Annotated in this window: 41 protein-coding genes (1 of these 41 running past the window's edge); 25 read left to right on the top strand and 16 right to left on the bottom strand. The window is 59.4% G+C overall.

All coding sequences use genetic code 11. The features are described 5' to 3' along the window. Positions 1 to 72 precede the first annotated feature (72 nt). The 6 genes from msrQ to QLG10_RS07600 form a co-directional block, all read right to left on the bottom strand. Complete coding sequence (gene msrQ / locus QLG10_RS07625; RefSeq protein ID WP_282486516.1) at positions 73 to 693, bottom strand: protein-methionine-sulfoxide reductase heme-binding subunit MsrQ; 621 nt, start codon at positions 691 to 693, stop codon at positions 73 to 75. After that, the gene (msrP, locus tag QLG10_RS07620; RefSeq protein WP_110751146.1) at positions 693 to 1,706 is read right to left on the bottom strand and encodes a protein-methionine-sulfoxide reductase catalytic subunit MsrP; all 1,014 of its coding nucleotides are present in this window, start codon (positions 1,704 to 1,706) and stop codon (positions 693 to 695) included. Before msrP ends, msrQ begins: the two co-directional genes overlap by 1 nt. Before the next feature lie 63 nt (positions 1,707 to 1,769). Then, positions 1,770 to 2,627 (bottom strand): CDP-diacylglycerol--serine O-phosphatidyltransferase, encoded by an 858-nt coding sequence (gene pssA / locus QLG10_RS07615; protein WP_110751144.1) that lies wholly within the window; start codon positions 2,625 to 2,627, stop codon positions 1,770 to 1,772. Between the two features lie 144 nt (positions 2,628 to 2,771). After that, positions 2,772 to 3,788, bottom strand: coding sequence for a ketol-acid reductoisomerase (gene ilvC, locus QLG10_RS07610; protein ID WP_007909969.1), 1,017 nt, complete (start codon positions 3,786 to 3,788; stop codon positions 2,772 to 2,774). Between the two features lie 45 nt (positions 3,789 to 3,833). Next, positions 3,834 to 4,325 carry an acetolactate synthase small subunit gene (gene ilvN / locus QLG10_RS07605; RefSeq protein ID WP_003176102.1) on the bottom strand — a complete coding sequence of 164 codons (492 nt, stop codon included), beginning with the start codon at positions 4,323 to 4,325 and terminating at the stop codon, positions 3,834 to 3,836. Between the two features lie 2 nt (positions 4,326 to 4,327). After that, positions 4,328 to 6,052: an acetolactate synthase 3 large subunit gene (locus QLG10_RS07600; RefSeq protein ID WP_020798578.1), complete on the bottom strand. Its 1,725-nt coding sequence runs from the start codon at positions 6,050 to 6,052 to the stop codon at positions 4,328 to 4,330. A 400-nt stretch (positions 6,053 to 6,452) separates the two neighbouring features. On the opposite strand from QLG10_RS07600, the gene QLG10_RS07595 reads away from it, so the two are divergent. Beyond that, positions 6,453 to 6,875 (top strand): DUF4124 domain-containing protein, encoded by a 423-nt coding sequence (locus QLG10_RS07595; protein ID WP_248677017.1) that lies wholly within the window; start codon positions 6,453 to 6,455, stop codon positions 6,873 to 6,875. A gap of 108 nt (positions 6,876 to 6,983) precedes the next feature. Here QLG10_RS07595 and QLG10_RS07590 read toward each other — a convergent pair whose 3' ends face one another. From QLG10_RS07590 to mrcB, 3 genes are read right to left on the bottom strand one after another with little or no spacing between them, the layout of a single operon-like run. Then, a complete protein-coding gene (locus QLG10_RS07590) occupies positions 6,984 to 7,319 on the bottom strand; it encodes a YqcC family protein (protein WP_020798580.1) in 336 nt (111 codons plus the stop codon). Then, positions 7,319 to 8,068 carry a hypothetical protein gene (locus QLG10_RS07585; RefSeq protein WP_110751141.1) on the bottom strand — a complete coding sequence of 250 codons (750 nt, stop codon included), beginning with the start codon at positions 8,066 to 8,068 and terminating at the stop codon, positions 7,319 to 7,321. Before QLG10_RS07585 ends, QLG10_RS07590 begins: the two co-directional genes overlap by 1 nt. Before the next feature lie 16 nt (positions 8,069 to 8,084). Then, positions 8,085 to 10,409, bottom strand: coding sequence for a penicillin-binding protein 1B (mrcB, locus tag QLG10_RS07580; protein ID WP_110751139.1), 2,325 nt, complete (start codon positions 10,407 to 10,409; stop codon positions 8,085 to 8,087). A 115-nt stretch (positions 10,410 to 10,524) separates the two neighbouring features. Between mrcB and QLG10_RS07575 the strand changes: the two genes are divergently transcribed. The 5 genes from QLG10_RS07575 (at position 10,525) to QLG10_RS07555 (ending at position 14,487) form a co-directional block, all read left to right on the top strand. Next, positions 10,525 to 12,081: a bifunctional aminoglycoside phosphotransferase/ATP-binding protein gene (locus QLG10_RS07575; protein WP_188264313.1), complete on the top strand. Its 1,557-nt coding sequence runs from the start codon at positions 10,525 to 10,527 to the stop codon at positions 12,079 to 12,081. Between the two features lie 90 nt (positions 12,082 to 12,171). After that, entirely contained in the window at positions 12,172 to 12,516 is a 345-nt protein-coding gene (locus QLG10_RS07570) for a pentapeptide repeat-containing protein (protein WP_110751135.1), read from the top strand. A gap of 242 nt (positions 12,517 to 12,758) precedes the next feature. Continuing rightward, the gene (locus tag QLG10_RS07565) at positions 12,759 to 13,031 is read left to right on the top strand and encodes a TfoX/Sxy family protein (protein ID WP_007971093.1); all 273 of its coding nucleotides are present in this window, start codon (positions 12,759 to 12,761) and stop codon (positions 13,029 to 13,031) included. A gap of 16 nt (positions 13,032 to 13,047) precedes the next feature. Next, positions 13,048 to 13,857 carry a cyclic nucleotide-binding domain-containing protein gene (locus tag QLG10_RS07560; protein WP_282486504.1) on the top strand — a complete coding sequence of 270 codons (810 nt, stop codon included), beginning with the start codon at positions 13,048 to 13,050 and terminating at the stop codon, positions 13,855 to 13,857. 312 nt (positions 13,858 to 14,169) lie between these two features. Beyond that, positions 14,170 to 14,487, top strand: a complete 318-nt coding sequence (locus tag QLG10_RS07555) for a Rieske 2Fe-2S domain-containing protein (protein ID WP_110751131.1) — start codon at positions 14,170 to 14,172, stop codon at positions 14,485 to 14,487. Here QLG10_RS07555 and sfsA read toward each other — a convergent pair. Beyond that, positions 14,484 to 15,197 (bottom strand): DNA/RNA nuclease SfsA, encoded by a 714-nt coding sequence (gene sfsA / locus QLG10_RS07550; RefSeq protein ID WP_110751129.1) that lies wholly within the window; start codon positions 15,195 to 15,197, stop codon positions 14,484 to 14,486. The genes QLG10_RS07555 and sfsA overlap by 4 nt on opposite strands. Then, positions 15,197 to 16,369 carry a pyridoxal phosphate-dependent aminotransferase gene (locus QLG10_RS07545; protein ID WP_020798588.1) on the bottom strand — a complete coding sequence of 391 codons (1,173 nt, stop codon included), beginning with the start codon at positions 16,367 to 16,369 and terminating at the stop codon, positions 15,197 to 15,199. Before QLG10_RS07545 ends, sfsA begins: the two co-directional genes overlap by 1 nt. Positions 16,370 to 16,702: 333 nt before the next feature. Between QLG10_RS07545 and dksA the strand changes: the two genes are divergently transcribed. The 14 genes from dksA to QLG10_RS07475 all read left to right on the top strand — a co-directional run bounded on the left by dksA (position 16,703) and on the right by QLG10_RS07475 (position 36,677). Further along, positions 16,703 to 17,146 carry an RNA polymerase-binding protein DksA gene (dksA, locus tag QLG10_RS07540; RefSeq protein WP_008058386.1) on the top strand — a complete coding sequence of 148 codons (444 nt, stop codon included), beginning with the start codon at positions 16,703 to 16,705 and terminating at the stop codon, positions 17,144 to 17,146. A 202-nt stretch (positions 17,147 to 17,348) separates the two neighbouring features. After that, positions 17,349 to 18,245, top strand: coding sequence for a tRNA glutamyl-Q(34) synthetase GluQRS (gene gluQRS, locus QLG10_RS07535; RefSeq protein WP_282486500.1), 897 nt, complete (start codon positions 17,349 to 17,351; stop codon positions 18,243 to 18,245). Positions 18,246 to 18,322: 77 nt separating this feature from the next. Further along, a complete protein-coding gene (locus QLG10_RS07530; protein ID WP_003176118.1) occupies positions 18,323 to 18,499 on the top strand; it encodes a hypothetical protein in 177 nt (58 codons plus the stop codon). Next, complete coding sequence (locus QLG10_RS07525) at positions 18,483 to 21,437, top strand: sensor histidine kinase (RefSeq protein WP_162276369.1); 2,955 nt, start codon at positions 18,483 to 18,485, stop codon at positions 21,435 to 21,437. The genes QLG10_RS07530 and QLG10_RS07525 overlap by 17 nt, the downstream gene beginning before the upstream one ends. A 22-nt stretch (positions 21,438 to 21,459) precedes the next feature. Next, positions 21,460 to 22,899 (top strand): sigma-54 dependent transcriptional regulator, encoded by a 1,440-nt coding sequence (locus QLG10_RS07520; RefSeq protein ID WP_282486497.1) that lies wholly within the window; start codon positions 21,460 to 21,462, stop codon positions 22,897 to 22,899. Positions 22,900 to 23,599: 700 nt separating this feature from the next. After that, entirely contained in the window at positions 23,600 to 25,000 is a 1,401-nt protein-coding gene (locus QLG10_RS07515; RefSeq protein WP_110751123.1) for a polynucleotide adenylyltransferase PcnB, read from the top strand. 3 nt (positions 25,001 to 25,003) lie between these two features. Continuing rightward, positions 25,004 to 25,489 carry a 2-amino-4-hydroxy-6-hydroxymethyldihydropteridine diphosphokinase gene (folK, locus tag QLG10_RS07510; protein WP_188264316.1) on the top strand — a complete coding sequence of 162 codons (486 nt, stop codon included), beginning with the start codon at positions 25,004 to 25,006 and terminating at the stop codon, positions 25,487 to 25,489. 328 nt (positions 25,490 to 25,817) lie between these two features. Further along, positions 25,818 to 26,618 (top strand): 3-methyl-2-oxobutanoate hydroxymethyltransferase, encoded by an 801-nt coding sequence (gene panB / locus QLG10_RS07505; RefSeq protein WP_110751120.1) that lies wholly within the window; start codon positions 25,818 to 25,820, stop codon positions 26,616 to 26,618. After that, positions 26,615 to 27,475: a pantoate--beta-alanine ligase gene (panC, locus tag QLG10_RS07500; RefSeq protein ID WP_110751118.1), complete on the top strand. Its 861-nt coding sequence runs from the start codon at positions 26,615 to 26,617 to the stop codon at positions 27,473 to 27,475. Before panB ends, panC begins: the two co-directional genes overlap by 4 nt. 221 nt (positions 27,476 to 27,696) lie before the next feature. After that, complete coding sequence (pgi, locus tag QLG10_RS07495; protein ID WP_282486491.1) at positions 27,697 to 29,361, top strand: glucose-6-phosphate isomerase; 1,665 nt, start codon at positions 27,697 to 27,699, stop codon at positions 29,359 to 29,361. A gap of 161 nt (positions 29,362 to 29,522) precedes the next feature. Beyond that, positions 29,523 to 31,460 (top strand): acetate--CoA ligase, encoded by a 1,938-nt coding sequence (gene acs / locus QLG10_RS07490; RefSeq protein ID WP_282486489.1) that lies wholly within the window; start codon positions 29,523 to 29,525, stop codon positions 31,458 to 31,460. 112 nt (positions 31,461 to 31,572) lie between these two features. Continuing rightward, positions 31,573 to 32,442: an oxygenase MpaB family protein gene (locus tag QLG10_RS07485; RefSeq protein WP_110751114.1), complete on the top strand. Its 870-nt coding sequence runs from the start codon at positions 31,573 to 31,575 to the stop codon at positions 32,440 to 32,442. A gap of 170 nt (positions 32,443 to 32,612) precedes the next feature. Then, positions 32,613 to 33,629: a class I SAM-dependent methyltransferase gene (locus tag QLG10_RS07480; RefSeq protein WP_110751112.1), complete on the top strand. Its 1,017-nt coding sequence runs from the start codon at positions 32,613 to 32,615 to the stop codon at positions 33,627 to 33,629. Positions 33,630 to 33,722: 93 nt separating this feature from the next. Further along, positions 33,723 to 36,677, top strand: a complete 2,955-nt coding sequence (locus QLG10_RS07475; protein ID WP_248677009.1) for a DUF748 domain-containing protein — start codon at positions 33,723 to 33,725, stop codon at positions 36,675 to 36,677. A gap of 233 nt (positions 36,678 to 36,910) precedes the next feature. On the opposite strand, the gene QLG10_RS07470 is transcribed toward QLG10_RS07475, so the two are convergent. Together QLG10_RS07470 and QLG10_RS07465 are read right to left on the bottom strand one after the other, a co-directional pair. Then, positions 36,911 to 37,264 carry a BON domain-containing protein gene (locus tag QLG10_RS07470; RefSeq protein WP_110751108.1) on the bottom strand — a complete coding sequence of 118 codons (354 nt, stop codon included), beginning with the start codon at positions 37,262 to 37,264 and terminating at the stop codon, positions 36,911 to 36,913. A gap of 310 nt (positions 37,265 to 37,574) precedes the next feature. After that, positions 37,575 to 37,994, bottom strand: a complete 420-nt coding sequence (locus QLG10_RS07465; protein WP_083349763.1) for a pilin — start codon at positions 37,992 to 37,994, stop codon at positions 37,575 to 37,577. 312 nt (positions 37,995 to 38,306) lie between these two features. Here QLG10_RS07465 and QLG10_RS07460 point away from each other — a divergent pair, with 312 nt between their 5' ends. From QLG10_RS07460 to QLG10_RS07440, 5 genes are all read left to right on the top strand, one after another. After that, positions 38,307 to 39,524 (top strand): type II secretion system F family protein, encoded by a 1,218-nt coding sequence (locus QLG10_RS07460; RefSeq protein ID WP_188264320.1) that lies wholly within the window; start codon positions 38,307 to 38,309, stop codon positions 39,522 to 39,524. Position 39,525: 1 nt separating this feature from the next. Next, positions 39,526 to 40,398 (top strand): A24 family peptidase, encoded by an 873-nt coding sequence (locus QLG10_RS07455; protein WP_282486483.1) that lies wholly within the window; start codon positions 39,526 to 39,528, stop codon positions 40,396 to 40,398. Then, positions 40,395 to 41,018, top strand: coding sequence for a dephospho-CoA kinase (gene coaE, locus QLG10_RS07450; RefSeq protein ID WP_282486481.1), 624 nt, complete (start codon positions 40,395 to 40,397; stop codon positions 41,016 to 41,018). Before QLG10_RS07455 ends, coaE begins: the two co-directional genes overlap by 4 nt. Continuing rightward, a complete protein-coding gene (yacG, locus tag QLG10_RS07445) occupies positions 41,015 to 41,215 on the top strand; it encodes a DNA gyrase inhibitor YacG (protein ID WP_110751100.1) in 201 nt (66 codons plus the stop codon). Before coaE ends, yacG begins: the two co-directional genes overlap by 4 nt. 218 nt (positions 41,216 to 41,433) lie before the next feature. Next, positions 41,434 to 41,994, top strand: a complete 561-nt coding sequence (locus QLG10_RS07440) for a magnesium transporter (RefSeq protein WP_248677005.1) — start codon at positions 41,434 to 41,436, stop codon at positions 41,992 to 41,994. A gap of 21 nt (positions 41,995 to 42,015) precedes the next feature. Here the strand turns inward: QLG10_RS07440 and QLG10_RS07435 are convergent, their stop codons facing one another. The 3 genes in view from QLG10_RS07435 to QLG10_RS07425 are tightly spaced (at most 13 nt apart) and all read right to left on the bottom strand, a layout consistent with a single transcriptional unit that may run on beyond the window. Next, entirely contained in the window at positions 42,016 to 42,333 is a 318-nt protein-coding gene (locus QLG10_RS07435; protein WP_110751157.1) for a cytochrome C oxidase subunit IV family protein, read from the bottom strand. A 13-nt stretch (positions 42,334 to 42,346) separates the two neighbouring features. Further along, complete coding sequence (locus QLG10_RS07430; protein ID WP_188264323.1) at positions 42,347 to 43,051, bottom strand: heme-copper oxidase subunit III family protein; 705 nt, start codon at positions 43,049 to 43,051, stop codon at positions 42,347 to 42,349. 6 nt (positions 43,052 to 43,057) lie between these two features. Next, positions 43,058 to 43,395, bottom strand: partial view of a cytochrome c oxidase subunit 3 gene (locus QLG10_RS07425; RefSeq protein WP_282486477.1) — the 3' portion only. 355 nt of this gene lie beyond the right edge of the window; the window shows 338 of its 693 coding nt (coding positions 356-693); its start codon lies off the right edge, out of view; its stop codon occupies positions 43,058 to 43,060.

Below are 43,395 nucleotides of genomic sequence, written 5' to 3'. Positions count from 1 at the left end.
GGAGTTTTCCGTTTCGACTGCGCCGGAAGTGGGGCGAATTATAGGCTTCCAGAATTTGCCGTCAACCATTAATTACGCCTTTTTGGCAGAAGTACCCTTTTTAGCGATCAGGCGCGGGATTCGACGAGCCAGCGACGGCAACCTGAGCACTAACAGCAATGCGCCTATAGATGCATAGATCGACCACTCCTTAAGATCGGCGCGCACGATCCAGAGCATATGCAGCAATCCGAGTACGAGAACCAGATAGGCCGAGCGATGCAGCTTCTTCCAAAGAACTCCCATACGTCGTTGGCTGTATCGATTGGAAGTGCACGCTAACGATAGCAAGCACAAAAAACCCAAGACCCCGACAATGATGTACGGTCGCTTGCGCAATTCGACACCCAGCTGCGCCCCGTCGAATCCAAGGATGAACGCCAGGTAGGCGCTCAAGTGCAGAACCACGTAAGCGAAACACCACAATCCCAATTGCCGCCGGACCGCTATCCACCCCGCCCACCCCGTGAGCTTTTGCAGCGGCGTCATACTGAGCGTGACGAGCAACAGCACAAGCGTCCCCAACCCCAACCGATCAACCAGCACCTTGCCGGGATCAGGCCCCAGCGCATCCTGCCAGGCCTGGTACAACCAAAGCAGCGGCCACACCATTGCACAAACGAAAACCGCAGCACGCCAGAGCGGATATCGCATCAATAATTCTTCCGCAAATCGAGCCCTGCATATAAAGAAGCGACTTCATCCGCATAACCGTTGAACATCAGCGTGTCACGCACATTAGGCTTGAACAGACCGCTCGGCAGTCGGCGCTCGCGAGCCTGGGTCCAGCGCGGGTGGTCAACCGTAGGATTCACGTTCGCGTAAAAACCGTATTCATCCGCGGCAATACTCTGCCAAGTGGTTTTTGGCTGCTCGCTCACCAGGCTTATCCGCACGATGGACTTGATGCTTTTAAACCCGTACTTCCATGGCACAACCAAACGCAAAGGCGCCCCGTTCTGGTTCGGCAGTTCACGCCCGTACATCCCCACCGCCAGTATTGCCAGCGGGTTCATGGCTTCGTCCAATCGCAGCCCTTCTACATAAGGCCAGTCGATCAAGGCGAACCCGGACCGCTGCCCAGGCATGCTCTTCGGATCCTGCAGGGTTTCGAAGCGAATGAATTTGGCATTTGACGTGGGCTCTACCTGGCTAAGCAGCGCCGAAATGGGGAAGCCGATCCATGGAATCACCATCGACCATGCCTCCACGCAGCGCAACCGGTAAATGCGCTCTTCCAACTGATAAGGCTTCATGAAGTCTTCCAGAGCATACCGCCCAGGCTTACCCACCTCCCCGTCCACGACCACGGTCCAGGGTTCGGTTTTCAGTGCACCGGCGTTGGCAGCCGGGTCACCCTTGTCCGTGCCGAACTCATAGAAGTTGTTGTAGTGCGTTGCGTCCTTGAACGGGGTGATTGCCTCATCCTTCACACTGACGGCGCCCCACCGGGTGGAGGGAAGCTTTTCGGCAAACCAGGACGGTGCCTTGCCAGGCTCGACATCCGGGTATCGCGCCGCTTCATCGGCCACCGCCCACCGCGGCAGACTGCTCACGGCCAATCCGGCTACGGCAGCACCCACTACATTGCGTCGAGAAAGATAGAGAGATTCAGGCGTGACGTCCGACTCATGGCAGTCGGACGCTTTTGGGACTTTGATCAGCATGGCTACTCCGCAGCATTGGAGAACAGGCGCACCAACAGACTGCGGAGTATGAGGGAAATTACATCACTCGGCGCTTTTACGCCGACGAAGATGTAACAGGTATTGCACCGGACCAGATGCTGCATAGGCGAGGAACACCAGGAGCAGGATGCGCGGCGGATCACTGAATACGACGGCAAATACCAACACCACGGCAAGGATCGCCACAAACGGAACGCGCCCTTTCAGGTCCAGCTCCTTGAAGCTGTTGTACTTGATGTTGCTGACCATCAGCATGCCGGCCGCCGCCACCATCAGCGCAACCAGGAAGGACATCTTGGAACCCTGGATGCCGTAATCACTGAACGCCCAGACAATACCGGCTACGACTCCCGCCGCAGCCGGGCTGGCGAGACCGATGAAATAACGCTTGTCGGCAGTACCGACCTGGGTGTTGAACCGTGCCAGGCGCAACGCCGCACCCGCTACATAGATGAAGGCGACCATCCAGCCGACCTTGCCCATGTCGCCTAGCGCCCAGCCGAAGGCGAGCAACGCCGGTGCCACGCCAAAGGCAACCATGTCCGACAGCGAGTCGTACTCGGCGCCAAAGGCACTCTGGGTATTGGTCATGCGGGCAACGCGGCCGTCGAGGCCGTCGAGCACCATCGCCACGAAAATCGCGATGGCGGCGAACGCAAAATACTTGCTCGCACCCATCGAATCGCCGGCACTCAAGGCACTCTGGGCGCTCATCGAGTTGATGATGGAATAAAACCCTGCGAAGAGATTCGCAGTGGTGAACAGATTCGGCAGAAGATAGATACCACGATGCCGGACTTTACGGCCGTCAGCGTCATGCCCTTCTTCGATGTGCTCATCGATGGGCAGAAGGCTTTCGGCGTCAGAAGCCTGCTTTGGCTCTTCGGGACGTTCGCTCATGGACATTACCTTGCAACGGGGTGGAAAGTTTCGACAGGTGTCTGGGACGACGGTTCGACCGCAAACGATGCAGCTTTATACCAGAACCGATCACCCAAACGAAAAAACGCGGCCTAAGCCGCGTTTTTCGTACAAGTAATCGACTTAGTTCTTGGCTTTGTCGACGATCTTGTTGGCACCGATCCAAGGCATCATGGAGCGCAGTTGCTCGCCGATGACTTCGATACCGTGCGCGGCGTTATTACGACGCTTGGCGGTCATCGAAGGATAGCCGGTAGCGCCTTCGCTGATGAACATCTTGGCGTATTCGCCGTCCTGAATGCGTTTCAGGGCGTTGCGCATGGCCTGACGGGATTCGGCGTTGATCACTTCCGGGCCAGTCACGTACTCGCCGTACTCGGCGTTGTTGGAGATCGAGTAGTTCATGTTGGCGATACCGCCTTCGTACATGAGGTCCACGATCAGCTTCAGTTCGTGCAGGCATTCGAAGTAGGCCATTTCCGGCGCGTAGCCAGCTTCAACCAGGGTTTCGAAACCAGCTTTTACCAGTTCAACGGTACCGCCGCACAGAACGGCTTGTTCGCCGAACAGGTCGGTTTCAGTCTCGTCCTTGAAGGTGGTTTCGATGATGCCGGTACGACCGCCACCCACGCCGGCAGCGTAGGACAGCGCAACGTTCTTGGCGTTGCCGGATGCGTCCTGGTAGATCGCGATCAGGTCAGGGATACCGCCGCCTTTGACGAACTCGGAACGTACGGTGTGACCTGGTGCCTTCGGCGCGATCATGATCACGTCGAGGTCAGCACGCGGCACAACCTGGTTGTAGTGGATCGCGAAGCCGTGGGAGAAGGCCAGGGTGGCGCCTTTCTTGATGTTCGGCTCGATTTCGTTCTTGTACAGGGAAGACTGGAACTCGTCCGGGGTCAGGATCATGACCAGGTCGGCAGCAGCAACAGCGGAAGCAACGTCAGTCACTTTCAGGCCGTGGGCTTCAGCCTTGGCAACAGTGGCCGAGCCTTTGCGCAGACCAACAGTCACGTCAACGCCGGAATCTTTCAGGTTGCACGCTTGAGCGTGGCCCTGGGAGCCGTAACCGATGATGGCAACTTTCTTGCCCTGGATGATCGACAGGTCGCAGTCTTTATCGTAGAAAACTTTCATGAATTTCCCCTATATCCGGCCGTTCAGGCCATTCGCTAATTTGGTTTAGATGCTGAGTACTTTGTCGCCGCGGGCAATACCGGTGACGCCACTGCGGACGGTCTCCAGGATCGAGGCGGTGCCAATGGACTGGATGAAGCTGTCGAGCTTGTCGCTGGTACCGGTCAATTGAACGGTATATACGCTGGCACTGACATCGACGATCTGTCCACGGTAAATATCGGTGGTGCGCTTGATCTCGGCGCGCTGGGCGCCGGTGGCCTTGACCTTGACCAGCATCAGTTCGCGCTCGATGTGAGCACTTTCCGACAGGTCGACCAATTTGACCACTTCGATCAGCTTGTTCAGGTTCTTGGTGATCTGCTCGATGACCTCATCGTGCCCGACAGTGGTCAGCGTCAGACGCGACAGGGTCGGGTCTTCGGTGGGGGCCACGGTCAGGCTTTCGATGTTGTAGTTGCGCTGCGAGAACAGGCCGACAACACGAGACAAAGCGCCAGGTTCGTTTTCCAGAAGCAAGGAAATAATGTGCCGCATGATTAAGTACGCTCCGTCTTGCTCAGCCACATATCGCGCATGGAGCCGTCTTTGATCTGCATCGGATAGACGTGCTCGCTGGTGTCGACCGAAATATCGATTACCACCAGGCGATCTTTCATGGCGAACGCCTCTTCCATCTTCGACTTCAAATCTTTCGAATCAGTGATGCGCACGCCAACGTGGCCATAGGCCTCCGCCAGCTTGACGAAATCAGGCAGCGATTCCATGTAGGAATGAGAGTGACGGCTGCCGTAGCTCATGTCCTGCCACTGGCGAACCATGCCCAGTACACCGTTGTTCAGGATGACGATTTTTACCGGCAAACCGTATTGCAGGCAGGTCGACAACTCCTGAATGTTCATCTGGATGCTGCCCTCGCCCGTTACGCAGGCGACGTCGTCATCCGGAAAGCTCAACTTGATACCCATGGCCGCAGGGAAACCGAAGCCCATGGTGCCCAGGCCTCCGGAGTTGATCCAGCGGTTCGGCTTGTTGAACTTGTAGTACTGCGCCGCGAACATCTGGTGCTGACCCACGTCGGAAGCTACAAAAGCATCGCCCTTGGTCACTTCGCACAGGGTTTCAATCACCGCCTGCGGCTTGATGACACTGCCGTCGCCCTTGTCATAAGGGAACAGGCCGCGATCACCGCGCCACTCGTCGATCTGCTTCCACCAGCTGGCCACGGACTCCTTGTTCGGGGTCTCGCCGATTTCCTTGAGGATCGCGACCATTTCGGTCAGGACGCTCTCGACCGGACCCACGATAGGCACATCGGCCTTGATGGTCTTGGAGATCGAAGCCGGGTCGATGTCGATGTGAATGATCTTGGCGTTCGGGCAGAACTTCGATGCGCCGTTGATGACGCGGTCGTCGAAGCGCGCGCCGACGGCCAGGATCACGTCAGCATGGTGCATCGCCAGGTTGGCGGTGTAGCTGCCGTGCATGCCCAGCATGCCGATGAACTGACGGTCGGTACCAGGGTAACCGCCGAGGCCCATCAGGGTGTTGGTCACTGGCAGGTTGAGCATCTTCGCCAACTCGGTGAGCGGCGCGGAGCCACCACCCAGGATAACGCCACCGCCCGAATACAGCACAGGACGCTTGGCCGCCAGGAGCATTTCTGCCGCCTTGCGGATTTGCCCCGAGTGGCCGCGAACGGCCGGGCTGTAGGAACGCAGCTTGGCTTTTTTCGGGAAGACGTATTCGAACTTCTCGGCCGGGTTGGTCATGTCTTTCGGAATGTCGACAACGACCGGACCAGGACGACCGGATTGCGCCAGGTAGAACGCCTTCTTCATGACTTCCGGGATTTCCGACGCATGCTTGATCATGAAGCTGTGTTTCACGATCGGCCGGGAGATACCGATCATGTCGGTTTCCTGGAAGGCGTCGGTACCGACCATGGTGCTAGGCACCTGGCCAGAAATCACCACCATCGGAATGGAGTCCATGTAGGCCGTGGCGATACCGGTGATGGCGTTGGTCGCGCCCGGGCCGGAGGTCACCAGTACCACGCCGGCTTTACCGGTGGCACGGGCGTAGCCGTCAGCCATATGGGTCGCGGCCTGCTCGTGACGAACCAGGATGTGAGTCACTTCCGGTTCTTTGAACAAGGCATCATAGACATGAAGAAGAGCACCACCCGGGTACCCGTAGATATATTTGACGCCTTCGTCGCGCAAAAAGCGGACGAGCATCTCACCGCCAGATAAAAGCTCCACGTTGTTCACCTCTAAAACGCCAGAATACCGTCCACGAAAAGGGGGACGGGTCTTAATAGGTTTACTTCCCAGCAGAGCATGAGCGACGGTGGTCGCCGACTACGTCAGCACTGACTGAGCAAGTATTGGGATCGTCCCAAGTGTTGCGGGCCTTTCCCACCCAGCGCGAGGTAACGCGTTGCGGGTGTAACAGGTCGGCGCGGATGTGCGCCTCATGATCTGCCGAGTGGGTCTGCTTCTGGCAGTCCCTCTACAGCGGACTTTGGATTCTTCTGTTTCGTCCCTTGCAAGTCAAGTCGTCTATGAGCTTTATTCTACTAACCACATGAGAACGCAAGAAAAAACCCGTAAACCCCCTGCGTGTTAGCTTCAATTGCGCAACTTTTGACAAGGAATTGGCATGCGTACGCACTTCATCATCGCCGGCCTGATGGTCGCCCTTAGCCCGCTGTCGATGGCCGGGCAGATTTACCAGTGGGTCGACGCCCAGGGCGTTACCCATTTCGATGCTCAACCGCCTCGGGATCAGCCTGCCACTACCATCGTTACGCCCGCCTCACAGCCTGGCAGGTCGGGCACTGGCGCCCGCAACGGTGCAATTGGCGACCAACAGGCCATCGACAAATCGGTGAAGAAGCAGGTGAGCGAGCAACAGAACCAGCTGAAGGTCTTCTGCGAACAGGCACGAACCAACCTGGCGCAGCTACAGAATAATCCGCGCCTGAGAGAGGAAGTGGATGGCCAGATGCGGCGTCTTGACGACTCCCAGCGTCAGGAGCGCATCGCTGAAACGCAAATGCAGATTGCGGATAACTGCATGTAGGAGCCCGTAGGAGCTGTCGAGTGCAACGAGGCTGCGATCTTTTTTTGAAAGCAAGATCAAAAGATCGCAGCCTCGTTGCACTCGACAGCTCCTACAGGGGATCGCAGCTCAGCGGGAGGCGGTGATCAGTTGATCGAACTCTTTGAGCAAAGCCTGCAGCTGCCGATCCTTGCCTTGGACATTGCGCTGGGCGAAGACCATTTCAGCCATCTCCTGAATCCCCGATGCATTCGGCAAGGGCAGATCCTGCTCCAGGATTGCTTTCATGCGCGGCAGGAAGATCCATTGCAGCCACTGCTCGAAGTCCAGGGTATCAACTGAAAACGGCTCGACGCTGGACAGTGCTTCAGCGGATGGCGCGACCTCGTCCCACCACCCCTGCACACGCAATTCGCGTTCGATCAGCAGCAACTGATCGGCAATCTTCGGAAACCGTACATCCATCACGAAGTAACCTTGGCTTTCTGGCGAGCCAAAGCGGCCCCCGCCGAATCACCCTGCTTCTCGCGCGCTTGGGCGATCAGCTCCCACAGGCTGGCCTGCAGTGCCGGACGCCCGCTGGCGAAGGTCAGGCCACGGCGAGCAAATTGCTCGGCCTGCGGCGCATCACCTTGGGCCATGCGCACTTGCGCCAGGCGATAGAGCACCTGCGGCTCACGCGGGGCGACACGCTGGGCGCGTTCGAGGCTGGAAGAAGCGCCATTGAGATCGCCGCCGGCCTGCTGCTGCTGAGCGGTGGTCAACAACGCCAGCACCGGCCCGTCCAGTTGCTCGTCGGCGGACAAGCCACCGGAACTGGCCGACGGAATCCCGCTCGGTGTCGAGGGCATGCTATAGCTGCCTTGATTGACCGGTGCGGACTGAACCGGCGACGTGTCGATCGGCCCTGGCGTAATCGGGCCCGGGGTAATGGGCCCTGGAGTAATCGGAGTGGTGCTGATCGGTGCCGACGTCACCGCACCACCACCCGGCACCATCACGACAACACCAGTATCGCCTTGTGGAATCTCCTGGGCCTGGGGTTGCACAGGACGTTTTACCGTCGTCTGACGGTAGCCGCCGTTCGCCGAAACGCGCTCGCTATTGGAAACCTTGGTGCCGGAGTCCACCACCGGAATCGAGCCGCGCTGTACCGAAGAACAACCGCTGAGCAAAGCCACGGCGGTCACCGCTGGAATCAACCACTTGTTCACTTGAAACCCTCTTTGCTTAATTCATCCAGCCCTTGACCCAATCCATCACCGTTTCACCGTTGATCGGGCTTTCGCCACCACAAGCGGGACCGGGAGGCGGTTCGCTGCCGCGAATATACGGCATCTGCACGGCGCCGGGGCAACCGGCGTCGGAGCCTTGGCCGGTTCGCGAATCGACCCAGGCCTGAACGATATTATCCGGCTGCGGCATGTCCAGCGGCAACGGGTCGGCCTTGCGCATGAAGCTGGTCCAGACCTGCAACGCACCGGTAGCACCCGTGAACGGTGTCTTGCCGTTGTCGTCGCGTCCCAACCAGACCACCGCCAGCAAGTCCTGACTGAAACCTGCGAACCAACTGTCTCGCGAGTCGTTACTGGTGCCGGTTTTGCCGGCCAGGGTCAAGGTCTTCGGCAACACGTTGTAGACCGAACTGCCGGTACCTTCACGCATCACGCGCTGCATGGCGCTCTGGATCAGGTAGATCGACGCCGGGTCGAAACGCTGCTGGATCTGGAACGGATAACGCTTGAGCGGCTCGCCTTCGGCCGTCAGGACGCTACGGATACCACGCATCGGCGTATTGAAACCGCCGTTGGCGAGCGTCTGGTACATGGTCGCCACTTCGATCGGGGTCATGCCGCCAGCGCCCAGCAACATCGATGGGAAGGCCGGAAACTCGCGACTGACACCCAGGCGCCCGAGCGTCTTGAGGACATTCGGCACACCCACGGCCAGGCCCAGGCGTGCGGTCGACAAGTTGTAGGAATGCGCCAGCCCTTGATAAAGGAAGACCGTGCCGTGGGAACGGCGATCATAGTTCTGCGGTTTCCAGACCTGCCCGTCAGCGCCCTTGACCGAGAAGGAGTCGTCCGACAGCCAGCTGGTCAATGTGTATTGGCTCGGTTTTTCCAGCGCCGTCAGGTAAACCGCCGGCTTGATCAACGAGCCGATCGGCCGCACCGCGTCCAGCGCCCGGTTGAAACCGGCAAAGCTGGCCTGGCGACTGCCGATCATGGCCTGCACCTCGCCGGTTTCCGGATTGGTCACGACCATCGCCGCCTCGACCTCATCCGAGCCCTTGCGACCGGACAGGCGCTTGAACGTGTCGTTGACCGACGCTTCGGCCTTCATCTGCAGGATCGGATCGAAGCTGGTGAAGATCCGCAGCCCCTCCTCGGTCAAGTCTTCGTCGCGGTAGTCTTCACGCAGCTGGCGCTTGACCAGGTCAAGGAAGCCGGGGAACGAGCTGTCCGCAAGACTGCCGCGCTTGGTCACGCCCAACGGCATTTTTTTCGCGGCTTCGACTTGCTCCGCCGTGGCGACACCCTGCTCCTGCAGCACGTCGAGCACCAGGTTACGCCGCTCCAGTGCACGCTCCGGATACCGGCGCGGGTTGTAGGAGGACGGCCCCTTGACCATGCCGACCAGCAAGGCCACCTGATGCAGCTTGAGCTCGGCCAGAGGCTGGCTGAAGAAGAACTGGCTGGCCAGGCCGAAACCGTGCACCGCGCGTTGACCGTCCTGACCGATAAACACTTCATTGAGGTAAGCCTCAAGGATCTCACGCTTGTCGTAGTGCAGTTCCAGCAGCAACGCCATCATGGCTTCGGTCAGTTTGCGGGTCAGGCTGCGCTCGTTGGTCAGGTAGAAGTTCTTGACCAACTGCTGGGTCAGGGTACTTCCCCCCTGACGCATGCGACCCGACGAGCCGTTGACCCAGATCGCCCGGGCAATCGACTTCGGCGAGACACCAAAATGGTGATAGAAATCACGGTCCTCGACCGCGACCAGGGTCTCGAGCAAATACGGCGGCACCTGATCGATCTTGATCAGGATCCGGTCTTCGAGGTTTTTCGGGTACAGGCCACCGATCAGCAGTGGTTCCAGACGCACCACCGACAATTTCGAACCCTTGGCCGCCGACAGTTCCGCCACGTAGTCGCCCGAGAAGCGCACACGCACCGGTTGTGCTTGCTCCATGCCTTCATAGAACTGGAAGCCGCGGGTATTCAGATCGACGGTATTGCCGTTGACGGAGGCCGCGCCCGGGCCGTTGGCCACGCTTTCACGGCGATAGCCCAAGGCATCGAGCTCGGTGAGAAAATCGTCCCTGCTCAGCTTTTGTCCGACGAACAGCTCGAGCGGACGCGCGTAGACCTTGGCCGGAATCATCCAGCGCTTGCCGGAGAACTTCTCCTGCACGATGGCATCGAGGTAAACGGCGAACCCGGCCAGCACCACAAGGCCGACCAGGCTGAGTTTAAGGGCCCAGCCAAGCCAGGGCCGCAGGCCTCTGGAGGGGGGATTCTTTGGGGTACGGGGGGATCGAGTACGAGTCATGGCGGCGGATTATACGCACTTTATTCATAGTCAACAGGAGGCCCGCGAGTTTGCGTTAGGCTGGCTAGACGCCATAATGACGACCTGAATTTTTTCCGACTCTTAAGGATCGCCTGTGAGCCAGTCCCTGATCGCCGCCCTGCAAAACCCGGCCCTCTACCCGCATCCTGTAGATGGATTCAAGGTCATCGAGACCCACATTTCCTGGGTCGTGCTTACCGGCCCCTTCGCTTATAAAGTGAAGAAGCCGATGAACTTCGGCTTCCTCGACTTCACCACCCTCGAGGCTCGCAAGCATTTCTGCGCTGAAGAGCTGCGCCTGAACCAGCGCCTGACCCAGGATCTTTATCTCGAAGTGCTACCGATCACCGGCAGCGCCGAAGCACCGCAACTGGGCGGCGAAGGTCCAGCCATCGAGTACGCGCTGAAAATGCGCCAGTTTGACCAGGACGGATTGCTCAGCACCCTGCAAGCCAATGGCGAACTGACACCGGCGCACATCGACCAGATGGCTGAACAGATCGCCCGCTTCCATCTGGACGCACCGCGAGTGCCGGCAGAACACGAAGCCGGGACCGCAGACAGCGTCATGGCCCCTGTACGGCAGAACTTCGAGCAGATTCGCCCCTTCCTCAGCGACAAGGCCGACCTGCTGCAACTGGACGCCCTGCTGGCCTGGGCTGAAAGCAGCTTCGAACGCCTCAAGCCACTGTTTGCCCAACGCAAGGCAGAGGGTTTCATTCGCGAATGCCACGGCGACATCCATTTGGGCAACGCTACCGTGATCGACGGCCGCGTGGTGATCTTCGACTGCATCGAGTTCAACGAACCGTTCCGCTTCACCGACGTTTACGCCGACACCGCCTTCCTGGCGATGGACCTGGAAGACCGCGGCCTGAAGTGCCTGGCACGTCGATTCATCAGCCAATACCTGGAGCTGACCGGCGATTACCAGGGCCTGGAGCTGCTGAACTTCTATAAAGCCTACCGAGCGTTGGTGCGCGCCAAGGTCACCCTGTTCAGCATGCCGGCCGAGGCCACTGCGGTGCAGCGCGCCACGACATTGCGCCAATACCGCAACTACGCCAACCTGGCGGAAAGCTACAGCACCATCCCGTCGCGCTTCATGGCCATCACCCACGGTGTTTCCGCCGTTGGTAAAAGCCACGTGGCCATGCGCCTGGTCGAAGCGCTGGGGGCGATTCGCCTGCGCTCCGATGTCGAACGCAAACGCCTGTTCGGCGAGCAAACCGTCGCCAATGAGCTGCAAGCCGGCATTTATAGTGCCGATGCCAGTGTCGCGACCTACCAGCGCTTGCACGAAATTGCCGGGCTGATCCTGCACGCCGGGTTCCCGGTGGTGGTCGATGCCACCTACCTCAAGCATGAACAACGCGACAAGGCGGCGAAAGTGGCCGAGGCGACCGGTGCGCCTTTCCTGATCCTTGACTGCAATGCACCCCAAGCGGTGATCGAAAGCTGGCTGGCCCTGCGCCAGGCAGACAAAAAAGATCCGTCCGACGCCACCCTGGCCGTTATCGAAGCCCAGCAAGCCAGTCGTGAAGCCTTGACGCCCGCAGAAATCCTCTGCAGCAAACGCGTGCAGACCAACGAAAGCGGAACCCTCGACACAGTGGTAGAACAGATTCGCCAGCGCCTGCCCGGCCTGTAAGGCGCATTTGAGCCGTGAAGCCTGATCCGGCTTCACGGCCTTCAAACAGTGGCACTATACTGGCGTCATAAATCCAACAGGTGACGTGACATGAGCCAGCCGAAACTGCTCGACTCCCCGCTGTATGCCTTGCTGCATAAAGACGACATCACCGGTTTTAACAAAGAGCGCCCCAAACACGGACCTATCGACATGATCGGTGGTGATTTCCGCGGCCTGGACCTGCGCGAACTCAATGCCGAGGGTATCGACTTCACCGACGCCTATTTTCGCTCCGCTGATCTGCGCGGCATCGATTTTCGCAACGCTTCGCTCGAAGGTGCGAGTCTGGCCCACGCACAGATTTCCGGCGCCTATTTCCCAGTGGAGCTGAGCGCGGACGAAATCCTGATGTCGATGAACTTCGGTACGCGCCTGCGTTATCGCACCCGCTGAACGCCAGTCTGAATTGACAAGTCCAGCGCCCCCATAGCGCGCTGAACTTTGGACAATATTGCCTGAAAACCAGGCAATTTGATCGTTTTCCCCACCTTTTCCTCGCTTTTATCAGCATCACAGCCCGCTGCCTCTTAGAAGCTTTTGCGTCAAAAACGAGCAAACAATCACGCTTTTCCTACTGATGGCTACACTCCTCAGAAGCTTGCCCACGCACCATTCGGCCATCGCAAGGAGGCTTGATGAATGATGAACTGCAACACCTGAAGAATCTTGGCAAGACGTCGGCGCAATGGCTGCATGCCGTGGGCATCCACAGCGCCTCGGATTTGCGTCGCCTGGGGGCGGTGGATGCTTATCGAGCCGTGCGCACGCGCGGGTTCCGGGCGTCCAAGGTGTTGTTGTACGCAATCGAAGGCGCATTGATGGACGTGCACTGGAATGACATTCCTGCCGAACGCAAGGAAGCCTTGAATAAACAACTCGAAGCCATCTCGTCACGCCACAAGAATTGAACGAGTACCGCTCGCCATGTACTTACTTGGGGAACAACCGGCCTACGCCGAAACACTGATCAATCGCCTGCAGAACATTCCCGCCCGACTGTTGCAGGGTTTGACACCGAGTGGGACCGCCGTCGAATTTTCCGCCATCGACGACCTGGCCGCCGCCTTGCCCGCCGATCAACTGTTCATGCTGGATAAGGGCCGGCTGCATGGATGCATCGATGATCGAGCACTGTTCTACCTGCAGCAGGGCGATCTGATCGGTCTGCGCCAGGACGCGGGGCTGCCGCGCTGTCGCTTGTGCAGCAAGACGCCCCTGGCGCTGACACCCTACCTTCGATCGCAGGTGTTCCAGCACATCTATGCCGACCCGACCCGCTCGGAGCTGTTCCTGCAGTACATGGCGGGCCAGACCGCCCTGCTGTCCGATGCCGTGGCGCGCCTCAAGCAACCGGAGTTTCGCGCCACCAACGGCTTCCAGCGAGTTGCCGACGGCGAAACCCTGATCCATCGGGGCGATGAGGCCGACCATGTGTTCGTGATCATCGACGGCCATGCCGAAGCGTTTGTCGATGGGGTGAAGGTGGGCGACGTGCCCAAGGACGAGATTTTCGGCGCCATGGCCGTGTTTACCGGCGAGAAACGCAACGCCACGGTCATCGCCAGTGAACCCTGCACCATCATGCGCATTCCCAAGGATCAGTTTTTGAGCCTTACCCAGAGCAATCCGAAGATTGCCAACAGCCTGATCGAGAGCATGGCACGGCGTATCGACCTGCTGAATAAACAGATTGCACAGTTGAGCGCACTGAAAACGACGGGCAGAGCTCAATGAATACGGGGATTTGGAACCATCGTGCGACAAGAATCGGGTAAATGGGAAATCACCTGTTGACTTGGTAATGAGAATCGATATGATTATCACAACTGGTCGCGAGACTGGTCGATATTCTGAAAAGCCCTTGGTTCGGACTCTCAGATTATCTCCTCATCAGGCTAATCACGGTTATTTGACCCGGCTCTTGCCGGGTCTTTTTTTGCCCGCGGGAAACTCGCGCGACGCTGCAGCCAGTATCCTGAGCATCTGAAACGGGTTTGCATTGGGCAACTCAGCTATTTGGTCAGTGCTTGCGACCTGAGGATCAGCATGAAATTTCTGTGTACAGGCGTTGAACTGGCCGACGCCAGCAGCCGTGGTTTCAACCTCGACGGCCAGAAATTGTTCGCCGTACGCCGGGGTGGCCAGGTCTACGTCTATATCAATCGCTGCCCGCACCGTGGCGTCGGACTCGAATGGACCCCTGACCAATTCCTCGACCCCAGTAACAGCCTGATCCAGTGCGCCACCCATGGCGCCCTGTTCTTGATCGAGGACGGCGAATGTGTCGCCGGCCCTTGCGCAGGGCAATCGCTGACCCGTGTCGATTGCCGCGAAGACGCACAAGGCATCTGGGTCAGCCTCTAACCGCCGAGCAATACTTCAAGACGCCGGTCCACCACCATCTCCTCATGGGTCAGGCGAACACCGTAGGCCAACACTTCAACCCCGCACGCCACGGCCTCACGCAAGGCCTGAGCGTAGGCTGAATCGATTTCTTGCGCCGGGCGCACCGCTTCGATGCCACTGAGATTGACGCAATACAATTGCACCGCACGAATCCCGTCCCGAGCCAGATGGGCCAATTCCCGCAAATGCTTGGCCCCGCGCTGGGTCACCGCATCGGGGAACGCCGCCACCGGCGTGCCGTCATAGCCCAGGGTGACACTTTTGACTTCCACGTACGCGTGCCCGCTCGGGTACTCGAGGCGGAAATCGATGCGACTGCTCTCCTGACCATAAGCGACTTCGCGCTTGAGCTCGGTGAAGCCGTTCAACTCGGTGATCACCCCCGCTCGCAACGCCTCTTCGATCAAGCCATTGGCCCGCCCGGTATTCACGCAGAACAAGCGCCCGTGCGGGGTTTCGCCGACTTCCCAGGTGCCGGGCAACTTGCGCTTGGGGTCATTGGAGCGACTGAACCAGACCTGCCCGCCTTCGACCTGACAATTGAGCATCGAGCCCGTGTTCGGGCAGTGAATGGTCAGCAACTCGCCATCGACGGTTTCGATATCGGCGAGAAAACGCTTGTAGCGGCGAATCAGCCGACCTTCTTCGAGTGGGGGATGAAAACGCATCAGCCTTGCCAGCTTCGCAAGCCACGCCCGATACGCTCCACTGCTTCCTGCAAGCGTTCAAGGTTTTGGGTGTAGGCAAACCGTACATGATGCCCGGCCTGATACCGGCCGAAGTCCAGCCCGGGCGTAATCGCGACATGCTCGGTTTCGAGGAAATGACGGCAGAACGCGAAGGCATCGCCGCCGAACTTGCTGATATCGGCATACAGGTAGAACGCGCCTTCCGGCTCGACGGCGATACCGAAGCCAAGCGCTCTCAAGGCAGGCAGCAGGTAGTCGCGACGACGACCAAATTCGGCGCGACGCTCTTCCAGGATCGCGATGGTAGCCGGTTCAAAACAGGCCAACGCCGCGTGCTGGGCCATGCTAGGCGCGCTGATATAGAGGTTTTGCGCGAGCTTTTCCAGTTCACTCACCGCCGCATCCGGCGCTACCAGCCAGCCAAGACGCCAGCCGGTCATGCCGAAATATTTAGAAAAACTATTAAGCACAAAGGCACTGTCGTCGACTTCCAGCACGCTGGCCGCATCGGTGCCGTAGGTCAGGCCGTGGTAAATCTCGTCCACCACCAGGTGACCGTGGCGTTGTTTGATGGCCTGGGACAGTTGCGCCAACTCGTCGCGGGTGAGGATCGTGCCGGTCGGGTTGGCCGGTGAAGCTACCAGTGCGCCCACACTGTCCTGGTCCCAATGCCGCTCAATCAGATCCGGCGTCAGTTGATAACGCACATCCGGCCCCACCGGGACCAGCTGCGCGGCGCCTTCCACCAGACGCAGAAAATGCCGGTTGCACGGGTAACCCGGGTCGGCGAGCAACCAGTGCTTGCCTGGATCGACCAGCAAGGCACTGGCCAGCAGCAACGCACCGGAACCGCCGGGCGTGATGAGGATGCGTCGCGGGTCGATGTTCAAGCCATGACGCTGCTGATAAAAGCCCGCGATGGCCTCGCGCAGCTCGGGGATCCCGCGGGCGGCGGTGTAACGCGTCTTGCCCCCCTCCAGTGCCGCCTGTCCGGCGCGGATGATCGGCTCGGCGGTGGTGAAGTCCGGTTCACCGATTTCCAGGTGGATCACATCGTGACCGGCAGCCTGCAATTCATTGGCCCGCGCCAGCAACGCCATGACATGGAAAGGTTCTATTGCGCGACTGCGGGCACTGTAGGACTGAGCCATTGGCCTTCCTTCAACAGGGAAAAGAACCAATTCTACCCAAGCGCAGGAACGAGCGAGAACCTAAAGCGGTCAGAGGCCTTATAACCCAGGCACAAACGAACTGAGCGAGTGCCCGGGGTTTGACTAAAATCATTAATTGAGCAGGGTTCCAGAGCCACCAGGCAACGCTTTGCCATCATTTGAAAGCGCCGCAGGCCGCGGCCTCGACATCCGGGAGTAGCGCGGTCTGATTTGATCTGGTAAGTTCGCCCGCTTGCAGCCGCAGGGCCGGCAGGTGCCGGTGATGGAGCAATCCTGCGCAGATGGATTACAAGAGTAGAGGCGGTCTATTTCATGTCCACCCAAGCAAAGCAACAAGCGAATCAGGCGATCAGCGGCTTCGAGCCCTATGTTCAGAAAGCTGGCGAAGAGTACATGGGCGAGCCCATGCGCAAACACTTCACCAAGGTTCTGAATCAGTGGAAAAAAGAGCTGATGGAAGGTGTCGACAAGACTGTGGACCACATGAAGGACGAAGCAGCCAACTTCCCTGACCCGGCAGACCGTGCCAGCCAGGAAGAAGAGTTCGCTCTCGAGCTTCGAGCCCGCGATCGTGAGCGCAAGTTGATCAAGAAGATCGACAAGACGCTTCAGTTGATCGAAGACGAAGAGTACGGCTGGTGTGAATCCTGCGGCATCGAGATCGGCGTCAAGCGTCTTGAAGCACGCCCTACCGCTGACCTGTGCATCGACTGCAAGACGCTGGCGGAAATCAAGGAAAAGCAAGTCGGCAAATAATTGCGGCTTGAACGAAGAACGGAGCGTGCGAACGCTCCGTTTTTGTTTCTGACGTATGCTTCGACAGGAAACCTGTGGGAGCGAGCCTGCTCGCGAAGGGGCGTTCAGGCCCAATATTGATGCAGGCTGACACTCAGCTTTCGCGAGCAGGCTCGCTCCCACATGGGACTTGCGCACGACCGGACAACGTAATATTGCATTCATGACCGCCATCACCTCCCCCACCTACATCGGCCGCTTCGCCCCCACGCCCAGTGGTCACCTGCACTTCGGCTCGCTGGTTGCTGCATTGGCCTCGTACCTCGACGCGCGCTCGGTGGGTGGGCGCTGGCTGATGCGCATGGAAGATCTCGACCCGCCCCGCGAAGAGCCCGGCGCCCAGGCCGCGATCCTCAAGGCACTGGAGAGCTATGGTTTCGAGTGGGATGGCCAGATGGTGCGCCAGAGCGACCGTCACGATGCCTATGCCCAAGTGCTCGATCGCCTGTTCAGCCAGGGCCTGGCCTACGCCTGTACCTGCTCGCGCAAACAACTGGAGCCGTACCACGGCATCTATCCGGGGTTGTGCCGCAATGCCGGACACGGCACCGAAGATGCCGCCATTCGCATTCGCGTCTCCGAACTTGATTACCACTTCATTGATCGGGTGCAGGGGGAGTTTCACCAGCATCTGGGCCGGGATGTCGGTGATTTCGTGATTCGCCGGCGCGACGGGCTCTATGCTTATCAACTGGCGGTGGTGCTGGACGATGCCTGGCAAGGCATCACCGACATCGTGCGCGGTGCCGACCTGCTCGATTCCACACCGCGCCAGCTCTACCTGCAGGAGCTTCTCGGCCTGCGCCAGCCGCGTTACTTGCACATCCCGCTGATTACCCAGCCCGATGGCAACAAACTCGGCAAGTCCTACCGTTCGCCGCCGCTCACCGCAGATCAGGCTACGCCGTTGTTGTTGCGAGCCTTGCGCGCCCTGGGACAAAAACCCGGCGCCGAACTGGCCTACGCCACGCCACGGGAAGTGCTGGATTGGGGCATTGCCCACTGGGATGCCCGGTTGATCCCGCGCACACTGAGCCTGCCCGAGGCGCAGCTACAGTGATCGTGCTTGCAGTGGCGCGCCCATCCGTTACCATCGCCGCACGTTTTCGGGCACGGGCATAAAAAAGAGAGGCCGGGATGTACATCTATCGCTTGGTCCTGCTCCTGGTAGTGGGGATTTATCTGTTTTCCCCAGCCATCATGGATTGGTGGATCGACGCCACTGGCGCCTGGTATCGCCCTTATCTGCTCTGGCTGATCCTGATCGTCGTGACCTTCATCCTGCAGAGCCAAAAAGATGCCGATGAGCTTTAGCCTGACCCAGATGATCCTGATCAGCGCCGCGTACCTGGCGGTGCTGTTCGGCGTAGCCTGGGTCAGCGAACGGGGCATGATCCCGCGGGCGATCATTCGCCACCCGCTGACGTACACCCTGTCCCTGGGGGTCTACGCCAGTGCCTGGGCATTTTATGGCACCGTGGGCCTGGCCTATCAGTATGGCTACGGCTTCCTGTCCAGCTACCTGGGTGTTTCCGGCGCGTTTCTGCTGGCGCCGGTGTTGCTGTATCCAATCCTGAAGATCACCCGAACCTATCAGCTGTCATCCCTGGCCGATCTGTTCGCCTTCCGCTTTCGCAGCACCTGGGCCGGCGCGCTGACCACGATTTTCATGCTGGTCGGGGTATTGCCCCTGCTGGCGCTGCAGATCCAGGCGGTCGCCGACTCCATCGGCATCCTCACCCGCGAGCCGGTACAACATCGCGTGGCGCTGAGTTTCTGCGCACTGATCACGCTGTTCACGATTTTCTTCGGCTCCCGGCACATCGCCACCCGGGAAAAACATGAAGGCCTGGTGTTCGCGATAGCCTTCGAGTCGGTGATCAAGCTGATCGCCCTCGGCGGCGTCGGCCTCTATGCGCTGTATGGCGTATTCGACGGCCCGCAACAACTGGAGTTGTGGCTGTTGCAAAACCAGACCGCCCTGGCCGCGCTGCACACGCCACTGCAGGAAGGCCCGTGGCGCACGCTGTTGCTGGTGTTCTTCGCTTCGGCGATCGTCATGCCGCACATGTACCACATGACCTTCACCGAAAACCTCAATCCGCGCTCGCTGGTCAGCGCGAGCTGGGGCTTGCCGCTGTTCCTGCTGCTGATGAGCCTGGCCGTGCCGCTGATTCTCTGGGCCGGCCTGAAACTCGGCGCCACCACCAACCCGGAATATTTCACCCTGGGCATCGGTATCGCGGCCAACAGCAAGGCCCTGGCACTGCTGGCCTATGTCGGCGGCCTGTCCGCTGCCAGCGGCCTGATCATCGTGACCACCCTGGCCCTATCGGGCATGGCCCTGAACCACCTGGTGCTGCCGCTGTACCAGCCGCCGGCCGAAGGCAACATCTACCGCTGGTTGAAGTGGACCCGTCGCGCCCTGATCGTCGCCATCATCATGGCCGGCTACGGTTTCTACCTGCTACTGGGTGCGGAGCAGGACCTGGCCAACCTCGGCATCGTCGCCTTCGTGGCCACGCTGCAGTTCCTCCCGGGCGTGCTGTCGGTCCTGTATTGGCCGACTGCCAACCGTCGCGGCTTCATCGCCGGGCTGCTGGCGGGGATCCTGGTGTGGCTGGTGACCATGTTGCTACCGCTGGTCGGCAACCTGCAGGGCTTCTACATACCGTTGTTGAACATGATCTACGTGCTCGACGACACCAGTTGGCACATGGCCGCGATCGCCTCCCTGGCCGCCAACGTCCTGATGTTCACCCTGATTTCGCTGTTCACCAATGCCAGCACCGAAGAGGCCAGTGCCGCCGAAGCCTGCGCGGTGGACAACGTGCGCCGCCCGCAACGCCGGGAGTTGCACGCCGCCTCGCCCCAGGAATTCGCCACTCAGCTGGCCAAACCGCTGGGAGCCAAGGCCGCGCAGAAGGAAGTCGAACAAGCCCTGCGCGATCTCTACCTGCCCTTCGACGAGCGCCGCCCGTACGCCTTGCGCCGTTTGCGCGACCGGATCGAAGCCAACCTGTCGGGCTTGATGGGACCCAGCGTGGCCCAGGACATGGTCGAGACGTTTCTGCCCTACAAGGCCGGCGGCGAAAATTATGTCACCGAGGACATCCACTTCATCGAAAGCCGCCTCGAGGATTACCATTCGCGCCTGACCGGCCTGGCCGCCGAACTCGATGCCCTGCGCCGCTATCACCGCCAGACCCTGCAGGAATTGCCGATGGGCGTCTGCTCGCTGGCCAAGGACCAGGAAATCCTCATGTGGAACAAAGCCATGGAGGAGTTGACCGGGATCGCCGCACAGCGCGTGGTCGGTTCGCGCCTGAGCACCATTGCCGATCCGTGGAAAGAACTGCTGCAAGGCTTCATCAATGTCCCGGATGAGCACTTGCACAAACAGCACCTGGCCCTTGATGGCCAGACCCGCTGGCTGAACCTGCACAAGGCGGCGATCGACGAACCCCTCGCACCGGGCAACAGTGGCCTGGTGCTGCTGGTGGAAGACCTCACCGAAACCCAGATGCTCGAAGACAAACTGGTGCACTCCGAGCGCCTGGCCAGCATCGGTCGCCTGGCCGCGGGCGTGGCCCATGAAATCGGCAACCCGATCACCGGTATCGCCTGCCTGGCGCAGAACCTGCGCGAAGAGCGCGAGGAAGACGGCGAACTCAAGGAAATCAGCGGGCAGATCCTCGAACAGACCAAGCGCGTCTCGCGCATCGTCCAGTCCCTGATGAGTTTCGCCCATGCCGGCAGCCACCAGCACAGCGACGAGCCCGTCTGTCTGGCGGAAGTGGCCCAGGACGCCATCGGCCTGCTGGCCCTGAACCGGCGCAATTTCGAAGTGCAGTTCTATAACCTGTGCGATCCCGATCACTGGGTCGAAGGCGATCCGCAGCGGCTCGCCCAGGTATTGATCAACCTGCTCTCAAACGCCCGCGACGCCTCGCCTCCCGGCAGCGCGGTGCGGGTCAAGAGCGAAGCCGGCGAACACACGGTCGACTTGATCGTGGAAGACGAAGGCAGCGGCATTCCATCGAGCATCATGGATCGATTGTTCGAACCCTTCTTCACCACCAAGGACCCGGGTGAAGGTACCGGCCTGGGCCTTGCACTGGTCTATTCCATCGTTGAAGAGCATTATGGACAAATCACCATCGACAGCCCGGCTGATGTTCAGAGCCAACGCGGCACCCGTATCCGGGTGACCTTACCGCGTCATGTCGAAGCGACGTCCGCTGTGAACTGAGACCGTCGAGAGTATCGAATCAATGCCGCACATTTTGATCGTCGAAGACGAAACCATTATCCGCTCCGCCTTGCGCCGCCTGCTGGAACGCAACCAGTACCAGGTCAGCGAAGCCGGTTCAGTGCAGGAAGCACAAGAACGCTTCACCATTAACACGTTCGACCTGATCGTCAGTGACCTGCGCCTGCCGGGCGCGCCGGGTACCGAATTGATCAAGCTTGGCCAGGGCACTCCGGTGCTGATCATGACCAGCTATGCCAGCCTGCGCTCGGCGGTGGATTCGATGAAAATGGGCGCGGTGGATTACATCGCCAAGCCTTTCGACCACGACGAAATGCTCCAGGCCGTTGCGCGCATCCTGCGTGACCGGCAAGCGGCGCAAGCCAGCGGCGAACCGGTCGTCGGCAAGGTCGCCAACGCTGCCGCCAAACCCGGTAGCGACAACAGTAACGGCGAAATCGGCATCATTGGCTCATGCCCACCGATGCAGGACCTGTATGGCAAGATCCGCAAAGTCGCACCGACGGATTCCAATGTGCTGATCCAGGGCGAGTCCGGCACCGGTAAAGAACTGGTGGCGCGCGCCCTGCACAACCTTTCCAGGCGGGCCAAGGCGCCGATGATCTCGGTGAACTGCGCGGCCATTCCGGAAAGCCTGATCGAGTCCGAACTGTTCGGCCACGAGAAAGGCGCATTCACTGGCGCCAGCGCTGGACGTGCCGGCCTTGTGGAAGCGGCGGACGGCGGCACCTTGTTCCTCGATGAGATCGGTGAGCTGCCACTGGAAGCCCAGGCGCGCCTGTTGCGCGTGCTGCAGGAAGGTGAAATTCGCCGAGTGGGTTCGGTCCAGTCGCAGAAAGTCGATGTGCGCCTGATTGCTGCAACCCACCGCGATCTCAAGAGCCTGGCGAAGATCGGCCAGTTCCGTGAAGACCTGTATTACCGGCTTCACGTGATTGCCCTGAAACTGCCAGCCCTGCGCGAACGTGGCGCGGACGTCAATGAAATCGCCAACGCGTTCCTGGCGCGCCAAAGCGCACGAATCAACCGGACAGACCTGAAGTTCGCCCCGGACGCCGAGCAAGCCATTCGTCATTACTCGTGGCCAGGCAACGTTCGCGAGCTGGAAAACGCGGTCGAGCGTGCCGTCATCCTGTGCGAGAGCCCGGAAATTTCCGCCGAGCTGCTGGGCATCGACATTGAACTGAGCGACCTCGAAGACGACGAGTTCATCGGCCTGCCGCCGCAACAAGGTGGCAGCAACGCCAGCAACAACAATCACGAGCCGACCGAAGACCTGTCCCTGGAAGACTACTTCCAGCACTTCGTGCTCGAGCATCAGGACCACATGACCGAAACCGAACTGGCGCGCAAACTCGGGGTCAGTCGCAAGTGCCTGTGGGAACGTCGTCAGCGCCTGGGCATCCCTCGGCGCAAGACTGGGGTACCAAGCGAGAGCTGAACGCCGCCTGTCTCATGTGCGGGTAACACATGATTTTGTGAAAAAACTGTTACCTCAGGTTTTTCACGTAACAGAAGCCGGGGCTTACGGTAACGAAGCCCCGGTTTTTTTTGGCCCTTGTTGACCCCCTCGACGCACCTAACCCCTTGTTTTACTGGGGTTCGCAAAAGTTGGCACGCCCCCTGCTATATGTTTGGTACAAGAACAATAACAAGCAACGAACAACACAATAAAAATAAGACGAATCGACTCACGCACAATAAAAACAAGACGGCGAGAGGCGCAGCTAACTGATTCTTTTGGAGAGGCGTTGTATTTGGGGCTTGCCCCACGACCAGGCCGAGAACAACAAAAAACTGTCTTAAGACAGAGCCTGAACTGGTTGGATCGCAAGATCACTGCAGCACAGCGACCAAAGCAATCCGTTTGCTCTTGGCTCCCGATTGGGAGGGTCATGAAGGAAAGCTTCATGACAAGGGCACTCAACAAAAACAAGAAGCCCGAAACCAATAACAAAAATAGAGCATGCAACTACTTCTTGGGGAGCTTCGGCTCCCCTTGTGGTTTCTGCGATTTGGAAACCTGCCTACACCTCAAATCTGCTGTGTCCTACACCATCCCCCGACTAAATGCTAGAATCCCCGCCCATCATGCGGTCATTCTTCGTTTTGGCCGAACATTCCTTCAAACAGTGCATCCCATGCTGAAGAAGCTGTTCCAGTCATTCCGTACTCCCTTGCGTCGTACGCAACACATTCGCAGCACGCCTGAAGTGCTCAACAGCGGTCAACATTCGCTGCAAAAGGCGCAATTCAGCCGTTACGCGGTGAACATCGTCGAACGCCTGCAGGGCGCCGGGTACCAGGCCTATCTGGTCGGCGGCTGTGTGCGAGACATGCTGCTCGGCATCACGCCGAAAGACTTTGACGTCGCCACCAGTGCCACACCCGAACAGGTACGGGCAGAATTCCGTAATGCACGGATCATCGGCCGCCGGTTCAAACTGGTACACATCCACTTTGGCCGCGAAATCATCGAAGTCGCGACCTTCCGCGCCAATCACCCGCAAAACGACGAAGAGGAAGACACCAATCAATCCTCGCGCAACGAAAGCGGGCGCATCCTGCGCGATAACGTCTACGGGACCCTGGAAGAAGACGCGCAACGCCGCGACTTCACCATCAACGCCCTGTATTACGACCCGGTCAGCGAACGCATTCTCGATTACGCCAACGGCGTACACGACATTCGCAACCAACTGATCCGCTTGATTGGCGACCCCAAGCAGCGCTACCAGGAAGATCCGGTGCGGATGCTGCGGGCCGTGCGTTTTGCCGCCAAGCTCAATTTCGGCATCGAAAAACACAGCGCCACGCCTATCCGCGAGCTGGCCCCCATGCTGCGCGAGATCCCGTCAGCCCGCTTGTTCGAAGAAGTGCTCAAGCTGTTCCTGTCCGGTCACGCCGCTGACACTTTTGAAATGCTGGTCGACCTGCAATTGTTCGATCCACTGTTCCCGGCGAGCGCCGAGGCACTGGAATACAACCCGACCTATACCCATACCCTGATCAGTGAAGCGCTGATCAACACCGACCTGCGTATCAAGCAGAATAAACCGGTGACCCCGGCGTTCCTGTTTGCCGCCCTGCTCTGGCCTGCCCTGCCGGCACGCGTATTGCGCCTGCAGGACCGTGGCATGCCGCCCATTCCGGCGATGCAGGAAGCGGCTCACGAACTGATTGCCGAGCAGTGCCAGCGCATCGCGATCCCGAAACGCTTCACCATGCCGATCCGCGAGATCTGGGACATGCAGGAGCGCCTGCCACGGCGCAGCGGCAAACGTGCTGACCTGCTGCTGGACAATCCGCGATTCCGCGCCGGCTACGACTTCCTGCTACTACGCGAAAGCGCCGGCGAGCAGACCGATGGCCTGGGCGAATGGTGGACCGACTACCAGGACGCCAACGACAGTGAGCGGCGCGACATGATTCGCGACCTCAGTGGCAAGGACGACGGCGCTGGCGGCCCACGCAAACGTCGTCGCAGCGGCGGCGCCAAGCGCAAGCGCTCAGCAGACGCTTCGAGCACCACGGGCGAGTAATCCATGGAACGCATCTACATCGGCATGGGCAGCAACCTCGTTGACCCCGCCGAACAGCTGCGCAGCGCCACCCTGGCGCTGGCACAGTTGCCGCAATCGGAACTGGTCGGGGTTTCAGCCTTCTATCAAAGCGACTCGTTGCTCCCTGGCCAACCGCGTTACACCAACGCGGTTGCCGCTCTCGACAGCACGCTGTTACCGCTTGAATTGCTGGACGCCTTGCAATCCATTGAAAACGGCCAAGGCCGCGAGCGCCTTGAGCGCTGGGGGCCGCGCACCCTGGACCTCGACATCCTGCTGTTCGGTGACCGCCTGATTGACGAACCTCGCCTCAAAGTCCCGCATTACCATATGCAGGAGCGGGCCTTTGTGCTCTATCCATTGGCAGAATTGGCGCCTGTGGATCTGCGCCTGGCCGATGGCCGCAGCCTGGCAGAATTGCTCACCGCGTGCCCGTTCGTCGGCCTGGAACGCCTGCCGGCAGACTGAGTAGCCCCAAAAGATCGCAGCCTTCGGCAGCTCCTACAAGTCATCACCGTCCTGTAGGAGCTGCCGCAGGCTGCGATCTTTTGATGTTGGCGTTTGCTGAAACGCATCAGTCAACCCGGTAACACCCCACACGTAACAATGCGGTAACACACGCAATTGACTTCCCACGTTCTCCTCACGACTATAGGCGTCCCGCTGCCGCCATCACGGCATCAAGGGCGCAATCCAGGCCTTAAAAGCACGACAGAAGACCGTGCGCCTGTATTTAACGAAGAATCACGCGCGTTACTCGCAGTAGTTTCCACAGCGCCTGAATGAGGAACTTTTCATGCCAGCCATCACCCTGACCACTCTGCAAGGTCTCAAGCACAAAGGTGAAAAAATCACCATGCTGACCTGCTATGACGCAACCTTCGCCCATGCCTGCAACCAGGCCGGCGTCGAAGTGCTGCTGGTGGGCGACTCCCTCGGCATGGTTCTGCAAGGTCATGACAGCACCCTGCCGGTGACCACCGCCGAAATGGCTTACCACGTGGCGGCCGTCAAACGCGGTAACACCGACGCCTTGATCCTTGCCGACTTGCCCTTCATGGCCTACGCCACCACGGAACAGGCCATGACCAACAGCGCCCTGCTGATGCAGTCCGGCGCTCACATGATCAAGGTCGAAGGCGCATTGTGGTTGGCGGACTCGATCCGCCTGCTGGCGGAACGAGGCATTCCGGTCTGTGCCCACATGGGCCTGACCCCGCAATCGGTGAACATCCTCGGTGGCTACAAGGTCCAGGGTCGCAATGAAAACCAGGCGCGGCAGATGCGTGCCGATGCCATTGCCCTGGAACAGGCCGGCGCGGCGATGTTGCTGCTCGAGTGCGTGCCGAGCGAACTGGCCGCAGAAATCACCCAGGCCGTGAACATTCCAGTCATCGGGATTGGCGCCGGCCACCACACCGACGGCCAGGTACTGGTGCTGCATGACATGCTGGGCCTGTCCATTACCGGTCGCGTGCCCAAGTTCGTGAAAAACTTCATGACCGGCCAAACCAGCATTCACGCCGCCTTGAGCGCCTATGTCAGCGAAGTCAAGGCGTCGACTTTCCCTGGCATCGAACATGGATTCTCTGCATGAACACCGTCAAAACCGTCCGCGAATTGCGGGCCGCCGTGGCCCGTGCCCGCGGTGAAGGCAAGCGCATCGGCTTTGTGCCAACCATGGGCAACCTGCACAGCGGTCATGTCGCGCTGATCACCAAGGCCACCCAACGGGTGGATTTCGTGGTCGCGAGCATTTTCGTCAACCCGTTGCAGTTCGGTGCCGGCGAAGACCTCGACAAATACCCGCGCACCCTCGCCGCCGACCAGGAAAAACTCCTTGAAGCCGGCTGCGACCTGCTGTTCGCGCCAACCGTTGAAGAGATGTACCCCGACGGCATGGCCGGACAGACCCGCGTCAGCGTCCCGCAACTTTCCGAAGGCCTGTGCGGCGCCAGCCGTCCAGGGCATTTCGAAGGTGTGGCAACGGTGGTCAGCAAGCTGTTCAACATGGTCCAGCCGGACCTGGCGATCTTCGGCCAGAAAGACTTCCAGCAACTGGCGGTCATTCGCGCGCTGGTGCATGACCTGAACATGCCGATCCAGATCATTGGCGAGCCGACGGTGCGGGCCGCGGATGGCCTGGCACTGTCATCGCGCAATGGCTTCCTCACCGAAGAGCAGCGCGCCGTGGCACCGGTGGTGTATCGCACGCTGAGCGAGATCGCCGAAGCGATCAGGCAGGGTGAGCGCGATTACCCGGCCCTGATCCGCGCCAAGCTGCAACAACTCGAAGCGGCGGGCCTGCGTCCCGATTACCTGGAAATTCGTCATGGTATGAGCCTGCGCCCGGCAACCCCGGAAGATCGCGACCTGGTGATCCTGGTGGCGGCGTTCCTGGGGACGACGCGCTTGATCGACAATTTGCACCTGAACCTCGACACCCCCGCCTGAAATTCCCCCCACAATTCCCCCACGACTGCGCCGGTATAAAAAAGTACCGGTCGCAGGTCCGACAAAGCCAAGACAGATCGTCTCTCTGGGTTTACTGTTACCGGCCTGCGCTATTTAATCGTGTGCACGCAGGCTAACCGGATACCACTCAGACGGTGGTCAGGACATTCCGGTATTTTCAGTGTCTTAAAGGCAGTTCAAGTAAAAGGAAACCCGCAGCGATGGCGTACTACCGCACCCCCCACGACGTGACCGCCCTGCCCGCCTGGCAAGCGTTGAAAGATCACCGCCAGGCCATGCAGGATTTCAACATGCGCGAGGCGTTCAACGCCGACCCGCAGCGTTTTACCCAATTCACTCTCAGTAGCTGCGGCCTGTTTCTCGACTATTCGAAAAACCTGATCAACGCCCAGACCCGTGACCTGCTGGTAGGCCTGGCCGACGAAGTCGACCTCAAGGGCGCGATCAAGGCGCTGTTCGATGGCGAAATCGTCAACGCCTCCGAAGGACGCCCCGCCCTGCACACCGCCCTGCGTCGCCCGGTTGGCGACAAGTTGTCGGTCAACGGCGTCAACGTGATGCCTGAAGTGCACAAGGTACTGAACCAGATCACTGACCTGGTGGGCCGCATCCACGATGGCCTGTGGCGCGGCTACTCCGAAAAGCCGATCACTGACGTGGTCAACATCGGCATCGGCGGTTCGTTCCTCGGCCCCGAGCTGGTGTCCGAAGCCCTGCTGGCCTATGCCCAGAAAGGCGTGCGCTGCCACTACCTGGCGAACATCGATGGCAGTGAGTTCCACGAACTGGCGCTGAAACTGCGCGCCGAGACCACCTTGTTCATCGTCTCGTCGAAATCCTTCAACACCCTCGAAACCCTGAAAAACGCCCAGGCCGCACGCGCCTGGTACCTGGCCCAGGGTGGTTCGGAAGCCGAGTTGCATCGCCACTTCATTGCGGTATCGAGCAACAACGCTGCCGCCGTGGCGTTCGGCATCCGCGAAGAAAACATCTTCCCGATGTGGGACTGGGTCGGCGGGCGTTACTCGCTGTGGTCGGCCATCGGCCTGCCGATCGCCTTGGCCATCGGCATGTCGAACTTCAAGGAACTGCTGTCCGGCGCCTACACCATGGACCAGCACTTCCTCAACACCCCCTTCGAACAGAACATGCCGGTGCTGCTGGCCCTGCTCGGCGTCTGGTACGGTAATTTCTGGGGCGCGCAAAGCCACGCGATCCTGCCGTACGACCACTACCTGCGCAACATCACCAAGCACCTGCAACAGCTGGACATGGAATCCAATGGCAAGAGCGTGCGCCAGGACGGTACGCCCGTCAGCACCGATACCGGCCCGGTGATCTGGGGCGGTGTAGGCTGCAACGGCCAGCACGCTTACCACCAGTTGCTGCACCAAGGCACCCAACTGATCCCGGCTGACTTCATCGTGCCGATCGTCAGCTTCAACCCGGTGGCCGACCATCACCAGTGGCTGTATGCCAACTGCCTGTCGCAAAGCCAGGCGTTGATGCTCGGCAAGACACTGGCCGAAGCCCAGGCCGAGCTGCGTGACAAAAGCATGAGCGAAGAACAGGTGCAGAGCCTTGCGCCGCACAAGGTGATCCCGGGCAACCGTCCGAGCAATACCCTGGTGGTCGAGCGCATCAGCCCGCGGCGCCTGGGTGCGCTGGTGGCAATGTACGAGCACAAAGTCTTCGTGCAAAGCGTGATCTGGGGCATCAATGCCTTCGACCAGTGGGGTGTGGAGTTGGGCAAAGAGCTGGGCAAAGGCGTCTACAACCGCCTGGTCGGCAGCGAGGAAACCCCGGCTGACGACGCGTCCACCCAGGGCTTGATCAACTACTTCCGCGGGCGCCACCGCGGCTGATCTGACGCCATTCCTGCGGGGGTACTAACCTTGTAGGAGCTGCCGCAGGCTGCGATCTTTTGATCTTCTAAAAGCAAAGTCAAAAGATCGCAGCATTGCGCAGCTCCTACGAGGGTCGCGCAGCTCCCCTCTTGTCCTCAAAACAAGAAGAAGGAACCGTCATGTTCGATATCAGCACGTTCCCCAAAGCCGATGCCGTGCGCCGGGCTGCACAATTGAGTCAGGAGGACTATCACCGCCTGTACCGCGAATCCATCGAGCACCCCAGCACCTTCTGGGCCGAACAAGCCACCCGCTTCCTCGACTGGAGCGCTCCGTGGCAAACCGTCCAGCGCTACGATCTGAAAACCGGTGAAGCCCATTGGTTTGCCGGCGCCAGACTGAACGTCAGCTACAACTGCATCGACCGTCACCTGGCAACACGCGGCGATCAGACCGCGATCATCTGGGAAGGCGACGACCCCGCCGAATCCACGCAAATCACCTACAAGAAGCTTCACCATTACGTCTGCCGCCTGGCCAACGTGCTCAAGAGCCGTGGCGTAAAGAAAGGCGACCGTGTGTGCATCTACATGCCGATGATCCCTGAGGCCGCCTACGCCATGCTCGCCTGCTCACGCATCGGTGCAGTGCATTCGGTGGTGTTCGGTGGCTTTTCGCCGGATTCGTTGCGCGACCGGATCCTCGACGCCGACTGTCGCACAGTGATTACCGCCGACGAAGGCGTGCGCGGCGGCAAGTTCGTGCCGCTCAAGCACAATGTCGACAAAGCGCTGCAAAGCTGCCCGGATGTCAGCACCGTGGTCGTGGTGGAACGGACCCAGAACCCGGTGAACTGGGTCGAAGGCCGCGACCTCTGGTATCACCAGGCACTGCGTGACGTCGGCGACGACTGTCCGCCCGAGCCGATGGACGCCGAAGACCCGCTGTTCATCCTCTACACCTCCGGCAGCACCGGTAAACCCAAAGGCGTGCTGCACACGACGGGGGGCTACCTGCTGCAAGCGGCAATGACCTTCAAGTATGTCCTGGACTACCGCGACGGCGAAGTTTTCTGGTGCACCGCCGATGTCGGCTGGGTCACTGGCCACAGCTACATCGTCTACGGGCCCCTGGCCAATGGCGCCACCACCCTGATCTTCGAAGGCGTGCCGAGCTACCCGAGCACCTCGAGGTTCTGGCAGGTGATCGACAAGCACAAAGTAAACATTTTCTACACCGCCCCCACCGCGCTGCGGGCCCTGATGCGCGAGGGCGCAGAACCGTTGCGGGAAACGTCCCGCGCCAGCCTCAGATTGCTCGGCACCGTCGGTGAACCGATCAATCCGGAAGCGTGGGAGTGGTACTTCAATGTCGTCGGCGAACAACGCTGCCCAATTGTCGATACCTGGTGGCAGACCGAAACCGGCGGCATCATGCTCAGCCCGCTGGTCAGTGCGCAACGGATCAAACCAGGCTGCGCGACACAACCGATGTTCGGCGTGCAGCCGGTGTTGCTGGACGAACATGGCAAGGAAATCAAAGGCGCCGGCAGCGGCGTGCTCGCCCTGAAATCAAGCTGGCCAGCGCAGATCCGCAGCGTCTACGGCGATCCGCAACGGATGGTCGACACTTACTTCAAGCCCTATCCCGGCTACTATTTCACCGGCGATGGCGCCCGCCGCGACGAAGACGGTGACTACTGGATCACCGGGCGCATCGACGATGTCATCAATGTCTCCGGGCACCGCATCGGTACCGCCGAAGTGGAGAGCGCCCTGGTACTGCACGACAGCATCGCCGAAGCCGCCGTGGTCGGTTACCCCCACGACGTAAAGGGCCAGGGCATCTACGCCTTTGTCACGCCCATGAACGGCGTCGAGCCCAATGAAGAACTGAAGAAAACCTTGCTGGCCCACGTCAGCAAGGAGATAGGCAGCTTCGCCAAGCCCGACCTGATCCAATGGGCGCCGGCCTTGCCGAAAACCCGTTCAGGCAAGATCATGCGGCGCATTCTGCGTAAGATTGCCTGTAACGAACTGGACAGCCTGGGAGATACCTCGACCCTGGCCGACCCGAGCGTGGTCCAGGGCTTGATCGACAAGCGTCTGAACCAATAACGTACTGCCGCCTCCTGCAGGAGCTGCCGCAGGCTGCTATCTTTTGATCTTGAAAAACAAAATCAAAAGATCGCAGCCTGCGGCAGCTCCTACGGAAAATCATCGAGACACCATGGAATTTATTCGCAGCCGCATCGAAACCCAGATCATGAGCCTGACCGGCCTGTCCCTGGGCAAGCTCGACCTGGAAAACCCCAAGGGCGACCCCGGGCTGTTCGGACCGGATTCGGTGAGCTGGCAAGTCCACGGCGATTTCAGCAGCATGTTGATCGGCGGTATCAGCGCCCTGATGCTGCAAGCGTTGCACCCGCTGGCCTTGGCCGGTGTGTGGGACCATTCGAATTTTCGCGAGGATATGCTCGGTCGGCTGCGCCGCACCGGGCAATTCATTTCCGGCACCACCTTCGGCTCACGACAGGACGCCGACTGGCTGATCGAAAAGGTGCGCACCATCCACCTGCAAATCACCGGCACCGCGCCCGATGGCCGGCCCTATGCCGCCAGCGATCCCGACCTGCTGACCTGGGTGCACGTCGCCGAGGTCAGCAACTTCCTCGCAGCGCACCTGCGTTATCGAAATCCGCAGCTGTCTCCGGCCGATCAGGATCGTTATTACGCAGAGATCGCGTTAGTCGCCGAGCGCCTGGGCGCCCGTGACGTGCCGCGCTGCCGGCAGGAAATTGCCGCTTACCTTGAGCGCGTTCGCCCGCAACTGTTGTGCGACGAACGCAGTCGTGAAGTGCTTCGACTGTTGTTGAACGCCCCCTCCCCCAGCCGTTTGGCCAGGCCTTTCGGCGGGTTGATGATGCAGGCCGGAATCGACCTGCTGCCGGACTGGGCCAGTGACATGCTCGGTGTAAGCCAGGGGCCGCTGCAACGCAAACTGATCCGCGCCAGTGTCAATCGCAGTGCGCCGATGCTGCGCTGGGCGGTGCGTAATGGCTCGGTGCATCGTGCGAAACGGCGCATGGGATTGTCGTAGGAGCGAGCATGCTCGCGATGGACTTGAATACTGCGCGGAGTGTCAGGCACCCAGCGTCATCGTTGACGATCATCGTCGGAACGGCGCCCGGAGCATGCTCGCTCCTACAAGTGCTACTGCGCTCAAGCTGTTAAACTCCCGCGCCCAATTCCTCCTGCAAGGCGCCCAGCATGTCTTCCTTGAATCAGGCGCTGCGCGCCGCCCTTGAACATCGCCAGGACCTGCTGGCCGAGTTGCACAGCCAGGGCACCGACTGCTATCGCCTGTTCCATGGCAGCCAGGAAGGCGCCGCAGGGCTGACGATCGACCGCTATGGCCCACAACTGATGGTGCAAAGCTTCCATCAGTCGCTGGACCGCGAGGCGTTGCTGCACTTGCATGAAATCGTCAATCAATACCTGGGGCTGGAAACCCTGCTGGTCTATAACGACCGCTCCCGTGGCAACTCGCGCATCGACCGTGAAGACACCGTCTACCGCGCCGAAGAAGCCGCACTGCAAGACCTGGTTGGCCACGAGTGGGGTTTGAATTACCGGGTACGCGGGCGCCACGCCGGGCAAGACCCGCTGTTGTTCCTCGACCTGCGCAACACCCGTGGCTGGGTCAAGGAGCACAGCAAGAACAAGCGCGTGCTGAACCTGTTCGCCTACACCTGCGGGGTCGGCCTCAGCGCCGCAGCCGGTGGTGCCAGCCAGGTGTGCAACCTGGATTTCGCCGAAGGCAACCTGGCGGTCGGGCGCGAGAATGGCTTGCTCAACCCGCAACTGCCAACCATGGAGTTCATCCAGTCCGACTACTTCCCGGCCATTCGCCAGTTGGCCGGCCTGCCTGTCAGCCAGCGTCGTGGGCAGAAATTGCCGAGCTACCAGCGCCTGGACCAACGCCAGTACGACCTGGTGCTGCTCGATCCCCCTGCCTGGGCCAAGAGTGCTTTTGGCACCGTCGACCTGCTTCGCGACTACCAGAGCCTGCTCAAGCCGGCATTGCTGACCACCGCTGACAATGGCGTGCTGATCTGCTGCAACAACCTGGCAAAAGTCAGCATGGACGACTGGCGCGAGCAGGTCTTGCGTTGCGCCGAGAAGGCTGGTCGGCCGGTACGGGAGTGGACAGTCATGAAACCCGGCGATGACTTCCCGTCGATGGACCAGCAGCCTCCGCTGAAAACCCTGATTCTGCAGTTCTGAAAGTCGCCGTTGTTTTCAGATAAATCCTGCTCGATGTGAGGGCTTCGGAACCGAAATCGCGTGCCATACTCCAAGGCACTCCGATCCAGACAGATGAAGCCATACATGTACAAAGGATTGATTCGCGCCATCGGCGCCTTGTTGACTGCTCTGGCCCTCTACAGTCTGCTGGGCTTTCTCATTTTGCCCGGCATCGCGTTGCGCGTTGCCAACCAGCAACTGGCCAACTACGCCACGACGCCCGCCACGATCCAGCGAATCGAACTCAACCCGTTCAGCCTTGAAGTAACCCTTTGGGGCCTGAACATTGGCGAGCCCGGCAAGGAGCAGGTCGGCTTCGAACGCCTGTACGCCAATCTGCAACTCGACAGCCTCTGGACCAAAGCGCTGCACCTGTCGGATATCGAGCTGGAAAAATCCAAGACCGAGGTGCTCTTCGGCAAGGACGGCAAGCTCAACCTGATCGGATTGTTCAAATTGCCGACCAGCGAACCGACACCCGTCGACCCTGACGCCAAGCCATTCCCGCTGCGCATCGACCGCATCAAACTGGTGGACGGATCGCTGCACTTCAAGGATGCGCGCCCCAGCGAAGCCATCGAATTCCTCTATGACAAGCTCGATTTCGAGCTCAAGAACCTCAGCACCCTGCCGGAAGACAGTGCCGACATGACGCTGGTGGCAATTGGTCCCAACGGCGGCCAGATCGACTGGACCGGCAACTTCAGCCTGATTCCGCTGGCCTCCGAAGGTAAGCTGAAAATCACCGACGGCAAGATGAAAGCTTTCTGGCCCTATGTGCGCGACGCCGTGCCGCTGGACCTCGAAAGCGGCGTACTCAGCCTCAGTACCGATTACAAACTCAACCTGTCCAAGCAAACCGAACTGCTGTTGAACAATGTCGCGGTCAGTATCGCCCCCTTCGCGATCAAGGCGCCGGATGGACGGCCGCTGGCGAAGCTCGAACGCCTGGACATCAGCGAAACCACTGTCGACCTGGCCAAGCAACAAGTGGTGGTCGGCAAGATCCGCAGCCACAAGCTCGAAACCTGGGCAGCCCTGGAAGCCGACGGGCAACTCGACTGGCAGAAACTGTTCGCCAGCCAACCGTCCAGACCAGCGGCCAAGGCCAACGCCGAACCGCCGAGCACCCCGGCGGCGGCCGATTCGCCGAAACCCGAACCCGCGACGCCAGGTAAACCGTGGCAAGTGCTTCTCAATGATGTGCAATTGCGCGATTACAAAGTGCATCTGGCGGATCGCAAAGCACAACCTGCGGTGGAACTGGAACTGAGCCCGCTGAATCTCGACTTGCAGAAGTTCGACAGTCTCAATGGCTCGCCCTTCCTCCTCAAGCTCGACACCGGCGTAGGCAAACAGGGCAAGCTCACGGCCGATGGCGAGGTCAACCTGGCCCCGGTCAGCGCCCGACTCAACGTACAGACCAAGGACATCGACCTGCGCGTGGCACAGTCCTACATCAGCCCGTTCATTCGCCTGGAACTGCGCAGCGGCATGCTCGGCAGCGACCTGGCGGTCAACCTGAAAAGCACCGATCCGCTGGCGCTCAGCGTCACCGGCCGCGCCCAGGTCGATCAATTGCATACCCTCGATACCCTGAAAACCCGCGATTTTCTCAAGTGGCAACAATTGGTGGTAGAAGGCCTGAACTACCAACACGGCGACAGCCTGTCGATCGACAAGATCAATCTGCTGCAACCCTATGCGCGCTTCATGATCAACGATGACCGGACCACCAACATCGATGACCTGCTGATCCCGCAACCGGCCGACGCCGGCGCCAAGCCCGCCGCCGCCAAGCCCACCGCCAGCAAGGACAAGCCCCTGGGCATCCACATCGGCGGCATTGCCATCAACGACGGTTCTGCGAATTTCGCCGACTTCAGCCTGACCCCGAACTTCGCCACCGCCATTCAGCAGCTCAACGGTTCGATCGGCACCATCGACAGCCGTCAGGCGAAACCGGCCAGTGTCGACATCAAAGGCAAGGTTGACCGCTATGCACCAGTGACCATCAAGGGCGCGGTCAACCCGTTCGACCCGATGGCCAGCCTCGATATCGCCACCAGCTTCAAACGCGTGGAACTGACCACATTAACCCCCTACTCCGGCAAGTTCGCCGGTTATCGCATCCGCAAGGGCCGACTCAACCTCGATCTGCATTACGTGATCGTCAAGGGCCAGCTCAAGGCTGAGAACAAAGTGGTGGTCGAACAGTTGCAACTGGGCGAAAAGGTCGACAGCCCGGACGCCGTGAGCCTGCCATTGAAACTGGCCATCGCCTTGCTCAAGGATGTCGATGGCAAGATTTCCATTGAACTGCCGGTCAGCGGTGACCTGAACAATCCACAGTTCAGCGTGATGCCGATTGTCTGGCAGACCCTGCGCAACCTGATCGTCAAGGCCGCCGCCGCGCCGTTCAAACTCATTGGCGGCCTGGTGGCCGGTGGTGGCTCGCAAGACCTGGGTACCGTGGCATTCGCTCCGGGTTCAAGCGAACTGAACAAGGATGCCGAAGCGGCACTGGTCAAACTGTCCCAGGCCCTGAAGGAACGTCCGGCCCTGCGCCTGGAAATCGAAGGCACTGCTGCCAAGAGCAGCGATGGCCCGTTGCTCGCCGAGCAACGCCTGGAACGGGAATATCAGTACAACTACTACAAAATGCTCCAGCGCCGTGGCGACAAGGTTCCGGCCAAGGCAAATTTGCTGGAGGTACCCGATAGCGAGAAAGGTGCGCTGCTGGAAGGGATCTACCGCACGCGCCTGAAGGTCCAGCCACCTGCTGAATGGAAAGACCTGGGCAAAGAAGAACGCACCGCGAAAATGCGCGAGCAGGTGATCCAGTTCTGGAGTTCCAGCGAAGTGCTGTTGCGTGAGCTGGGCCAGGAGCGCGCCAGCAGCATCAAGGACTATCTGGTCGATAAAGGCCAGCTCGCCGATGACCGTGTGTACTTCATCGATGCCCAGTTGGGCGAAGCGGAAAAAGACGGCAAGGTCGTTACGCCCCTGCATCTGGACGCCGAATAACGGCAACAGCAAAAGATCGCAGCCTTCGGCAGCTCCTACTGGTCTACGCAAACCCATGTAGGAGCTGCCGAAGGCTGCGATCTTTGCTTTGAATAGAACAGGCCCCGACACGAATGCCGGGGCCTGTAATGGCCACATCCTTATGGCCGGTCGCATGAACTTCTAAGTTGCGGCAGACGTATGACTCAGCCCGTCTGCCGCGCCTTCTCCCAGTCCAGGCGAGAAGTCTTGCCTTACTCGGCTTTCAGGCCGTCAGCGGAGACCGCCTTGACGCCTTTGATTTTCTTGGTGATCGCCACGGCAGTGGCTTTCTGTGCATCCGTTACAGCAACGGTGGACGACAGGGACACAACACCTTTGTTGGTTTCCACTTTGATATCGGTACCTGGAATGCCTTTTTCGGTGACCAGGTCTGATTTGACTTTGGTAGTGATCCAGGTATCGGAAACATCCTCTTTCGCTTCGGTCATTTCACCGGCGGCCAGCATCATAGGGCCTTGTGTGACCTGAGCCTGGGCAAATGCAGCGTTGGCCATGGTCAGGGTCAACGCGGTAGCAGCAGCGGCAGCAATAGCGAACTTCTTCATACGAGTAACTCCTGTTTTTCTGGAAAGTCTGCTGGTTAGCTTGTCAGCAGGGTTACCAGAGATATTGCGAACGCTGTGCCAACTTTGAAACAGACAACAATTACTTATAAATCAACGACTTATAAAAACAGTCATTTTTCACAATCATGCAAAATGCATGAGTTGGAAATTATCTACATGCAAGTTGCGGGTTTTAAAGAAGGCCTAAGGCCATGAATTGTTGGAAGTTTTCTCAATTACTCGAAATCTTTGAACGGCGAGCAAAAAAATACCCCGCACTGAGCGGGGTATCGGGGCAACAAGCTATGGGTCAGGCCTTTGGCTCAACGCCCTTGCAGCCTTTCGGCGCGTACTCCTGTTCGACACCGGTGGTGCACGTCCAGCCATTCAACGAGCGGGTCAAGGTAATGGTTTTATTCAACACCTGCGCCGGAGCATTGAGGATTGTGCAACCAATCGTGCCCGTACCTTCTGCTGCTTTGCCCACTGCGGTCGTGGCGCAGTTGGACGTGGTGGCGGAGCCGCCCACCTGTGTCAGGTCCGGGTCTGTCCCTTGGTTCATCAGGTCTTCAAACGCCACCTTCAATGCTGAAATCTCGGCCAGACCTGCCGTGACCTTGGCCCGCGCCTGGTACTTGGAGTAAGCAGGGATCGCAAACGTCGCCAGGATCCCGATGATCGCCACGACTATCAGCAACTCGATCAGGGTAAAGCCTTTCTGATTATTCAATGACAGCCTCCGTGCATGAGTGGAAATCTCATGATCTGCACCTGCTGCAGCACAGCCCATGCCAAGCCCGGCGTGCCGTATTCCGGGGTGCAATCATTGCCACGAAGCCCTTCCTGGCCCCAGAAAACGCACTATCTGACACTTTTTGTCACCTCAGGACCGCAGGTTTTGTTCCCCCGCTTGACTAGGCTATAAGTCTTCAATTGCTTGCGCCCGGAACCCCGAGGAACGCATCGGCACATTCACGATCTATGAGGCGGCCGATTGCGATCAATGCAACGGCGGTTATAACCGGGTCAGCAAGGACTGAACATGGCAGTCAAGGCAGCAAGAACCAGTGTGTACACCTGGGAAGGCACAGACAGGAAAGGTACGAAGGTGACGGGCGAATTGAGCGCCCAGAACCCGGCACTGATCAAGGCGAAATTGCGCAAGCAGGGCATCAACCCCGGCAAGGTGCGCAGGAAAACCACGTCGATTTTCAATCAGGGCAAACGTATCAAGGCCCAGGACATCGCCCTCTTCACCCGGCAAATGGCAACCATGATGAAAGCCGGCGTGCCGTTGTTGCTGTCTTTCGACATCATCGGTGAAGGCTTCGATAACCCGGCCATGCGCAAGCTCATTGATGAGGTGAAACAGGAAGTGGCGGCGGGCAATAGCTTCGCCACCGCCTTGCGTAAGAAACCGCAATATTTCGATGAGCTGTACTGCAACCTGGTGGACGCCGGGGAGCAGGCTGGCGCGTTGGACACGCTGCTGGAACGGGTGGCGACCTACAAGGAGAAAAGCGAAAGTCTCAAGGCGAAAATCAGGAAAGCCATGACCTACCCGCTGATCGTCGTGTGTGTAGCGATCATCGTGACTGGCATCCTGCTGGTCGAGGTGGTGCCGCAATTCGAATCGGTGTTCAAGGGCTTTGGGGCTCAATTGCCGTCCTTTACCTTGATGGTCATCGACCTGTCGCAATTCATGCAAGCGTGGTGGTGGATGCTGCTGGGCGTACTGGTCACGGCTGCTTTCGCTGTGCGCCACGCCCTGAAAACCTCGCAAGGTTTTCGTGACCGAATGGACACCTGGCTGCTGAAACTGCCGCTGGTGGGGACCTTGATGCACAAGTCCGCCGTGGCCCGTTTCGCCCGCACGCTGTCGACGACCTTCGCCGCTGGCGTGCCGCTGGTCGAGGCCCTGGAATCGGTGGCCGGCGCCACCGGCAACATCGTGTTCAAACGCGCGGTGTTGCGCATCCGACAGGACGTTGCGACGGGCATGCAGCTGAATTTTTCCATGCGCACTTCCGGTATTTTCCCGAATATGGCCATTCAGATGACCGCCATAGGCGAGGAGTCGGGCGCACTCGACGACATGCTGGACAAGGTGGCCGGTTTCTACGAAGACGAGGTCGACAATATGGTCGACTCCCTCACCACCCTGATGGAACCGTTCATCATGGTGGTGCTGGGTGTTATTGTCGGCGGCCTGGTGGTCGCGATGTACCTGCCCATCTTCCAACTCGGTTCAGCGATCTGACATGCCCTTGAACGAAATTCTTACCCACTACCCACTGGCTTTCGTCGTCATCGCCGGGGTGGTCGGCCTGCTGGTCGGCAGCTTCCTCAACGTGCTGGTGTGGCGCCTGCCGAAGATGCTTGAGCGCGAGTGGCGCGTGCAGGCCCATGAGATCCTCGGGCTGCCCGGCGAAACGCCGCTGCCGACTTTCAATTTGATGCTGCCGCATTCCCAGTGCCCACATTGCGGGCACCGGATTCGCGCCTGGGAAAACATTCCAGTGCTCAGCTTCCTGTTCCTGCACGGGCGCTGTTCAGCCTGCGCGACGCCGATCAGCAAACGCTATCCATTGACTGAGCTGGCCTGCGCCCTCCTGTCGGCGTTCATTGCCTGGCACTTCGGTTTCGGCTGGCAAGCCGGCATGGCGATGCTCCTGACCTGGGGCTTGCTGGCCATGAGCCTGATCGACGCCGAGCATCAACTATTGCCCGATGTACTGGTGCTACCGCTGATGTGGCTGGGGCTGATCGTCAACAGCCTCGATCTGTTCGTGCCATTGCCTGAGGCGTTATGGGGTGCCATTGCCGGCTACATGGCGCTGTGGACAGTGTTCTGGGTGTTCAAGCTGATCACCGGCAAGGACGGCATGGGGCATGGGGATTTCAAGCTGCTGGCGATGTTTGGCGCCTGGGGCGGTTGGCAGATCCTGCCGCTGACGATCGTCTTGTCATCCCTGGCGGGTGCGATCATCGGCGCGATTTACCTGCGCCTGCGCAAGGCACAAACATCGACGCCGATCCCTTTTGGCCCCTATCTGGCCATTGCCGGCTGGATTGCCTTGCTCTGGGGTGGTCAAATAACCGCCTTCTATTGGCAGTTTGTCGGTCTGAAATGAATAACCCTGTGGAAAAACCCTGGATTCTCGGCTTGACCGGCGGCATTGGCAGCGGCAAAAGTGCGGCGGCCCAACATTTCATCGACCTGGGCGTGCATGCGGTCGATGCCGATCATGCCGCGCGCTGGGTGGTGGAACCCGGACGGCCGGCGCTGGCAAAGATTGCCGAACACTTCGGTCCCGGGGTGTTACAAGCCGACGGGCAACTGGACCGCGCCGCGTTGCGTAAACTGATCTTCGAAGTACCGGAGCAACGCCTCTGGCTGGAAGCCTTGCTGCATCCGCTGATCGCCGAAGAGATTGCCCATCACCTGGCGCTGGCAAAATCACCTTACGCGATTCTGGTTTCGCCACTGCTGATTGAATCCGGCCAGTACGCCATGACCCAACGGGTCCTGGTGATCGATGCCCCCGAACAGCTACAGATCGAGCGCACCCTGCGGCGTGACCAGACCAGCGAACAGCAGGTCCAGGCGATCCTCAAGGCCCAGTCCAGCCGTCAGGATCGCATAAGCCATGCCGACGACGTAGTGGTCAACGACCGCGACCTCGCCTGGCTGCACAGCGAGGTCGAACGCCTGCATCACTTTTACCTTACTTTGCGTGGAGGCCAGTCATGAGCCAGATTTCAACCGTCGAATGCCCAACCTGTGGCGCCCCTGTCGAATGGACCCCCGAGAGCAAATTCCGGCCGTTCTGCTCGGACCGGTGCAAACTGATCGACCTGGGCGCCTGGGCGTCGGAAGAGCACAAGATTCCAGTGGCCCCGGATGCCGAGGACGAAATGTTCAGCGGCGATTTCGACCCGCGCCACTGATCCGGATCATCAGGGGCCTGGCCTGTGCCAGGGAGTGGGCCAGGCCCTGGCTGTTAGAGCTTGCGCCCCGAAATCCAGCGTATTAGCGAATGCTATACTTCTCTCGAATTGCATGAATGTGCAACGTTCCCCACGGGTACCGTTACCGACGGCAAAATCTCGGTGATTGGCTGCAGGACAAAGGAGGTTCACCGCCAACACGAGATGGGAGGTGTGGCATGAATCGACACTATTACATCAGTGACAATCTCGATGATCTTGAAGCCGTTGAAAATGAGCTGGAAGCCAGCGGCATCAATTCCGAACAAATTCATGTGCTCAGTGAACAGGTTGCTGATGTTGAACAACATCACCTCCACGAAATCAGCTCGTTAATGGAACAGGACGCCGTTCACTCCGGTGAGATTGGTGCGGTGGTCGGTATCCCACTCGCAGCAGTGGTCCTGGGTGGCGCCTATTGGATGGGCTGGACCGAATCCGCCGCAGGCTGGACACCCTTCGTCTTCCTTGCCGTGGTTATCTTGGGCTTCTGCATCTGGGAAGGCGGCTTCTTTGGATTCCAGGTGCCGAACGCTCACTTCCGCAATTTCAAGCAGGCGGTGCATGAGGGCAAGCACATCTTTTTTGTGGATGTTGAGCCGAATCAGGAAACGGTACTGGACCAGGTCATCGGACATCATCCCATGCTGGAAATCGCTGGCACGGGAGCGGCAGCACCCCACTGGACAGTAGCCTGGCAGCACAAATGGCATCAGTTCAAGCGAGTGATATCAGGTTAACTGCCGAAGACTGATGGCCGCTTATTGGCCGAAGAAAATGACCCGACTGAGGAAAACATAATCCGCCTCGGTGGCCATCAGTCCGACAAGTACCAGCAAACACAAGGGTGGCATCAATATCGCGTAGACCAGGGCCAACCGTTCCCAGGCCATGTGCATGAAGATGGAGACGATCAAGCCAGCCTTCAGCAACATGAACGTGATAATCAGGGCCCACCTGAGATAGCCGTGAAAATGGAAAAAGTCGACAAGGTACGAGAGTGTGCTGAGGACAAATAACAGCCCCCAGATTTTCAGGTACAAACTGATTGGATGTTGCTGACCTTGAACATGCGCCATTATCCGCGCTCCTCTACCATAAATAGAAGAAAGCAAAAATAAACACCCACACCAAGTCCACGAAGTGCCAATAAAGCCCCGCTATCTCGACATTCTGATAGTTGCCGGAGCGCTCATAATCTCCCCGCAATACCTTCATCGCCACAATGCTGAGGTAGATGGCGCCGATGGATACATGCAGTCCGTGAAAACCGGTAATCATGAAAAAGCTGGCACCAAATTGCGCCGCCCCCATGGGGTTCCCCCAAGGGCGCACCCCTTCTGCGATGAGCTTGCTCCATTCAAAGGCCTGCATGCCGACGAAGGTCACTCCCAAGGCAGCGGTCGCCAGCATCAGGGCCGTGGTTTTCGCGCGATCACGGCGATAGGCGAAATTGACGGCCATGGCCATGGTGCCGCTGCTGCTGATCAGCACAAAGGTCATGATGGCGATCAGGATAAGCGGGATTTCCCTACCGCCGATCGTCAATGCAAACACTTCACTGGGATTGGGCCAGGCGTCGGTGATGGTCATGCGTACCGACATGTAGCCGGTCAAGAAACAGGTGAATATGAACGTGTCGCTCAGCAGGAATATCCACATCATCGCCTTGCCCCAGGGGACCTGCTTGAAGGCGTCTTTATCCGAGGCCCAATCGCTGGCGATGCCCTGCCATCCCGGTGCAGGCAACGGGCTTGATGGATCGGACTCGACCGGGGCTTGTGGATGCGCTGCCATGGTTTTTCACCTCAGGCCGCAGAGTCTGGCGATAGTTTCATAGGTTTGCGGCGTGCTGGTCAGTAGCGCGAACAGCACGAACCAAAGACCCAATAGGTAGTGCCAATAGATGGCACAGAGCTCTACGCTGGCGCTGAGTTGCGGCAACGGCACCTGACGCAGGATTTTGCCAACGGTCCTGCCCCAGGCAACCAATCCTCCCAACAGGTGGAGACCGTGCACGCCGGTCAACAGGTAGAAGAAACTGTTGGCCGGGTTACTGGCGACAAAGTAGCCCCAGGCGACGAACTGCTGCCAGACCCAGAGTTGCCCCGCCAGAAAGGCAATGGCAAATCCTCCCCCTA

Origin of the sequence: Pseudomonas sp. V98_8 (assembly GCF_029967975.1) — a bacterium.
GTDB classification, from domain to species: Bacteria; Pseudomonadota; Gammaproteobacteria; order Pseudomonadales; family Pseudomonadaceae; genus Aquipseudomonas; species Aquipseudomonas umsongensis.
The sequence above is the reverse complement of the archived record's forward strand: the minus strand, read 5'-3'. Positions and strand labels throughout refer to the sequence as shown.

Excerpts from the sequence above, each read along its gene's own strand:
- msrQ (WP_282486516.1), bottom strand. The coding sequence starts at position 693 with ATGCGATATCCGCTCTGGCGTGCTGCGGTTTTCGTTTGTGCAATGGTG.
- msrP (WP_110751146.1), bottom strand. The coding sequence starts at position 1,706 with ATGCTGATCAAAGTCCCAAAAGCGTCCGACTGCCATGAGTCGGACGTC.
- pssA (WP_110751144.1), bottom strand. The coding sequence starts at position 2,627 with ATGAGCGAACGTCCCGAAGAGCCAAAGCAGGCTTCTGACGCCGAAAGC.
- ilvC (WP_007909969.1), bottom strand. The coding sequence starts at position 3,788 with ATGAAAGTTTTCTACGATAAAGACTGCGACCTGTCGATCATCCAGGGC.
- ilvN (WP_003176102.1), bottom strand. The coding sequence starts at position 4,325 with ATGCGGCACATTATTTCCTTGCTTCTGGAAAACGAACCTGGCGCTTTG.
- QLG10_RS07595 (WP_248677017.1), top strand. The coding sequence starts at position 6,453 with ATGCGTACGCACTTCATCATCGCCGGCCTGATGGTCGCCCTTAGCCCG.
- QLG10_RS07590 (WP_020798580.1), bottom strand. The coding sequence starts at position 7,319 with ATGGATGTACGGTTTCCGAAGATTGCCGATCAGTTGCTGCTGATCGAA.
- mrcB (WP_110751139.1), bottom strand. The coding sequence starts at position 10,409 with ATGACTCGTACTCGATCCCCCCGTACCCCAAAGAATCCCCCCTCCAGA.
- QLG10_RS07570 (WP_110751135.1), top strand. The coding sequence starts at position 12,172 with ATGAGCCAGCCGAAACTGCTCGACTCCCCGCTGTATGCCTTGCTGCAT.
- QLG10_RS07565 (WP_007971093.1), top strand. The coding sequence starts at position 12,759 with ATGAATGATGAACTGCAACACCTGAAGAATCTTGGCAAGACGTCGGCG.
- QLG10_RS07560 (WP_282486504.1), top strand. The coding sequence starts at position 13,048 with ATGTACTTACTTGGGGAACAACCGGCCTACGCCGAAACACTGATCAAT.
- QLG10_RS07555 (WP_110751131.1), top strand. The coding sequence starts at position 14,170 with ATGAAATTTCTGTGTACAGGCGTTGAACTGGCCGACGCCAGCAGCCGT.
- sfsA (WP_110751129.1), bottom strand. The coding sequence starts at position 15,197 with ATGCGTTTTCATCCCCCACTCGAAGAAGGTCGGCTGATTCGCCGCTAC.
- QLG10_RS07545 (WP_020798588.1), bottom strand. The coding sequence starts at position 16,369 with ATGGCTCAGTCCTACAGTGCCCGCAGTCGCGCAATAGAACCTTTCCAT.
- dksA (WP_008058386.1), top strand. The coding sequence starts at position 16,703 with ATGTCCACCCAAGCAAAGCAACAAGCGAATCAGGCGATCAGCGGCTTC.
- gluQRS (WP_282486500.1), top strand. The coding sequence starts at position 17,349 with ATGACCGCCATCACCTCCCCCACCTACATCGGCCGCTTCGCCCCCACG.
- QLG10_RS07530 (WP_003176118.1), top strand. The coding sequence starts at position 18,323 with ATGTACATCTATCGCTTGGTCCTGCTCCTGGTAGTGGGGATTTATCTG.
- QLG10_RS07525 (WP_162276369.1), top strand. The coding sequence starts at position 18,483 with ATGCCGATGAGCTTTAGCCTGACCCAGATGATCCTGATCAGCGCCGCG.
- QLG10_RS07520 (WP_282486497.1), top strand. The coding sequence starts at position 21,460 with ATGCCGCACATTTTGATCGTCGAAGACGAAACCATTATCCGCTCCGCC.
- QLG10_RS07515 (WP_110751123.1), top strand. The coding sequence starts at position 23,600 with ATGCTGAAGAAGCTGTTCCAGTCATTCCGTACTCCCTTGCGTCGTACG.
- folK (WP_188264316.1), top strand. The coding sequence starts at position 25,004 with ATGGAACGCATCTACATCGGCATGGGCAGCAACCTCGTTGACCCCGCC.
- panB (WP_110751120.1), top strand. The coding sequence starts at position 25,818 with ATGCCAGCCATCACCCTGACCACTCTGCAAGGTCTCAAGCACAAAGGT.
- panC (WP_110751118.1), top strand. The coding sequence starts at position 26,615 with ATGAACACCGTCAAAACCGTCCGCGAATTGCGGGCCGCCGTGGCCCGT.
- pgi (WP_282486491.1), top strand. The coding sequence starts at position 27,697 with ATGGCGTACTACCGCACCCCCCACGACGTGACCGCCCTGCCCGCCTGG.
- acs (WP_282486489.1), top strand. The coding sequence starts at position 29,523 with ATGTTCGATATCAGCACGTTCCCCAAAGCCGATGCCGTGCGCCGGGCT.
- QLG10_RS07485 (WP_110751114.1), top strand. The coding sequence starts at position 31,573 with ATGGAATTTATTCGCAGCCGCATCGAAACCCAGATCATGAGCCTGACC.
- QLG10_RS07480 (WP_110751112.1), top strand. The coding sequence starts at position 32,613 with ATGTCTTCCTTGAATCAGGCGCTGCGCGCCGCCCTTGAACATCGCCAG.
- QLG10_RS07475 (WP_248677009.1), top strand. The coding sequence starts at position 33,723 with ATGAAGCCATACATGTACAAAGGATTGATTCGCGCCATCGGCGCCTTG.
- QLG10_RS07470 (WP_110751108.1), bottom strand. The coding sequence starts at position 37,264 with ATGAAGAAGTTCGCTATTGCTGCCGCTGCTGCTACCGCGTTGACCCTG.
- QLG10_RS07460 (WP_188264320.1), top strand. The coding sequence starts at position 38,307 with ATGGCAGTCAAGGCAGCAAGAACCAGTGTGTACACCTGGGAAGGCACA.
- QLG10_RS07455 (WP_282486483.1), top strand. The coding sequence starts at position 39,526 with ATGCCCTTGAACGAAATTCTTACCCACTACCCACTGGCTTTCGTCGTC.
- coaE (WP_282486481.1), top strand. The coding sequence starts at position 40,395 with ATGAATAACCCTGTGGAAAAACCCTGGATTCTCGGCTTGACCGGCGGC.
- yacG (WP_110751100.1), top strand. The coding sequence starts at position 41,015 with ATGAGCCAGATTTCAACCGTCGAATGCCCAACCTGTGGCGCCCCTGTC.
- QLG10_RS07440 (WP_248677005.1), top strand. The coding sequence starts at position 41,434 with ATGAATCGACACTATTACATCAGTGACAATCTCGATGATCTTGAAGCC.
- QLG10_RS07435 (WP_110751157.1), bottom strand. The coding sequence starts at position 42,333 with ATGGCGCATGTTCAAGGTCAGCAACATCCAATCAGTTTGTACCTGAAA.
- QLG10_RS07430 (WP_188264323.1), bottom strand. The coding sequence starts at position 43,051 with ATGGCAGCGCATCCACAAGCCCCGGTCGAGTCCGATCCATCAAGCCCG.